Annotated in this window: 60 protein-coding genes (2 of these 60 only partly in view); 28 read left to right on the top strand and 32 right to left on the bottom strand. The window is 71.4% G+C overall.

The window, feature by feature from the left end; genetic code table 11:
• Positions 1 to 245: the end of a DNA repair ATPase gene (locus tag FHX73_RS03635; protein ID WP_145903244.1), read on the top strand. The gene continues 4492 nt to the left of window position 1, outside the view; the window shows 245 of its 4737 coding nt (coding positions 4493–4737); its start codon lies off the left edge, out of view; it ends in the stop codon at positions 243 to 245.
• Here the strand turns inward: FHX73_RS03635 and FHX73_RS03630 are convergent.
• On the bottom strand, positions 179 to 1243 hold the full coding sequence (locus tag FHX73_RS03630) for a PucR family transcriptional regulator (RefSeq protein WP_246213331.1): 1065 nt from the start codon (positions 1241 to 1243) through the stop codon (positions 179 to 181). The genes FHX73_RS03635 and FHX73_RS03630 overlap by 67 nt on opposite strands.
• 122 nt (positions 1244 to 1365) lie before the next feature.
• Here FHX73_RS03630 and FHX73_RS03625 point away from each other — a divergent pair, with 122 nt between their 5' ends.
• The 3 genes from FHX73_RS03625 (at position 1366) to FHX73_RS03615 (ending at position 3429) form a co-directional block, all read left to right on the top strand.
• Positions 1366 to 1932, top strand: a complete 567-nt coding sequence (locus tag FHX73_RS03625) for a TetR/AcrR family transcriptional regulator (RefSeq protein WP_145903242.1) — start codon at positions 1366 to 1368, stop codon at positions 1930 to 1932.
• A gap of 398 nt (positions 1933 to 2330) precedes the next feature.
• Complete coding sequence (locus FHX73_RS03620; protein WP_170304827.1) at positions 2331 to 2597, top strand: hypothetical protein; 267 nt, start codon at positions 2331 to 2333, stop codon at positions 2595 to 2597.
• Between the two features lie 205 nt (positions 2598 to 2802).
• Positions 2803 to 3429, top strand: a complete 627-nt coding sequence (locus tag FHX73_RS03615; RefSeq protein ID WP_145903240.1) for an HIT family protein — start codon at positions 2803 to 2805, stop codon at positions 3427 to 3429.
• A gap of 7 nt (positions 3430 to 3436) precedes the next feature.
• On the opposite strand, the gene FHX73_RS03610 is transcribed toward FHX73_RS03615, so the two are convergent.
• The 5 genes from FHX73_RS03610 to FHX73_RS03590 form a co-directional block, all read right to left on the bottom strand.
• Complete coding sequence (locus FHX73_RS03610; RefSeq protein WP_145903239.1) at positions 3437 to 4414, bottom strand: AraC family transcriptional regulator; 978 nt, start codon at positions 4412 to 4414, stop codon at positions 3437 to 3439.
• A 92-nt stretch (positions 4415 to 4506) separates the two neighbouring features.
• Positions 4507 to 5544, bottom strand: coding sequence for an AraC family transcriptional regulator (locus FHX73_RS03605; RefSeq protein ID WP_145903238.1), 1038 nt, complete (start codon positions 5542 to 5544; stop codon positions 4507 to 4509).
• A gap of 392 nt (positions 5545 to 5936) precedes the next feature.
• Positions 5937 to 6290: a hypothetical protein gene (locus FHX73_RS47595; protein ID WP_425461428.1), complete on the bottom strand. Its 354-nt coding sequence runs from the start codon at positions 6288 to 6290 to the stop codon at positions 5937 to 5939.
• Complete coding sequence (locus tag FHX73_RS47075) at positions 6212 to 6574, bottom strand: hypothetical protein (RefSeq protein ID WP_145903237.1); 363 nt, start codon at positions 6572 to 6574, stop codon at positions 6212 to 6214. Before FHX73_RS47075 ends, FHX73_RS47595 begins: the two co-directional genes overlap by 79 nt.
• Complete coding sequence (locus FHX73_RS03590; protein WP_145903236.1) at positions 6571 to 7506, bottom strand: LysR family transcriptional regulator; 936 nt, start codon at positions 7504 to 7506, stop codon at positions 6571 to 6573. The genes FHX73_RS47075 and FHX73_RS03590 overlap by 4 nt, the downstream gene beginning before the upstream one ends.
• 76 nt (positions 7507 to 7582) lie before the next feature.
• Between FHX73_RS03590 and FHX73_RS44470 the strand changes: the two genes are divergently transcribed.
• A complete protein-coding gene (locus tag FHX73_RS44470; protein WP_170304826.1) occupies positions 7583 to 7729 on the top strand; it encodes a hypothetical protein in 147 nt (48 codons plus the stop codon).
• A gap of 41 nt (positions 7730 to 7770) precedes the next feature.
• On the opposite strand, the gene FHX73_RS03585 is transcribed toward FHX73_RS44470, so the two are convergent.
• The 6 genes from FHX73_RS03585 to FHX73_RS03560 are packed head-to-tail and all read right to left on the bottom strand — an operon-like array spanning position 7771 to position 14929.
• Positions 7771 to 10029: an acyl-CoA dehydrogenase family protein gene (locus FHX73_RS03585; RefSeq protein ID WP_145903235.1), complete on the bottom strand. Its 2259-nt coding sequence runs from the start codon at positions 10027 to 10029 to the stop codon at positions 7771 to 7773.
• Positions 10026 to 10331, bottom strand: a complete 306-nt coding sequence (locus FHX73_RS03580; RefSeq protein WP_145903234.1) for an acyl carrier protein — start codon at positions 10329 to 10331, stop codon at positions 10026 to 10028. Before FHX73_RS03580 ends, FHX73_RS03585 begins: the two co-directional genes overlap by 4 nt.
• A 14-nt stretch (positions 10332 to 10345) precedes the next feature.
• On the bottom strand, positions 10346 to 12061 hold the full coding sequence (locus FHX73_RS03575; RefSeq protein WP_145903233.1) for an acyl-CoA dehydrogenase family protein: 1716 nt from the start codon (positions 12059 to 12061) through the stop codon (positions 10346 to 10348).
• On the bottom strand, positions 12058 to 12891 hold the full coding sequence (locus tag FHX73_RS03570; RefSeq protein WP_145903232.1) for an acyl-CoA thioesterase family protein: 834 nt from the start codon (positions 12889 to 12891) through the stop codon (positions 12058 to 12060). Before FHX73_RS03570 ends, FHX73_RS03575 begins: the two co-directional genes overlap by 4 nt.
• Before the next feature lie 6 nt (positions 12892 to 12897).
• A complete protein-coding gene (locus FHX73_RS03565) occupies positions 12898 to 13164 on the bottom strand; it encodes a MoaD/ThiS family protein (RefSeq protein ID WP_145903231.1) in 267 nt (88 codons plus the stop codon).
• A gap of 52 nt (positions 13165 to 13216) precedes the next feature.
• The gene (locus tag FHX73_RS03560; protein ID WP_246213330.1) at positions 13217 to 14929 is read right to left on the bottom strand and encodes a fatty acyl-AMP ligase; all 1713 of its coding nucleotides are present in this window, start codon (positions 14927 to 14929) and stop codon (positions 13217 to 13219) included.
• Positions 14930 to 15153: 224 nt separating this feature from the next.
• Here FHX73_RS03560 and moeZ point away from each other — a divergent pair, with 224 nt between their 5' ends.
• The 5 genes from moeZ to FHX73_RS03535 all read left to right on the top strand — a co-directional run bounded on the left by moeZ (position 15154) and on the right by FHX73_RS03535 (position 20567).
• Complete coding sequence (moeZ, locus tag FHX73_RS03555) at positions 15154 to 16335, top strand: adenylyltransferase/sulfurtransferase MoeZ (RefSeq protein ID WP_211786127.1); 1182 nt, start codon at positions 15154 to 15156, stop codon at positions 16333 to 16335.
• A gap of 90 nt (positions 16336 to 16425) precedes the next feature.
• Positions 16426 to 17883: a phytoene desaturase family protein gene (locus tag FHX73_RS03550; RefSeq protein WP_145903230.1), complete on the top strand. Its 1458-nt coding sequence runs from the start codon at positions 16426 to 16428 to the stop codon at positions 17881 to 17883.
• A gap of 132 nt (positions 17884 to 18015) precedes the next feature.
• Positions 18016 to 18291, top strand: coding sequence for a hypothetical protein (locus FHX73_RS03545; RefSeq protein ID WP_145903229.1), 276 nt, complete (start codon positions 18016 to 18018; stop codon positions 18289 to 18291).
• Positions 18291 to 19355, top strand: a complete 1065-nt coding sequence (locus tag FHX73_RS03540; RefSeq protein WP_145903228.1) for a polyprenyl synthetase family protein — start codon at positions 18291 to 18293, stop codon at positions 19353 to 19355. The genes FHX73_RS03545 and FHX73_RS03540 overlap by 1 nt, the downstream gene beginning before the upstream one ends.
• A 48-nt stretch (positions 19356 to 19403) precedes the next feature.
• Positions 19404 to 20567 carry an oxygenase MpaB family protein gene (locus tag FHX73_RS03535; protein ID WP_145903227.1) on the top strand — a complete coding sequence of 388 codons (1164 nt, stop codon included), beginning with the start codon at positions 19404 to 19406 and terminating at the stop codon, positions 20565 to 20567.
• A gap of 65 nt (positions 20568 to 20632) precedes the next feature.
• On the opposite strand, the gene FHX73_RS03530 is transcribed toward FHX73_RS03535, so the two are convergent.
• From FHX73_RS03530 to FHX73_RS44465, 6 genes are all read right to left on the bottom strand, one after another.
• Entirely contained in the window at positions 20633 to 22699 is a 2067-nt protein-coding gene (locus tag FHX73_RS03530; protein ID WP_145903226.1) for a glycoside hydrolase domain-containing protein, read from the bottom strand.
• A 144-nt stretch (positions 22700 to 22843) separates the two neighbouring features.
• Positions 22844 to 24349 carry a CHAP domain-containing protein gene (locus FHX73_RS47070; protein WP_170304825.1) on the bottom strand — a complete coding sequence of 502 codons (1506 nt, stop codon included), beginning with the start codon at positions 24347 to 24349 and terminating at the stop codon, positions 22844 to 22846.
• Positions 24350 to 24468: 119 nt separating this feature from the next.
• On the bottom strand, positions 24469 to 25719 hold the full coding sequence (locus FHX73_RS47065) for a transglycosylase family protein (protein ID WP_211786126.1): 1251 nt from the start codon (positions 25717 to 25719) through the stop codon (positions 24469 to 24471).
• 88 nt (positions 25720 to 25807) lie between these two features.
• The gene (locus FHX73_RS03515; protein ID WP_145903224.1) at positions 25808 to 26626 is read right to left on the bottom strand and encodes a hypothetical protein; all 819 of its coding nucleotides are present in this window, start codon (positions 26624 to 26626) and stop codon (positions 25808 to 25810) included.
• A gap of 60 nt (positions 26627 to 26686) precedes the next feature.
• Positions 26687 to 27028: a hypothetical protein gene (locus FHX73_RS03510; protein ID WP_145903223.1), complete on the bottom strand. Its 342-nt coding sequence runs from the start codon at positions 27026 to 27028 to the stop codon at positions 26687 to 26689.
• Positions 27029 to 27035: 7 nt separating this feature from the next.
• Positions 27036 to 27200, bottom strand: a complete 165-nt coding sequence (locus FHX73_RS44465) for a hypothetical protein (RefSeq protein ID WP_170304824.1) — start codon at positions 27198 to 27200, stop codon at positions 27036 to 27038.
• Between the two features lie 390 nt (positions 27201 to 27590).
• Between FHX73_RS44465 and FHX73_RS03505 the strand changes: the two genes are divergently transcribed.
• Positions 27591 to 28562 (top strand): helix-turn-helix transcriptional regulator, encoded by a 972-nt coding sequence (locus FHX73_RS03505; protein ID WP_145903222.1) that lies wholly within the window; start codon positions 27591 to 27593, stop codon positions 28560 to 28562.
• 24 nt (positions 28563 to 28586) lie between these two features.
• Here the strand turns inward: FHX73_RS03505 and FHX73_RS03500 are convergent, their stop codons facing one another.
• Together FHX73_RS03500 and FHX73_RS03495 are read right to left on the bottom strand one after the other, a co-directional pair.
• Positions 28587 to 29678 carry a vWA domain-containing protein gene (locus FHX73_RS03500; RefSeq protein ID WP_145903221.1) on the bottom strand — a complete coding sequence of 364 codons (1092 nt, stop codon included), beginning with the start codon at positions 29676 to 29678 and terminating at the stop codon, positions 28587 to 28589.
• A gap of 100 nt (positions 29679 to 29778) precedes the next feature.
• Positions 29779 to 30822, bottom strand: coding sequence for a zinc-dependent alcohol dehydrogenase family protein (locus FHX73_RS03495; RefSeq protein WP_145903220.1), 1044 nt, complete (start codon positions 30820 to 30822; stop codon positions 29779 to 29781).
• Between the two features lie 111 nt (positions 30823 to 30933).
• Here FHX73_RS03495 and FHX73_RS03490 point away from each other — a divergent pair, with 111 nt between their 5' ends.
• Positions 30934 to 31830 (top strand): LysR family transcriptional regulator, encoded by an 897-nt coding sequence (locus FHX73_RS03490; protein ID WP_145903219.1) that lies wholly within the window; start codon positions 30934 to 30936, stop codon positions 31828 to 31830.
• A 42-nt stretch (positions 31831 to 31872) separates the two neighbouring features.
• On the opposite strand, the gene FHX73_RS03485 is transcribed toward FHX73_RS03490, so the two are convergent.
• Positions 31873 to 32661, bottom strand: coding sequence for an amidohydrolase family protein (locus FHX73_RS03485; protein WP_145903218.1), 789 nt, complete (start codon positions 32659 to 32661; stop codon positions 31873 to 31875).
• Between the two features lie 138 nt (positions 32662 to 32799).
• On the opposite strand from FHX73_RS03485, the gene FHX73_RS03480 reads away from it, so the two are divergent.
• Together FHX73_RS03480 and FHX73_RS03475 are read left to right on the top strand one after the other, a co-directional pair.
• Complete coding sequence (locus FHX73_RS03480; RefSeq protein ID WP_145903217.1) at positions 32800 to 33183, top strand: MerR family transcriptional regulator; 384 nt, start codon at positions 32800 to 32802, stop codon at positions 33181 to 33183.
• Complete coding sequence (locus FHX73_RS03475; protein WP_246213329.1) at positions 33180 to 33773, top strand: hypothetical protein; 594 nt, start codon at positions 33180 to 33182, stop codon at positions 33771 to 33773. Before FHX73_RS03480 ends, FHX73_RS03475 begins: the two co-directional genes overlap by 4 nt.
• A gap of 25 nt (positions 33774 to 33798) precedes the next feature.
• Here the strand turns inward: FHX73_RS03475 and FHX73_RS03470 are convergent, their stop codons facing one another.
• The 4 genes from FHX73_RS03470 to FHX73_RS03455 all read right to left on the bottom strand — a co-directional run bounded on the left by FHX73_RS03470 (position 33799) and on the right by FHX73_RS03455 (position 38933).
• Positions 33799 to 35073 (bottom strand): MFS transporter, encoded by a 1275-nt coding sequence (locus FHX73_RS03470; protein WP_145903216.1) that lies wholly within the window; start codon positions 35071 to 35073, stop codon positions 33799 to 33801.
• Between the two features lie 75 nt (positions 35074 to 35148).
• On the bottom strand, positions 35149 to 36150 hold the full coding sequence (locus tag FHX73_RS03465) for a GlxA family transcriptional regulator (RefSeq protein ID WP_145903215.1): 1002 nt from the start codon (positions 36148 to 36150) through the stop codon (positions 35149 to 35151).
• A gap of 315 nt (positions 36151 to 36465) precedes the next feature.
• Complete coding sequence (locus FHX73_RS03460) at positions 36466 to 37950, bottom strand: serine/threonine-protein kinase (RefSeq protein ID WP_145903214.1); 1485 nt, start codon at positions 37948 to 37950, stop codon at positions 36466 to 36468.
• A gap of 149 nt (positions 37951 to 38099) precedes the next feature.
• A complete protein-coding gene (locus FHX73_RS03455) occupies positions 38100 to 38933 on the bottom strand; it encodes a helix-turn-helix transcriptional regulator (protein ID WP_145903213.1) in 834 nt (277 codons plus the stop codon).
• A 117-nt stretch (positions 38934 to 39050) separates the two neighbouring features.
• Here FHX73_RS03455 and FHX73_RS03450 point away from each other — a divergent pair, with 117 nt between their 5' ends.
• The 3 genes from FHX73_RS03450 (at position 39051) to FHX73_RS03440 (ending at position 41775) form a co-directional block, all read left to right on the top strand.
• Complete coding sequence (locus FHX73_RS03450) at positions 39051 to 40115, top strand: aldo/keto reductase (protein WP_145903212.1); 1065 nt, start codon at positions 39051 to 39053, stop codon at positions 40113 to 40115.
• Positions 40116 to 40329: 214 nt separating this feature from the next.
• Positions 40330 to 40842, top strand: a complete 513-nt coding sequence (locus FHX73_RS03445) for a SigE family RNA polymerase sigma factor (protein WP_145903211.1) — start codon at positions 40330 to 40332, stop codon at positions 40840 to 40842.
• Between the two features lie 42 nt (positions 40843 to 40884).
• On the top strand, positions 40885 to 41775 hold the full coding sequence (locus tag FHX73_RS03440; protein WP_145903210.1) for a hypothetical protein: 891 nt from the start codon (positions 40885 to 40887) through the stop codon (positions 41773 to 41775).
• Between the two features lie 206 nt (positions 41776 to 41981).
• On the opposite strand, the gene FHX73_RS03435 is transcribed toward FHX73_RS03440, so the two are convergent.
• The 3 genes from FHX73_RS03435 to FHX73_RS03425 form a co-directional block, all read right to left on the bottom strand.
• The gene (locus FHX73_RS03435) at positions 41982 to 42824 is read right to left on the bottom strand and encodes a hypothetical protein (RefSeq protein ID WP_145903209.1); all 843 of its coding nucleotides are present in this window, start codon (positions 42822 to 42824) and stop codon (positions 41982 to 41984) included.
• Between the two features lie 238 nt (positions 42825 to 43062).
• Positions 43063 to 43248: a hypothetical protein gene (locus tag FHX73_RS03430; protein WP_145903208.1), complete on the bottom strand. Its 186-nt coding sequence runs from the start codon at positions 43246 to 43248 to the stop codon at positions 43063 to 43065.
• A gap of 102 nt (positions 43249 to 43350) precedes the next feature.
• Positions 43351 to 43872, bottom strand: a complete 522-nt coding sequence (locus tag FHX73_RS03425) for a DUF6879 family protein (RefSeq protein ID WP_145903207.1) — start codon at positions 43870 to 43872, stop codon at positions 43351 to 43353.
• 272 nt (positions 43873 to 44144) lie between these two features.
• Between FHX73_RS03425 and FHX73_RS03420 the strand changes: the two genes are divergently transcribed.
• The 4 genes from FHX73_RS03420 (at position 44145) to FHX73_RS03405 (ending at position 46883) form a co-directional block, all read left to right on the top strand.
• The gene (locus FHX73_RS03420) at positions 44145 to 44456 is read left to right on the top strand and encodes a hypothetical protein (protein WP_170304823.1); all 312 of its coding nucleotides are present in this window, start codon (positions 44145 to 44147) and stop codon (positions 44454 to 44456) included.
• Positions 44380 to 44910 carry a DUF6879 family protein gene (locus FHX73_RS03415; RefSeq protein ID WP_145903205.1) on the top strand — a complete coding sequence of 177 codons (531 nt, stop codon included), beginning with the start codon at positions 44380 to 44382 and terminating at the stop codon, positions 44908 to 44910. The genes FHX73_RS03420 and FHX73_RS03415 overlap by 77 nt, the downstream gene beginning before the upstream one ends.
• A gap of 30 nt (positions 44911 to 44940) precedes the next feature.
• A complete protein-coding gene (locus tag FHX73_RS03410) occupies positions 44941 to 45789 on the top strand; it encodes a helix-turn-helix domain-containing protein (RefSeq protein ID WP_145903204.1) in 849 nt (282 codons plus the stop codon).
• A gap of 527 nt (positions 45790 to 46316) precedes the next feature.
• Positions 46317 to 46883, top strand: a complete 567-nt coding sequence (locus FHX73_RS03405) for a hypothetical protein (RefSeq protein WP_145903203.1) — start codon at positions 46317 to 46319, stop codon at positions 46881 to 46883.
• A 73-nt stretch (positions 46884 to 46956) separates the two neighbouring features.
• On the opposite strand, the gene FHX73_RS03400 is transcribed toward FHX73_RS03405, so the two are convergent.
• Genes FHX73_RS03400 through FHX73_RS03390 form a run of 3 tightly spaced genes read right to left on the bottom strand, consistent with a single transcriptional unit; the run spans position 46957 to position 48248 of the window.
• Entirely contained in the window at positions 46957 to 47160 is a 204-nt protein-coding gene (locus FHX73_RS03400) for a DUF397 domain-containing protein (RefSeq protein ID WP_145903202.1), read from the bottom strand.
• A gap of 25 nt (positions 47161 to 47185) precedes the next feature.
• On the bottom strand, positions 47186 to 47389 hold the full coding sequence (locus tag FHX73_RS03395; RefSeq protein WP_145903201.1) for a DUF397 domain-containing protein: 204 nt from the start codon (positions 47387 to 47389) through the stop codon (positions 47186 to 47188).
• Complete coding sequence (locus FHX73_RS03390) at positions 47382 to 48248, bottom strand: helix-turn-helix domain-containing protein (protein WP_145903200.1); 867 nt, start codon at positions 48246 to 48248, stop codon at positions 47382 to 47384. The genes FHX73_RS03395 and FHX73_RS03390 overlap by 8 nt, the downstream gene beginning before the upstream one ends.
• 289 nt (positions 48249 to 48537) lie before the next feature.
• On the opposite strand from FHX73_RS03390, the gene FHX73_RS03385 reads away from it, so the two are divergent.
• From FHX73_RS03385 to FHX73_RS03375, 3 genes are read left to right on the top strand one after another with little or no spacing between them, the layout of a single operon-like run.
• The gene (locus tag FHX73_RS03385) at positions 48538 to 48924 is read left to right on the top strand and encodes an ATP-binding protein (protein ID WP_145903199.1); all 387 of its coding nucleotides are present in this window, start codon (positions 48538 to 48540) and stop codon (positions 48922 to 48924) included.
• Complete coding sequence (locus FHX73_RS03380; protein WP_145903198.1) at positions 48921 to 49157, top strand: hypothetical protein; 237 nt, start codon at positions 48921 to 48923, stop codon at positions 49155 to 49157. Before FHX73_RS03385 ends, FHX73_RS03380 begins: the two co-directional genes overlap by 4 nt.
• Positions 49145 to 49378, top strand: coding sequence for a hypothetical protein (locus FHX73_RS03375; RefSeq protein ID WP_145903197.1), 234 nt, complete (start codon positions 49145 to 49147; stop codon positions 49376 to 49378). Before FHX73_RS03380 ends, FHX73_RS03375 begins: the two co-directional genes overlap by 13 nt.
• Before the next feature lie 102 nt (positions 49379 to 49480).
• On the opposite strand, the gene FHX73_RS03370 is transcribed toward FHX73_RS03375, so the two are convergent.
• Positions 49481 to 50416 (bottom strand): MerR family transcriptional regulator, encoded by a 936-nt coding sequence (locus FHX73_RS03370; protein WP_145903196.1) that lies wholly within the window; start codon positions 50414 to 50416, stop codon positions 49481 to 49483.
• A gap of 229 nt (positions 50417 to 50645) precedes the next feature.
• On the opposite strand from FHX73_RS03370, the gene FHX73_RS03365 reads away from it, so the two are divergent.
• The 4 genes from FHX73_RS03365 to FHX73_RS03350 all read left to right on the top strand — a co-directional run.
• The gene (locus FHX73_RS03365; protein WP_145903195.1) at positions 50646 to 51149 is read left to right on the top strand and encodes a hypothetical protein; all 504 of its coding nucleotides are present in this window, start codon (positions 50646 to 50648) and stop codon (positions 51147 to 51149) included.
• Between the two features lie 153 nt (positions 51150 to 51302).
• Positions 51303 to 53189, top strand: coding sequence for an alpha-keto acid decarboxylase family protein (locus tag FHX73_RS03360; RefSeq protein ID WP_211786125.1), 1887 nt, complete (start codon positions 51303 to 51305; stop codon positions 53187 to 53189).
• Positions 53190 to 53604: 415 nt separating this feature from the next.
• The gene (locus FHX73_RS03355; protein WP_145903194.1) at positions 53605 to 54042 is read left to right on the top strand and encodes a hypothetical protein; all 438 of its coding nucleotides are present in this window, start codon (positions 53605 to 53607) and stop codon (positions 54040 to 54042) included.
• A gap of 89 nt (positions 54043 to 54131) precedes the next feature.
• Positions 54132 to 54354, top strand: partial view of a hypothetical protein gene (locus FHX73_RS03350; RefSeq protein ID WP_145903193.1) — the 5' portion only. 710 nt of this gene lie beyond the right edge of the window; the window shows 223 of its 933 coding nt (coding positions 1–223); its start codon is at positions 54132 to 54134; its stop codon lies beyond the right edge, outside the window.

The following is a 54354-nucleotide window of genomic DNA, read 5'->3' as shown; positions in this document are numbered from 1 at the left end:
CCGCCCGCGTCGACCCGGTGCAGACCGACGCCGAGGTCGAGGCGCTGCTCGACGACCACTACCTGGCCGAGGCCCGCACCCTCGGCAGCGCCGCCGAGGCCAACCTGCTGGCCCTCGCCCACCTGCGCGGCCGGGCCACCCCCGAGCAGGCCGCCCGCTGGGGCGTCCTGCGCTCGGCTCACTCCGCCGGATCGTCCGGCCAGCCGAGCAGCCTCGCGCCGAGCACCGCCGTCTCCAACGTGTAGCGCTGCAACGCGTCGTCCGGGTCCAGGCCGGTCAGCCGGACGATGTGCGCGATCCGGTACGCCAACGCCCGCACGCTCAGGCCCAGCCGGCGCGCCGCCTCCGCCGTCACGTACCGCGAGTCGGCGTAGGCGATCAGCGTCTCCACCAGCGGCCGGGCGCCGCCGCGCGCCTTGCGCAGCGGCCCCAGCACGCCGTGCACCAGTTCCTCCAGCGCCTCCCGGTCGCGCAGCAGCACCGGCAGCACCAGCAGGTCGGCCGCGTGCAGCAGCTGCTCGGGCAGGCCCAGTTGGTCCGCCTGCTCCAGCGCCGCGCGCGCCTCCTCGTACGAGTGCACCACGCCGCCCGGCCCGCTGTGCGGCCGGCCCACCACCACCCGCCGACCCGGCGTCAGCTCCGCGAACGCCTTGACCGCCGCGTCCTCGCCCGGCCCCGACGGCATGATGCACACCAGCCGCCCGTGCTTGACCGCCAGCAGCACCTCCTGCTCCCCGAACCGGCCCAGCAACTGCCGCTCCAAGGCGCGCACCAGCGGGTCGTCCAGGTCGTAGCCGTCGCCTTCCGCCACCGCCACCACGTGCGCACAGGCCAGGTTGAGGCCGAACCGCTCGGCGTGCTCGGCCAGCCGCCCCAAGTCGCTGCGGCTGCTCAGCAGGTCCGCGACGAACTCCCGCCGCCCCGCTTCCTCCCGCTGCAACCGCTCCCGGTACGCCCGCCCGTGACCGGCCGCCAGCGCGCCGATCCCCGCCCGCAGCGCCGCCATCGACGCCGCGTCGACCGGCTGCCCCTCCCACACCCGCCCGGCCTCGGCCAGCCGCTCGTCCACCAGCTCCGCGAGCCCCCGCCCGTCCTCGGCCGCCCGGTCCCCGTACTCCCGCAGCGCGTCCAACTCCTCGCGCCGCAGCCGGCGCCCGCTCTGGCCGACCTCCACCAGCACCTGCGCCCACGCGCCGCCGTCGAACGGCACCCCCGCCTGCGACCCACCCCTGACGGTGCCCAACTCCCGCTTCCTCCCACCAGACCCACACGAACGACAGCGACCCGCCAGGGTACCGGGTGGGCCCGCACGGCCCGCCCCCCGACTGCTCATCACGGGAGGCGAAAGGCTGGGACGATGGTCCGATGACGACGCCACCGCCGCCCCCGCGTGACCAGGTCGCCGTACTGATCCTGGACCGGGCGGCCGCCCTGCTGGCCGAGCCGGGCACCGCCGCGGGCATGACCGACATCGCGCGCGCCGCCGGCGTCGGCCGGGCCACGCTCTACCGCTACTACCCCAGCCGCCAGGCGCTGCTGGACGCGCTGGCCGACGCCGCCGTCGACGACCTCGGCGACCGCCTCGAAGCGGCCGGCCTCGCCCACCTCCCGGTCCGCGACGCGATCGCCCGGGTCTGCCACGCCTTCGTCACCACCGGCGCCAAGTACATCGCCCTGCGGCACACCGGCCACAAACCGGCCGACCCCACCGCCACCGACCGCCGCATCGGCACCCCCTTGCGCGCCCTGGTCCGCCGCGGCATCACGGACGGCACCCTGCGCGGCGACCAGGAACCGGACATCACCCTCACCTTCTTCGCCGCCCTCCTCGAAGCCGGCCTCACCCTGACCCCCCACCTCGGCCCGGCCCGCGCCGCCGCAACGGTCACCACCCAGTTCCTCGACGGCGCGAGCCCCCGTCGGCGCTCGTAGGAATTCCGATCTTCTTCGGAGTGCCACTCGGAAAGGGCTCCGTCGGTGCCGATTGCAGGGGATCCACACCAGCGGAAACGTTGAACGCATACGTCACCACAAAGCCTGAGCCATCGTCGTCCGGCGAGGTCGACCGCCATGCCGACTACGTCTCCTGATGCCGAAGTTTCTCTGGTGGCCAGTCACTTCCCGTGCTAAACGGTGCTGCATGAATCCGGCGAACATCTGACGCAAATCGGATAGCTGCGGCAACTGCGTTGTTTCCATTGACCGTTCGAATCGCGAGCGGTACCTTCACAATGCTCTGTCATGATTGTTCAGCTGGCCATGTGACTCCTGACCTGCGGGGCTGTGCCCCATGTCGGGTGTTCGCCGGCCACTACGTCAGGAGGTCCGAAATGGTTGGGAAGTTTACCCGTGTCGGATTGGTCGCACTGCTCATGACCGGTACCGCAATGGTGGGCGCGATGCCCGCGGAGGCAGCTCAGGTGCACGCCAAGCCGCAGATCGGGCCGTCGTCCGAGTACGTCATCGATTTCTACAGCGACGCGCAGCACACCCTCCTCGTCGGCATACGCCAGAACGGCCCGTGCGGCGCGTTCTCCTATGGGGTGACCACTCCGTACGCCGTCGGCGGATACGTGCCCTGCACTCTGAATCGTTGAGCAGTACAAGTCAATTGAGTGAGCCGGAACGACCGGCTGCCGCGTGAATTCCGATTCCGGGCGCCGGTCGCGTCCGCGGATGGGCCTGCTGGGCGGTGCGATCGCCGCCCAGCAGGCCACGCGCGGCCCGTAGTTCGCCCGCTCGCCCGCGGTGCCCGGTGGATCACCGGTACCGATCGCGGTCGAACATCAGTAGTGTTCCGCCATGGCACTGCGACCCGATGAGTTCTACGCCCACGCACGCTCCGCCGCCGACGCCGAGGCGCGCCTCCCGCTGGCCCGGATGACGGGGTGGGACATCAGCCCGTTCGAGCAGGAGGGCCTGCGCGTCGCGCCGCTGCGGCCGCCGGTCGTGCCCGAGCCCGCGCGGCACGGTGAGGACCCGGCGGACTGCGGCTCGTGCCGCAGTCGGGACGAGGGGATCTGGCTGAACGAGCGCTGGCGGCTCACCCAGATCAAGGGGGTGGGCGTGCCGCTGGTGCTGATGCTGCACCCGCGCGAGCACTACGACCTGGCCGACCTGCCGGACGAACTGGCCGCCGAACTCGGCGTGTTGACCACCCACATCGCCCGCCACATCCAGGCACTGCCGCACATCTCCCGGGCCCACGTCTACCGCATCGGAGACGGTGGCGCCCACCTGCACATCTGGTTCTTCGCCCGTCCCGAGGGGCAGGCCCAGCTGTACGGGTCGTGGATGGTCATCTGGGACGACCTGCTCCCGGAGTACCCCGGCGACGTGGCCGAGGCGGACGCTGCCGTCGTGGCGGACGCGCTGGTCGCCTCCTACGGCGGCCACCGGCCGGCCGTCGCCGAGTTGCCGCACGTCTGATCCGCGGTCACATCGCGGTCCCCTTGGCGGCGTGGTGTCGGTGGTCCGTGGGTGAGATCCCGTAGGCGGTGCGGAAGGCGCGTGTGAAGTCGGAGGCGTGGCGGAAGCCCCAGCGGGCGGCGACGGTGTGGACGGGCGTCGTCCGTTGGGCTGGGTCGGCCAGGTCGCGGTGTGCGGCTTCCAGGCGCAGGCGGCGCAGGTAGCCGGCGACGGTGGTGCCTTCTTGGCGGAACAGTTGGTAGAGGTAGCTGCGGGAGATGTGCAGTGCTGCGGCGACCTGATCCGGTGTCAGCTCGGGGTCGGTCAGGTTGTGGCGGAGGAAGGCCTGGGCGCGCAGGAACAGGGTCCGGCGGCGGGACTCCGGCGGCAGTGCGGCGTCGGCGTCGAGGGTGTGGGCGAACAGCGCGGTCGTGAGGTGGGCGATGACCGTGCTCAGACGTGGGGCGTCCGTCGGGTGGTAGGGGCTGGTGTCGGCGGCCAGTTGGGTGAGGAACTGGGCCAGCAGCGCGCCGACTCCTTCCTGGCCGGACAGGTGCAGGCCGATCACCTGGTCGGCCCGGTTCGAGGGCAGCAGGAGCTGGGAGCGGGGGACTTCGAGCCCGATGATGGTGACCGACTCCGATCCGCTGATGACTTCGAACGGGGCGGAGGTGGAATTGCTGTGGAAGTTGCCGGGGTGGTACGTGGCCTCCCGGCGGTCCCACCGGGCTCCGCCGGCGCCGCTCACGAGGAGCGACAGGTGGTAGGTCTCGGGATCGGACTGCCGGATGAGCTTCGGGGTGCGGCGGAAGACGACCTGCTGGAACGTCGTCGGGTAGACGGTGACTTCACCGAGGGCGATGACGCTCTGGCGCGCCTTGAAGTCGGCCGCGAACTCGCTGGTCATCTGCATGGGTGCGTGGCTCTGGCCCATGAGGTCGCACCAGGCGTCGAACCGGTCCGCAGCCGGCAGGTCCTCGCTGCGGAACAGCGTCTGCGTCAGCACGATCAAACCCACCCTTGAAGCATCGGTCACTGATGGGATGCATCCGCTCACAGCACAGAGCCGGCGGTCAACCCAAGGCTCGCACCGAGCGGTCAGCTTTCACCCGGTGCCGACAGCGTGACCGCATTCCGACGGGATTCCTCACCGCTCCAGCTACTCGACCTCGCCTTGGCGGCGTGGTGTCGATGGTCCGTGGGTGAGATCCCGTAGGCGGTGCGGAAGGCGCGTGTGAAGTCGGAGGCGTGGCGGAAGCCCCAGCGGGCGGCGACGGTGTGGACGGGCGTCGTCCGTTGGGCTGGGTCGGCCAGGTCGCGGTGTGCGGCTTCGAGTCGCAGGCGGCGCAGGTAGCCGGCGACGGTGGTGCTTTCTTGGCGGAACAGTTGGTAGAGGTAGCTGCGGGAGATGTGCAGTGCTGCGGCGACCTGATCCGGTGTCAGCTCGGGGTCGGTCAGGTTGTGGCGGAGGAAGGCCTGGGCGCGCAGGAACAGGGTCCGGCGGCGGGACTCCGGCGGCAGTGCGGCGTCGGCTTCGAGGGTGTGGGCGAACAGCGCGGTCGTGAGGTCGGCGATGACGGTGCTCAGGCGAGGGGCGTCCGCCGGTCGGTAGGGGCTGGTGTCGGACACCAGCTGGGCGAGGAACTGCGCCAGCAGCGCACCGACACCCTCCTGTCCGGACAGGTGCAACCCCATCACCTGGTCGGCCCGGTTCGAGGGCAGCAGGAGCAGCGAGCGGGGGACTTCGACGCCGATGATGGCGACCGACTCCGGCCCCCCGAAGGCCTCGTACGGGGCGGAGGTGGAGCTGGTGTGGAAGTCACCGGGCCGGTAGACCGCCTCCCGCCGGTCCCACCGGGCGCCACCGTTGCCGTTGACCATCAGCGACAGGTGGTAGGTCTCGGGATCGGACTGCCGGATGAGCTTCGGGGTGCGCCGGAAGACCACCTGCTGGAACGACGTCGGGTAGACCGTGACGGCCCCGAGCGCGATCACGCTCTGGCGCGCCTTGAAGTCCGCCGCGAACTCGCTGGTCATCTGCATGGGCGCGTGGCTCTGGCCCATGAGGTCGCACCAGGCGTCGAACCGGTCCGCAGCCGGCAGGTCCTCGCTGCGGAACAGCGTCTGCGTCAGCACGATCAAACCCACCCTTGAAGCATCGGTTGCCGATGAGCTGCGCCCGCCCCCGGCACGGAGCCAGCAGTCAATCCAAGGTTTCTGAATGCGCGATAAATGGCCTGCTGGGGCGGGAACTTCCGTACCCGGACGAGTGGACACGGCGTCAAGAACCTTGTGCACCCGCCGCTAAAGACGCCCGAGCGGGGCCGACCGGACGATGGAGTCAGCAGCCATAGTCACTCTCGAAGGAACGGGGTCCTTGGACGATGAACGACAACTCGGCACGCACAAGACGGTGGTGGCGCGAAGCGGCTGTGGCCGGCGCGATCGCGGCGGCGGCGCTGGTCGGCACGCCCGGCAGCGCCCTCGCCGCACCCGCCCCGCAGCCCGCCCCGCAGTCCTTCGCCGGCTCACACGCGGCGAGTGCCGGTGCCCCGACCGGGGGCACAGCTGAGAACGCGAGCGTTGCCCCGGGGAGGAACTGGACTGGTTCCGCCAGTACTTCGAGCGGTCTCTGCAGTCCGCCCGAGTGCCCCTGACCCGACCGTACGAGGCGCTCCGGGCGTTTCGGCAACAGCGCGGCACAGGGCCTGCCGGCGGGCCCGGGTCTTCGGCTCCGGCCCGTTGACGACGATCGAGCTCAGCAGCGTCGGCTCGCCGTCGAACTCGACGGAGATCTTGCGGTTCAGCAACTCCGCGTAAAGAAGCCGGAGTTCCACCCGGGCGAGCATGCTGCCGACGCAGAAGTGCTCGCCGAAGCCCAGCGCCAGGTGCCGGTTGGGCTGGCGCGAGATGTCGAAGGTGTCGGGGTCCTTGAAGACCGTTCGGGGCTCAGCCGCTTGCCGTCGATCTCGGCGGTCGCCAGCACGCTCACCAGGTCGTCGCCCGGGTCTGCCGCCTTGATCGACTGCAGCTTCTCGAAGTAGCTCATGATGTCGAGGTGGGCGAACCGGCGGGTGAGCGCGTCACCGGCGCCGAAGGCGTCGCTCGTCAGCTTGAACAGGTGCTCCCAGTCCTCGCTGGGCACACCCATCATCTTGCAGATCACGTAGAGCGGAATCCGGGCGGCGACATTCCGGGGATCTCTTCTTGCGTGTCAGCCTTCGGCCGAGCGCGCACGAGGTGATCGACCAGCGCCGAGGCCGCCGGGTTCCGCAGGCTCGGCCCGCGGCCGGTGAGGACGATGGTGCGGCCGGGCTCGGGTTGGCGGATCCGGACGCACGGCAGGCCCGCGGCCTCGCCGATGCGGCGGGGGACGAAGGCCACGCCGATGCCGGCCCGCACCAGGTCCACGAGCATGCCGATCTGGGTCACGTCGCAGGTGATGCGGCGGTCCAGGCCGCAGTGGGCGGCGAGCCGGCGCACGGCGCTCTCCAGGCCCGTGCCCGCGCGGAAGTCGATGAAGGACTCCTGGCCGAGGTCCCGGATGAACGTGCGGCCGGCCTGCGCGAGCGGGTGCCCGGGGGCCGTGATCAGCACCAACTCCTCCTGCCAGGAGGCGAACTCGACCAGGCCGTCGGGGAGTACGGCGGCGTCGGGGGCGAGGTAGGCCAGGTCCAGCTCGCCCGCGCGCAGGCCCGCGTACAGGTCGTCGACCGGCGCGTCGCGCACCGACACCTGGATGCCGGGCCAACGCCGGTGGAACAGCGCCAACTCGGCGGGCAGGTCCACGCAGGTGAGGGTCTGGATGGTGCCGATGGCCACCCGCCCGGTGGTCAGGCCGGTCACCGCCGCGACGGCCTCCCGCGCCGCCTCGGCCCCCGCGAGCAGCGCCCGGGCCTGCGGCAGCAGCGCTCGCCCGGCCTCGGTGAGCACCACGCGGCGGCCGGTGCGGTCGAACAGGTCCGCCCCCAACTCGCGCTCCAGGTTGCGGATGGACGTGCTGAGCGCCGACTGCACGATGAGTTCCGACCGGGCGGCGGCCGTGAAGGTGCCCTCGGTGACGACCGCCAGGAAGTGGCGGAGCTGACGCATCTCCATCCATCGACTCTATCGATGGCAGGAAGTGAAACGATCTGTTGGACCGACCGCACCGGATCGCCGGATCCTGCTGGGCATGGATCACGTACCCGCCCTGTGGACCGCCGCCTACGCCCCCCGCCGGCCCGCCGCCGTGCGCGCCCTCGCCCGCCAACTCGTCCGCCTGCGCTGCTTCGTGCGCGCCCTCGCGGTGGCGGACCACCTCCCGTTCGGGGGGCTCTAGCAAGCCGGGTGCCGACCGGCCGGTCGGCACCCGGCACTGCCTCAGGGCCGCCGCGCCGCCACCAGGCGGATGCCGAGCGACGGCTCCTCCCACAAGGTGCGCAGGTGGGCGAGGCCGGCCGCGCGCAGGGCGGTGTCCAGCGCGTCGGCCGCCAGGGCGGCCGCGCCGCCGGAGACCTCGCTGTCCAGCGAGGCCACCGCCGCGCCGAGCGGGCGCTTCGGCGGCTGGACGACCGGCAGCACGAGCCAGCCGCCGGCGGTCAGCGAACCGGCCGCGGTGGTGACGGCAGCCTGCAGGGCGGCGTCGTCGAGGCCGGCCGTGGGCAGCCAGGTGAGGGCCAGGTCGTCCGCGAGGGTGGTGAGCACGGGCAGGTGCGGGAGTTGGCGGGAGAGCGCGGCGGCGCTGGCGCCCCCGTCCCGGGCGAGGCAGCCGATCCGGGCGTCCGGGCGGGCGAGTTGCTCGGACAGGCCCTCCAGGCGGCCGAGCACCGTGTTGACCAGTGCGTCCACCAGTGCCGGGGCCTCGCCGCCAGTGCCGGCCGGGGCGTGCTCGGGGGGCGTGCCCGCGCGCAGCGCGGCCGCCCCGCTGACGGCGCGGTCCAGCCGGGCCGCGAACGAGGTGCTGCGCGGGCCGCCGATCAGCACCCGCTCCAGGCCGGCCTCCGTCGCGTACCGGCCGTCCGGCCGCAGCCGGACCAGCCCCGCGCCGGTGAGCACCTCCAGCACGCCCTCGGTGAACGCCTTCGGCAGCTCGTCGGCCGCCTCGCTCAGGGTGGCCGGTTCGAGCAGCCGGGTCAGCAGCCCGGTGGCCAGCGCGGCGACGCAGACCGGCAGCGCCCAGCCGGCCCGGGCCAGCTTGCCTGCCGGGGGTGGCGGCAGCTGCTCGGGCACCCGGCCGGCCCGCACCTCGGCGAGCAGCTGGTGCGCGCGGTCGAGCAGGGCGGGCAGGCCGTCCAGGTCGGCCTCGGTGGGCTTGGCGGCGGCGGTGACCGCCGCGGCGGCGGGCGAGGGGGCGGGGAGCGCGGCCGCGTGCAGCGCCCACCAGGCGTCGCAGAGCTTGGCCACGGCCCGCTCGGCCGCCTCCTCGCGGACCCGGTCGCCCTCCAGCCCGACGATGGTGCGCTGGCCGAGCTGGATCAGCAGCAGCTCCTGCGAGCCCTGGCCGCCGAGCAGGCCGAGCACGTCCCGCATGAACCGCTCCCAGGGGAAGTCGGCCATGTAGCTCTCGCCGCCCTGAAGGGTCATCAGCAGCTCGCCGGCCCGCACCGCGCACTCGGAGGCGTGGTACTTGGCGACGGTGGCGTACTCGTCGAAGTACGGGTCCCGGCCGGGGGCCCGGGTGTGGTCCAGCGCCCGGTAGACGGTGGCCCGGGCCGTCTGCAGCAGGGTGCGCAGCTCGCCGATCGAGCGCTCGACGTTGGGGTAGTCCAGCACCCGGCGCCCGGTGCGCCGCCGGGGGGCGAGCGCCTCGACGTTGGCCGCGATCATGCCCTCCAGTTCGCCGAGCACGCCGCAGGCGGTGACGGTGCGGCGGATCCGGGCGTAGGTGTTGAGCTCGCTGAGCGCGTCGGCCCGCCAGACCAGGCGCCAGTGCGGCAGCCGGACCTCGTGCAGCAGCACCTGGCCCAGGCCCATCACGTGCAGGCCCATGGTCTCCAGGTGGACGGCGGAGACCCCGGGGTCGTCCTTCTCGACCGCGAAGGCGAGCATGTCGTTGGAGGTCTCGTCGCGCAGGAAGAGGATGAACAGGTCGGCGAACCGGGCCCCGGCGACGAACCGCTTGGCGCCGTTGAGCACCCACTCGTCGCCCTCCTGGCGGGCGGTGGAGCGGTAGTCGTACGGGTCGCGGCTCTCGTACGCGCCCTGCACGCCGAACCGGCGCCCGGCCACCAGGTCGGCGACGTAGCGGTCGATCAGCTCGGGCTTGCCGCTGGACAGGATCAGCTCGGTGATCTCCACCGTGATGTCGATCAGCACCGCGAAGTTGGGGTCGAGCGAGAGCCGGGCGAGCTCCTCGACGACCACGCCCCAGGCGAGCTTGTCGCGGCCCTCGCCGCCGACCTCGGTGGGCAGCGAGAAGCCGATCAGCCCGAGTTCGCCGGCCTGCCGGAAGAGCTCCGGGTCCAGCGGCTGCTTCTGCCGGTTGCGGAAGACGGTGCCCGGGTTGGCGTGGTCCAGTACGAAGGCGGCGAACCGGCGTCGGGCCTCGCGGCGGACCTGCTCGACCTCGGCCTCCAAAAGGACGCGGTCGGCGTCGATGTGACGGTCCATCACATCGGTGGCGTGCCTGCGCCCGGTCATGCGGGCACCTGCCCGGACTCCAGCTCGGCGATCAGGCCGGTCAGCGTCAGGTCGCCGAGGAAGCGCTCCAGCGGCACGTTGACCCCGGTGCGCTCCTCGACCTCGACGGAGAACTCGGCCGCGGTCAGCGAGTCGATGCCGAGCTCGCCGAGCGGGCGCTCGAACGGCACGGCCTCGGGGGCGACCCCGAGCAGGGCGGCCAACTGGGCGGTCAGCCAGGCCCGGACCGGTTCGCCGGCACCCGGCTCGGCAGCGACCGGCGTGGCGGCGGCGTCGTGGTGTGTGGTGATGATGGCCTCCAAGGCTGGGGTTCCGGTTAGCTTCCGGCCCGGTACTGCGCCGCCAGCCGCACCGGCAGCAGCGAGAAGGCCCGGTCGTCGTCGTCCAGTTCGGTGAGCAGGCGGACCAGGCGGTGCTCCGCCGCGTGGTCCGGTGCGGTGGGGCGGCCGAGCCGCTCCAGCAGCCGGCGCAGGGCCACCGAGAGCCAGGCCGGGTCGCTGCCGAGCGGGCCGAGCGCGGCCCGGCGCCTGGTCCAGGTGTGCAGGCAGCAGGCGGCCGCGTGCAGCAGGCAGTGCCGACGGGCCCACTCGTAGGCCTCGGGGGTGCGGCGGGGCGGCAGCAGGGCCCGGTCGGTCTCCCGCACGACGAGCAACTGTGCTGCCAGCCTGCCGAGTTCGCGGTCCTCGGCGGCCAGCAGGGCGACCGCCTCGGCGAGCCGGCCGACCACCTCGTCGGTGCCGCCGTAGCTGAGCGAGGGCCGCGGATCGGCCGGCCGCCACGGGCCGACCGGGTCGCCGAAGGCGAAGAGCAGCTGCGCCGGCAGCTCCGGTGCGGTGCCCGGGCGGCGCGCACCGCTGGCCAGTTGGGCGTGCACCGTCTCCAGCTGGACCAGCTGGGTGCCCTCGAAGACCGGGGTGATCGCGGCGTCCCGGGCGATCTTCTGGAACGCCCCGCCGGCCACCCCCTCGCGCAGGTAGGCGCGGGCGCTGAGCACCTCGCCGGCCGCCGTCACGGTGTCCTGGCAGAGCGCCGGCACCAGGTACTTGGCCACCGCCGACCAGAGCGGCATCCGCTGCCGGGCCACGTCCAGGCCGCGGGCCGCGGTGAGTTGGGTGCACTCGGCGGCCAGCAGGTCGGCGAAGCCGCGGGCGAGCAGCGAGCGCACCGGCGGCAGGTCGAGCGCGGTGCCGCCGTAGAGCCGGCGCTCGCGGGCGTGCCGCAGGGCGATCCGCAGCGCGGTGTCGGCCGCGCCCAGGCTCATGCCGCCGACCAGGGTCCGGGTGAACTGCAGCATCCCGGAGACCATTTCGACGCCCCGCCCGGGTCGGCCGAGCCGGGCCGAGGACGGGATCCGGTAGCCGTCCAGCTCGAAGCCGCTGAGGTCGTGGCCGCGCAGGCCCAGGGTGCGGACCTTGGGCAGCCGCCGCACCCCGTCCGTGCCGACCCGGTCGAAGTCCAGCAGGAAGAGCCCGAAGGAGGGCTCGGCGGCGGCCAGCACGGTCGCGAAGCCGGAGCGGGCGCCGTTGCCGACCAGCCACTTGCGGCCGGAGAGGGTCCAGCCGTCGGCGGTCGCGGTGGCCCGGGTGGCGGTGGCCAGCAGGTCGCTGCCGGCCGCGTCCTCGCTGATCCCGGCGGTGCCCCAGCGGCGGTCCAGCACCAGCTCGGCCACCCGCTGCCGCTGCTCCGGGGTGCCCCAGATCCAGACCGGGGTGGCGGCCAGGAAGGTGGAGCCGAGGCCGACGGCGACCGCCAGGTCACGGCGGGACATCGCCCGCAGCACGCCCAGCAGCGACTCGAAGGAGGCCAGCCGGCCGCCCTCGGCGACCGGCACCAGGTACTCGTGCAGGCCGGCCGCCCAAGCCGCCCGGTAACCGGCCGCCGGTTCGGTCTCGGTCTCGTCGGCCTGCAGCGCGGCCACCAGCGACATCCCGCCGGCCGGGTCGAACGGGCAGCCGAGCAGCCGCTCGACCCGCTCGGCGTCCGCCGAGGCCGTCAGCACCGGTGCGGCATAAGCTCTCTGACGGAGCGTCATATCTGCTCGACCACCACCGCGTAGCTGCCGCCGCCGTCCGGCTCGGCCGGGTCGAGCCGGTGCACGAAGGCCAGGCCGTCCTCGTGCCGGTGGGCGGTGGTGCGCACCACCAGGTCGTCCCAGAGCTGGCCGGCCCGCAGCCAGGTGACGTCCAGCCGGTGCAGCCCGCCGGACAGCGCGCGGCGCAGCACGGGGGAGGTGCGGCCGTGCTTGCGCACGTACTCCTCCCGGGCGCTGCCGGCGAAGCCCAGCGACTCGGCCCAGTACCACTGGTCGGCCACCTCGCAGTGGTGCCGGTGGATCCGCACCGGCAGGCTCTCCGGCGGGCCGAGCGGCTCGTCCGCGCGCTCCAGCGCGGCGGTCAGGCCGGGCACCCGGGAGAGGTGGGAGGAGCGCTCGACCTCGTCCTCCGGGAAGCCGGCGAGCAGGTCCTCGGGCAGCCGGGCCGGGGCGCCGGAGAGCGCCCGGTCGCCGCTGAGCCGCAGCGGCACCGAGGCCGCGGTGGTGCGCACCGCGACGCCGGCGGGGCCGGTGACGGTCATCGCGACCTCCAGCTGGGAGGCGCGCGGACCGCGCACCCGGCCGGTGACCTCGACGTCGACCTGGTCCGCGTCCTCGAAGCGCAGCGGTTCGAGGTACTCCAACTGCCAGGACCAGAGCACCAGTCCGACCTTGTGCTCGGTCACCAGGGTGCGGTGGCTGGCCACGTGGTCGCGCAACCAGCGGGTGCCGGCCTGGAAGCCGAGCCGGCCGACCGCCACGGGCTGCAGCTGGACCGGGGTGAACAGGCTGGCGTCCAGCACGAGTTCGAAGGCGCTGCGGCGCGGCATCGCGGGTCAGCCGCCGGAGACCGCGGTGACGATGTCCACCCGGTCGTCCTCGCCGGCCTCCCGGTCGAGCTCCTCCAGGGTGAGCTGCTCGCCGTTGAGCGCGATCAGGTGGGTGGCGCGGACGGCGCCCTCGCGGTCCCGCAGCACCTCGTCGAGCGCCGGGTAGCGCTGCGTCAGGTCGGCCAGGCCCTCGCGGACGGTGCCGCCGTCCACCTCGATCTCGTTCTGGTAGTCGGTGAAGCGGAGCAGGATGCCCCGGACCTTGACGATCATGGTTCTGGCGCCTCTCGGGTTGGGGTTCTCGGGTCGGCCGACGGGTCCCGGGTCAGCCGACGGCCGGCCAGCGGGCCAGCACCGCCAGCTCGCCGGCCAGGTAGTGCCGCCGGGCCAGCCAGCGCTGCACCTTGCCGCTGGAGGTCTTCGGCACGCTGCGCGGCTCGACCAGCACGACGGCGTGCACCGGCACGCCGATCTCCAGCGAGACGGCGGCGCGCAGCGCGTCCAGCACCGCGGGGTGCTCCTCGGCCGCGGTCGGTTCGGCCTCGTAGACCAGGACCAGCCGCTCGGCCGCGCCCGGTTCGTCCTCGATGGCGAACGCGGCCCCGCAGTTGCGGCGCACCCCCGGCACGGCCGACTCGCAGGCGCGCTCGATGTCCACCGGGTGGTGGTTGCGGCCGTTGATGACGATCAGGTCCTTCAATCGGCCGGTCGGGTGCAGCTCGCCGTCCAGCAGGAAGCCGAGGTCGCCGGTGCGCAGGTAGGGCCCGCGGCCGTCCTCGGTGCGCGCGGTGAAGGTCTCGGCGCTCTGCTCGGGGCGGCGCCAGTAGCCGGCCGCGACGCTCGGCGAGGCCAGCCAGATCTCGCCCACCTCGCCGTCGCCCAGTTCGCGCGCGGACTGCGGGTCCACGATCAGCAGTTCGGTGTCGGCGCCGGCCCGGCCGCAGCCGACCAGCTCGCGCACCGGCTCGCCGTCCTCGGCGGGGCGGGCGGTGCCGGCCAGCTCCAGCGGGTCGCGGGCCACCGACACCGAGCGCCAACCGGTCAGCGGCTTGCCGCCGGTGGCCAGCAGGGTGGCCTCGGCCAGGCCGTAGCAGGGGTAGAAGCTCTCGGCCCGGAAGCCCGCCGGGGCGAACCGCTCGGCGAACCTGGCCATGGTGTCGGCGCGCACCGGTTCGGCGCCGGTGAAGGTCAGTTCGACCGTGGACAGGTCGAGCCCCACCAGGTCGGCGTCCTTGGCCCGGCGCACGCACAGGTCGTAGGCGAAGTTGGGGGCGCCGGTGATGGTGGCGCCGTACCGGGAGACCATCCGCAGCCAGGCCAGCGGGCGGCGCAGGAAGGCCACCGGCGACATCAGGGTGACCGGGATCCCGGTGGCCAGCGGGGTGAGGATGCCGCCGATCAGGCCCATGTCGTGGTACGGCGGCAGCCACAGGCCGCCGGAGCTGCCCGGGTGGATGCCGAAGCCCTCGGCGATCCGGGCGCAGTTGTCCAGGAGTTGGGTGTGGCCCAGCATCACGCCGCGCGGCAGCGAGGTGGAGCCGGAGGTGTACTGGAGCAGCGCGGGCAGCTCCGCGTCGGGCGCGGCGAACTCCGTTGTGCCGTCGGCGAGTTCCGCGGCGGCCAGGTCGTCGGTGGTGACCAGGACCGGCGGGCGGGCCGGCGGCAGCGTGCCGGCCAGCCAGTCGCGCATCAGCGCCGCGATGTCGGAGGTGGTGAGCACCAGCTCCGAGTCGATGTCCTCGATGATCGCGGCCAGCCGCGGCAGGGTGCGGTTCAGCCGGGTGGGGTCCGGCGGGAAGGCCGGCACGGCGGGCATCCCGGCGTAGAAGCAGCCGAACAGTCCGGCCAGGTAGTCCAGCCCGGGCGCGAAGAGCAGCAGGGCCGGCCGGCGCCGCCCGCCGGTGGCCGCGAGCAGCCGGGCAGCCACCGCCCGGGCCCGCAGGTCGAGTTCGGCGTAGCTGATCTCGACGGCCGTTTCGTCCTCGGCCAGAAAGCGATAGGCGACGTTTTCCGGAACCTGACCCGCTCGTTCGGACAATAACTGCCCGAAAGTCTCTGCTTCGTGCCAATCCGCCGCAATCAACAGTCGCGCCTTCCCCCGCAGTTGATCAGTGCGTGCAATGTTGCAGCAACACTGCGCAATGGTCAACGACCGTCCGGGAGGGGGCCGGCCGGGCCGCGCGGGGCATTGGCGGCGGGCATTGACACTGACGGGTAACCAGGGCCATTGTGTGGCGGGTTGTCGACCGTCGAGGAGCGATTGTGTCGCCTGGAGCACTGCCCCCGCTGGTCGCGCCGGAAGCCGGGTTGAGCAGGGACGATGTCTCGCGCTACAGCCGGCACCTGATCATTCCTCAGGTCGGCGTCGACGGGCAGAAACGCCTGCGCAATGCGAAAGTGCTGGTGATCGGGGCCGGTGGGCTGGGTTCGCCGGTGCTGCTCTATCTCGCCGCCGCGGGTGTCGGCACGCTGGGAATTGTCGAGTTCGACACGGTCGAGGCATCGAATCTTCAACGCCAGGTCATCCACGGCGAGTCGGACGTCGGCCGCCCCAAGGCGCACAGCGCCCGGGACGCGATCCGGGAGATCAACAGCGCCGTCGAGGTGCGACTGCACGAACTGCGCCTGGACTCCGGCAATGCGGTCGAGATTTTCTCCGAATACGACCTGATCCTGGACGGCACCGACAACTTCGCCACCCGCTACCTGGTGAACGACGCCGCCGCGCTGGCCCGCAAGCCCTACGTCTACGGCTCGATCTTCCGCTTCGAGGGCCAGGCCTCGGTGTTCTGGGAGGACGCCCCGGACGGGCGCGGCATCAACTACCGCGACATCTTCCCGGAGGCCCCGCCGCCCGGCATGGTCCCGTCCTGCGCCGAGGGCGGCGTGCTCGGCGTGCTCTGCGCGACCATCGGCTCGGTGATGGTCACCGAGGCGGTCAAGCTGATCTGCGGGATCGGCGATCCGCTGCTCGGCCGGCTGCTGGTCTACGACGCCCTGGCGATGACCCACCAGACCATGCGGCTGCGCCCCCGCCCCGGTCGCGAGCCGATCACCGAACTGATCGACTACGAGGCCTTCTGCGGCACCGTCTCCGCCGAGGCCCAGCAGGCCGCCGCCGAGTCCAGCATCACCGCCCGCGAACTGCACGCGATGCTGGCGGCGGGCGAGGACCTCGCCCTGATCGACGTGCGCGAGCCGGGGGAGTGGGAGATCGTGCACATCGACGGCGCGGTGCTGATCCCCAAGGACCGCATCCTCTCCGGCGAGGCGCTGGCCGAACTCCCGCAGCACAAGCCGATCGTGCTGCACTGCAAGTCGGGCGTGCGGTCCGCCGAGGCCCTGGCCGCCGTCAAGCGGGCCGGCTTCGCCAACGCCAGCCACCTGCAGGGCGGCGTGCTGGCCTGGGCGACCCAGGTGGACCCGGAGCTGCCGGTCTACTGACGACTGCTCCAGCCGCGCTCCGCCCCGCCTGCCCGGACCCCGCCCACCCGCGGATGCGATCATGGTGGCAGGGCCCCGGAGGGAGACGGCATGGCGCTCGGACAGGTGGACGTCGCAGTGGTCGGCTCCGGCCCCAACGGGCTGGCCGCCGCGGTCACCATGGCCCGGGCCGGCCTGCGGGTGGAGCTGCACGAGGCGGCGGCGCAGATCGGCGGCGGACTGCGCTCGGAGGCGCTGCTCGACCCGCTGGTGCGCCACGACCTGTGCGCGACCGTGCACCCGATGGCGCCGATGTCCCGGTTCTTCCAGGAGTTCGACCTGGCCGGGCGCGGGGTCGAGCTGCTGACCCCCGAGGTGAGCTACGCGCACCCGCTGCCCGAGGGCCCGGCCGCGCTGGCCCACCGCAGCCTGCGGGCCACCTGCGCGGAGCTGGGGGCCGACGGACCGCGCTGGCGGGCCCTGATGGAACCGCTGCTGACGCACAGCCAGGGCCTGGTCGACCTGCTGCTCTCCGACCAGCGCGGCCTGCCCGCCGACCCGGCGGCCGCGCTGCTGCTGGCGGCCCGGCTGCCGGTGCTGGCCACGCCGCTGGCCCGTCGCCAGTTCGCGGGGGAGCGGGCCCGGGCGCTGCTCGCCGGGGTGGCCGCACACGTGGTCGGCCGGCTGCCCTCGCCGACCGGCGCCGCCGTCGCGCTGCTGCTGGGCCACCTGGCGCACGGCACCGGCTGGCCGCTGGTGCGCGGCGGCAGCGACCGGATCGCCGAGTCGCTGGCGGCGGACCTGACGGCGCACGGCGGCCGGATCTCCACCGGCCGGCGGATCAGCGACCTGCGCGAGCTGGGCGGCGCCCGCGCGGTGCTGCTCGACACCGGGCCGGCCGAGCTGCTGCGGATGGCCGGACCGCTGCTGCCGGACCGCTACCGCCGCGCCCTGCGCGCCTACCGGTACGGGCCGGGCGCCGCCAAGGTGGACTTCCTGGTCTCGGGCCCGATCCCGTGGGCGGACCCCCGGGTCGGCCTGGCCGGCACCGTGCACCTGGGCGGCACCCAGCGCGAGCTGTTCCGCCAGGAGACCCGGGTGGCCCGGGGCCGGCCGGGCGGCGCGCCGTTCGTGCTGGTGGTGGACCCGGCGGTGACCGACCCGGAGCGGGCGGTCGGCGGGCTGCGCCCGGTCTGGGCCTACGCGCACGTGCCGCACGGTGACCCGACCGACCCGGTGCGCCTGGTCACCGAGCGGATCGAGCGGTACGCCCCCGGCTTCGCCGACACCGTGGTCGCCCACCACTCGCGCAGCGCCGCAGAGTTGGAGCAGTACAACCCGAACTACGTCGGCGGCGACATCGCCGCCGGGGCGATGACGCCCCGTCAGGCGCTGCTGCGACCGGTGGCCCGGTGGAACCCGTACCGCACCCCGCTGCCGGGCGTGTACCTCTGCTCGGCCGCCACCCCGCCCGGCCCCGGGGTGCACGGCATGTGCGGCTACCTGGCCGCCCGCTCCGCCCTGCGGCACGAGTTCGGCCTGCGCGAGGCGCCGTCGCTCGCCCCGTGAACGGCCGGGCCCTAGCTGCTCCGGATCTGACCAGGCGTCGCTTTGGCGATTCATCACTCCATCGGGTTGTTCCATGAGTGGGCTGCCGAAAGGGTGGCAAGGCTCCTCGGCGTGACGACCGGAGGGGGAGCTGTGACGACGGACGACGAGGGCGGGCGCGATCCGCTCTACGCCGTGGCCGGGCTGGCCGACCTCGCGCTGGACCGGGCCGGGGCCGCGCTGCGCGGACTGCGCGGGCTGCTGGGGCGGTCCGACCTGGCCGAGCTGGCCCGCGACGGCCAGGACGAGCTGACGGCCCGTGGGCGACTGCTGGTCCAGCGCCACGCCGCGACCCCGGAGGCGCACCTGGAGCTGCTGGCCCGGCGGGCGGCCGCCCGGACCGACCATGCCCGTCGCGATGACGTGTGATGGCTGAACACGCCGACGACCAGGCCGCGTTCAAGGTCCGGGTCGATGCGGAACTCGCGGCCTTCGCGCACCGGGAGACCGCCGAACTGCTCGCGATCGACAAACAACTCGCCCCGGTGGCCGACCAGTTGCTCGGTGCGCTGGGGGAGGGCAAACGGCTGCGCGCGGCCTTCTGCTACTGGGGCTGGCGGGCGGCCGGCCAGCCGGACTGCGACGAGGTGATCCGGGCGGCGGCGGCCATGGAGCTGATCCACGCCGCCGCCGTGGTGCACGACGACATCATCGACGACAGCCCGCTGCGGCGCGGCGCGCCAACCGCCCACGTCGCGCTGCGCGGTGGGACCGGCCACCGGCGCGGCCGGCAGCAAGGCTGGGACCAGGGACGGGCCCTGGCGATGCTGGTCGGCGACCTGCTGCTCTCCTGGGCCGGCCAGCTCTTCACCTGCTGCGGCCTGCCCGCCGCCTACCTAGCCCGGGCCCGGGTGCTCTGGGCCACCCTGGCACGGGAGTTGGTGGCCGGAGAGTGCCTGGAGATCCTGCGTGCGGGCGAACGGCCGGACGCCGAGCGCTCCTTGCAGATCATCCGGTACAAGACGGCGAAGTACACCGTCGAGCACCCCCTGCACATCGGCGGCCGGCTGGCCGGCGCGCCGCCCGCCCTGATCGCGGGCTTCACCGCCTACGGCATCCCGCTGGGCGAGGCGTTCCAGCTCCGCGACGACCTGCTCGGGATCTTCGGCGACCCGGACCGGACCGGCAAGTCGAACCTGGACGACATCGCCGGCGGCAAGCCCACCGCCCTGCTCGCGCTCACCCTGCCCGCCGCCGCGCCGGCCGAACGCCGGGAACTGCTGGCCCTGTTGGACGGCGGCAGGCCGGACCGCGAAGGCCTGGAGCGGGTGCGGGAGATCATGCGCCGGGCCGGGGCACCGGAGCGGGTCGAGGAGCTCATCGCCGGGCGGGTCCGGGCCGCCACCGAGGCGCTGGCCGACGCCGAGCTGCCGGAGCCGGCCGCCCGGGCGCTCACCCAGCTGCTCACCTCGGCCACCGTCCGCCAGTCCTGACACCCAGTCCTGACGCCCCCTCCGTTCCCCTCGCTGAGGAGCAGCACCGTGCCCTACACCCCCGAGTCCATGGACGCCCTGCGGCTGGTCGGCGACGAACTCGCCGACGCCACCGTGGAGACGCTCTTCGAGCGCGGCGAGGTCGGCAAGTTCAACACCCTGATGCGCTCCTTCACCCAGGTCGGCCAGGACCTCCCCGAGGGGCTGCCCGAGGTGGCCCACGAGTACCTGCGCGCGACCAGCGCACCGCCGGACTGGGTGGACTGGGACGAGATGGAGAAGGCCCGGCTCTTCTTCCTGCACAACAACGTGCACATCTCGACGGCGCTCTCCTTCGCCTCGATGCCCGCCTGCTACGTCGTGCCGCACGTGGCCCGACTGCTCAGCGCCACCCACTCGTTGGACTACCCGTCGCGCCGGATGGCCGAGACCGGCCAGTTCACCGTCTACCTGATGCGCCCCGACGCCTTCGAGGCGGGCAGCCGCTTCATCCCGGCCGCGCAGAAGGTCCGCCTGCTGCACGCCTCGATCCGCCACCACCTGGCCCGGGAGGACCGCTGGGACACCGCCCGGCTCGGTGTGCCGATCTGTCAGGAGGACATGATCGGCGGTCAGATGATGTTCTCCATCCAGGTGCTGGACGCCCTGCACCGCCTCGGCATCCCCATGACGGTCGACGGCGCGCAGTCCTACTACTACGCCTGGCGCGTGGTGGGCGCCATGCTGGGGATCGACCTCGCCCACGCGCCCGCCGACCTGGACGCCGCCCGCGAGTTCTCCGACCTCTACATGACCCGCCACATGGGCCCCTCCGAGGAGGGCGCGCGGCTGACCCGCCAACTGATCGACCTCTACGAGCAGGTCGTCCCGGGCACCCTGCTCGACCCCCTGGTGCCGGCGCTGATCCGCTACCTGATCGGCGACACCGCCGCCGACTGGCTCGACGTCCCGCGCTCCGCCTGGGACACCGCCGTGCGCGCGGCCCCCGTGCTGCTCGGCGCCCTGGAACGGCTGGAGGACTCCTCCCCGCTGGCGGCCCGCCTGTTGGACCGCCTCGGCGAGCTCACCACCGCCTTCGAGCTGAGCTCCCTCACCCGGGGCCGGGTCATGCAGTACGCCATCCCCGAGCACCTGAAGGACGAGTACGGCGTCAAGGCGACCAAGCCGGCGACCGACCGCTGGACCCCGCCCCCGCTCTCGCTGCGGATCTGACATGCCGTCACGGCCCCTCGACGAAGCATCGAGGGGCCGTGCGCGGAGTGCGTCGCTCTGGAACGTCAGCTCGTGAAGGAGGCGGTGACGCCGATCGAGTCGGCACCGCCCGCGGGTGCCTGCCAGGTGTTCCAGGTGCCCGCGTTGTAGTCGCCGTCCTTCTCGATCAGGCGGTTGTTCGCGTTGACGGCGAAGACGTGGTTGACGTTGTTGGCCATGGCGCTGGCGATGCGCTTGAGGGGTCCGGCGCCGTCGGTGCCGCCGTTGGACCAGCCCTGCCAGGAACCGGTGTCGAAGTTGCCGTCGTTGTTGTACCAGTTGCCGTCCGTGCCGATGGCGCCCAGGTGGACGGTGTCGCCGCCGGCGGAGGCGGTGACGTCGGTGCCCTTGAAGTTGGCGGAGTTCGACCAGGTGTTCCAGGTACCGGCGGCGTAGTTGCCGTCGATCTCCCACAGCTGGTTGCTGGTGTCGATGGCGAAGATGTGGTTGACGTTGTTGGCGGTGGTGGCACTCGCGATGCGCACCATGTTGGCGCCGCCGAGCGAGCTCCAGCCGTTCCACTGGCCGGTGTCGAAGTTGCCGTCGGAGTTGTAGACGTGGCCGTCGGCTTCGACGGCGTCGAGGTGGACGGTGTCGCCGCTGGCCGAGGCGGTGATCGCGGTGGCCTGCGGCGCGCCGATGAGCTGGCGCCAGCCGGACCAGGTGCCGCTGGCGTAGTTGCCGTCGTTCTCGTAGATGTTGTTGTCACCGCCGAGGATGAAGACACGGTTGACCGACCCGGTGGCGGCGCTGGTGACGGCCTTGACGCCACTGGCACCCAGGTTGCTCCAACCGGTCCACACACCGGCCGTGTAGTTGCCCTCGGCGTTGTTCAGACCGCCGTCGGGAGTGGCGTTGACCAGGTGCACCGTGTTCGCCCACGGGGAGGTGGTGACCGCCACGTCCAGGTAGTCCTGGTCCACGCCGAGGGTGACACCGCCGTAGGTCTGCGTGGCGTTCCCGCTGTACTGGTGCACGCGCTGGTGGTTGGACCAGGCGCCGGCCGGCAGGACCGAGTCGTTGGTGTCGGCGGTGTTGTTCCAGTTGGCGTCGAAGACCACGTCCGGCTCGTTGTAGCCCGTGTTCAGGTTGGCGGCGAGGTCCTTGATGCCCGAGCTCGACGAGCTGTAGACGGCGGACTTGTAGCCCTTGGCGTGCAGCTCGTTGGTCCATGCGGCCAGGAAGCCGAGGACGTTGGAGCTGTAGCCGGGGGCGTACTGCTCCATGTCGTAGTAGAGCGGGGTGCCCTGGCCGAAGCCCAGGCTCTGTGCCTGGGCGATGGCGTCGTCGGCGGCTGCCGCGCCGTCAGTGCCCGGAGAGGAGATCGCGGATGCCTGCAATCCGACGTAGAGCGGCATGAAGTGCCAACCGGCGGAGGCCTGCTGCTGGACCCACGAGGCGGTCAGGTTGGGCTGGCTGCAGCCACGGTTGGCGCCGCCGATGTAGATGCCGACGGCCCGGTAGGGCGAGTTGGTCAGCCAGCTGGACATGGTGCTGGAGCTCGGGGCGGCGCAGGTGTCGAACCCGTAGCCGGTGTAGGCCGCGGTGTTCCCGTCCATCGCGGCGGCGGGCCGGACGGTTGCCGACTGCTCGGCTGCGGCCTTTCCGACGGCCGTCTGGTGGGCGGCCGGAGCGGTCGCGCCCGGCAGGCCGGCGCCGGCGAGGATCCGCTGGACCACTGCCTTGTCCGTGCCGTAGGTGCCGGTCACGCGGGCTCGCTTCCCGGTGGCCAGGAACTGGTGGGCGACGGCCTGGTCCACCGTGCTGGGATCGGCGGCGGACCCGACCGGCTCCACCAGCAGGGCCTCGGTGCGGTCACCGACGTGGGCCGGACAGGCCTGGTCCGCACCCGGGGTGCCCAGGTAGACGGCGTGCTGGTCGTAGCGGACGCAGGTGTCGGGGTGGGCCGCCAGCGACACCACCGGCCAGTTCGCGGGCACTCGGAACGTGTATCCGAGGTAGTTGACCGCCTTGTCGGTCGTGGTGGCCGGCGCGGCTTGGGCGATGCCGACCGAGGCGGTGCTGAGCGTGGTCGCGAGTGCCAGCGCGGCGAGCGTCCGGCGGGTGGTCGAACTGGGGGCGTGGGCGGGCATGGAGGCTCCTCGGGCCGGCACGGGTTCATTCGCTGACTGGGCTGTACGGCCGTCGGGTCGGCCGGTCGGACCGTCGGCCGACCCACTCGGCGTCCCGGCCTGTCAGGAGGCCGAGTGGGTCGGCTGGTGGTGTTGCGCTGTGGGTCAGTTGGTGAAGGTGGCGGTGGCTCCGGTGGAGTCGTTGCCGCCGGCGGGTTCCTGCCAGGTGTTCCAGGCGCCGGTGTTGTAGTTGGCGTCGAGTTCGATGAGGCGGTTGTTGGCGTTGACGGCGAAGATGTGGTTGACGTTGTTGGCGGCGGCGCTGGTGACGTGCTTGAGGGGGCCGGCGGTGGTGCCGCCGGCGTTGCTCCAGCCGTTCCACTTGCCGGTGTCGAAGTTGCCGTCGGTGTTGTAGAGGTTTCCGTCGGTGCCGATGGCGTCGAGGTGGACGGTGTCGGCGCTGGCGGAGGCGGTGACGTCGGTGCCCTGGAAGCCGCCTGCGGCGTCGGCCCAGGTGCCCCAGCTGCCGGTGGCGTAGTTGCCTTCGATTTCCCAGAGGCGGTTGGTGTTGTCGATGGCGAAGATGTGGTTGGTGTTGTTGGTGGTTGAGGTGGCGGCGACCTTGACGAGGTTGTTGCCGCCGCCGCCGACCAGGCTCCAGCCGTTCCACTGGCCGGCGGCGAAGTCGCCGTCGGAGTTGTAGAGGTGGCCGTTGAGGTCGATGGCTTCGAGGTGGATGGTGTTGCCGTAGGAGGAGGCGGCGATGGCCTTGACCTGGGGGGCGCCGATGAGTTGGCGCCAGCCGCTCCAGGTGCCGTTGGCGTAGTTGCCGTCGTTCTCGTAGATGTTGTTGTCGCTGCCGATGATGAAGATGCGGTTGGTGGAGCCGGTGTTGGCGCTGGTGACGGCCTTGACTCCGCTGGCGCCGAGGTCGCCCCAGGTGGACCAGGTGTTGGCGGTGTAGTTGCCCTCGGTGTTGTGCAGACCGCCGTCGGGCGTGATGTCCACCAAGTGCACCGTGTTCGCCCACGGGTTGGGCGCGCTGTAACCGCTGGGGGTGACGTAGGCGGTCAGCTGCATGTTCATGTTGGACTGGAAGGACCCGGCGGCGACCTGCGAGGACGGGATGGTGACGTTGACGACCTGGGAGGTCTCGGCGAAGGTCACCTCGCCCTGGCCCTTGGTGCCGCTGAAGTCGCCGTTGGTGAGCTGGATGGAGCCGTCGGCGTTGACGGCGGTGACGATGCCGACGTGGCTGGTGCCGAAGACCGCGGCGTCGCCGAGCTGCGGGCGGTATCCGCTGTCCTGGTGGACCGTGCTGCCGTTGCTGCCCGCCGCATCGATGAACGAGTGCGCGGCTGCGGTGATGCCGGTGACGTTCAGGCCGTTGTTCTGCCAGACCCACTTGGCGAAGTCCGCGCACCAGTATTCGGGTACTCCGGCGTAGCCCTGGCAGCTCCCGTTGAAGGCCGAGCCACCGAGGCTGTTGGCCGAGGAGTTGTAGGTCGAGCAGGAGCCCGCTCCCTTGCCCACGTTGGCCAGCGCGAGGTTCGCCACGTCGGTGCCGGTGTTGGCGGAGGCGGCCGAACCACTGAGCACGACCAGGGCGGGGGCGAGTACGGCGGCGCTGGCGAGGGTGCCGATGGCGCGGCGGAGCGAGCTGTTGGACATGACGGGTCCTCCTGTTGGGACGCGGAGTGGGACGGGGGTGTCGACCGATCGCCGAGCGAAGTCCATGGGGCTGATCCGGGCGGCCCGGGCCCGGGCGGTGGGGCCTGGCCGTCGACGGGTCAGTTGGTGAAGGTGGCGGTGGCTCCGGTGGAGTCGTTGCCGCCGGCGGGTTCCTGCCAGGTGTTCCAGGCGCCGGTGTTGTAGTTGGCGTCGAGTTCGATGAGGCGGTTGTTGGCGTTGACGGCGAAGATGTGGTTGACGTTGTTGGCGGCGGCGCTGGTGACGTGCTTGAGGGGGCCGGCGGTGGTGCCGCCGGCGTTGCTCCAGCCGTTCCACTTGCCGGTGTCGAAGTTGCCGTCGGTGTTGTAGAGGTTTCCGTCGGTGCCGATGGCGTCGAGGTGGACGGTGTCGGCGCTGGCGGAGGCGGTGACGTCGGTGCCCTGGAAGCCGCCTGCGGCGTCGGCCCAGGTGCCCCAGCTGCCGGTGGCGTAGTTGCCTTCGATTTCCCAGAGGCGGTTGGTGTTGTCGATGGCGAAGATGTGGTTGGTGTTGTTGGTGGTTGAGGTGGCGGCGACCTTGACGAGGTTGTTGCCGCCGCCGCCGACCAGGCTCCAGCCGTTCCACTGGCCGGCGGCGAAGTCGCCGTCGGAGTTGTAGAGGTGGCCGTTGAGGTCGATGGCTTCGAGGTGGATGGTGTTGCCGTAGGAGGAGGCGGCGATGGCCTTGACCTGGGGGGCGCCGATGAGTTGGCGCCAGCCGCTCCAGGTGCCGTTGGCGTAGTTGCCGTCGTTCTCGTAGATGTTGTTGTCGCTGCCGATGATGAAGATGCGGTTGGTGGAGCCGGTGTTGGCGCTGGTGACGGCCTTGACTCCGCTGGCGCCGAGGTCGCCCCAGGTGGACCAGGTGTTGGCGGTGTAGTTGCCCTCGGTGTTGTGCAGACCGCCGTCGGGCGTGATGTCCACCAAGTGCACCGTGTTGGGCACTGGCGCGGGGGTGGGGGCCGGATAGGGATCGACACCGTCGTTGGTCAGTCCGGCCTTCGGGCCGCAGGACGGCCAGGCGCCGGGGCCCTGACTGCGCAGCACCTGTTCGGCCACCAGGATCTGCTGCTGCTCGGTGGCCTGGTTGGCGTACTGGGCGTACTGGGCGCCGCCGTAGGCCAGCCAGGTGCTCTCGGTGAACTGCAGGCCGCCGTAGAAGCCGTTGTTGGAGTTGATGCTCCAGTTGCCCGTGCTCTCGCACTGGGCGACCTTCTCCCAGGTCGCGACCGAGGCCGCGGAGGCCGGACCGGAGGACAGGACCGCAGCCGAACAGGCCAGCAAGGCAACGGTGGTGGCGGCAGCGGACTTCTTCCACGCGGACGCGGACATGGTTCTCCTCAACGGTTTCGGGCTGGTGTGCACAGGAGCGGGGCAGCCACCGGCCGCACTTGCGGCGCGCGGTGGGTCGCGGGTCCGATCAGCCGATGCGGCTGGGGGTGGAGCTGAGCGCCAGCTCGCGCTGATCAGCGGTGTCGATGGCGTAGAGCATCGCGAAGGCGTCCTCCGCGGAGTTGCGGGTGGAGAGGGTGAGCCGGAAGTGGAAGGTGAGGCTGCCGTGTGCGGGCAGCGCGGCGCCGCCGGTGGCGAAGGAGGCCGGCGAACCTCCGTCGCCGGTGGGCATCGTGACGTTCTGCCAGGCGCCGGTCGCCGGGTCGAGCAGCTGGAGCGAACCGTCCGAGCAGTTGCAGGGGCCGCCGACGAGTTGGAACAGCGGTGCGACGGACGGGTAGGCGGTCGCCGTCGGGTTGCTGAGGACGGCGGTGAACTCGACCGGCTGCCCGCCGGCGCTCAGGGTGGCCGGGAAGCCGTCGAGTTCCGCGCTGAGCACCTGGGTCTGCGGTTGGCCCGGCACCGGGAGCGGCGGGGCACTGGAGGGTGCGCCGGCGGGAGGGACGATCGGTGTGCCGGTGCGGACCGGGGCAGCGGCGCCGGTGGGCAGGTCGGGGGCGGCCGGGTGCGCGGTCGGGGTGGCCGAAGGCGAGGGGAGGCCGGGCGGTGCGGCCAGGGCGGACGGGGGCGTCGTGGGCGACGCGCTCGCCGTCGGATTCGCGGTCGGTGCCGACACACCGGCGGACGGCGCTGTCATCGTGGCCGCAGGCCCGCGGTGGTCCGTGGCGGTGGCGTGGGCGTCGGCGTCCGGCAGCGTCAGGGTCAGCACGGCGGCGCCGAGGGCGGCACCTGCCGTGATCGCCGCCGCCAGGCGGGCGCCACGGAGCGGGAACTTGCGTGCGGGCATGGCGAACTGACTCCTAGCGGGAGCTGCGGGTGATGGTCCGGAGTTCGGGCGGCCGATCGGTCAGGCGGTCGGCTGGCCGGCGTCGTCCGCCGGCGGGACGGGCGGGTCCGGTGGCAGGTAACGGGCGTTCAGCAGCGGTGAGTTCTGGTGGCAGCGGCGCAACAGGGCCGCGACTCGAAGCGGTGCGGTGGAGTCGGTCCGGCTGGCAGCCACGCCTTCACGCAGGTAGACCAGGAGGTCGATCCGGTCGCCCTCGACCTGGCCGGAGGCGTGTTCGAGGCCGTCGCCCGGCTGGCTGTGTGCCCACAGGGCGCCCAGGACACTGGCCAGTTCGGCCTCCTGGGCGATGACCTCGGGTGCGGCGCCGGCGCGCCGGATCAGGCTGCTGTAGACGATGTCCAACCCGGACTCAGCCGCCCCAGCCGACGGTGGCGGGGGCCGGGGTGCCGGCGGGCGCGGCGGCGGAGGCCGGCGGCGTGGCGGGGGTCGCGGCGACCGCGACGTCTGCGATGGTGATGGTGCTCAGGGCGAGAGCGGCGACCGCGGCGGCCTTGGCGATCCGGATGCTGATCATGGTGGTGTCCTCCCAGGTGATCTGACGGTTGTCCCGTTCCGGCCTCGCGTCCCGCGGTTGACGCTTCGTCCGGTTGCCGTTCGGGCTGTTCCCTGCTGGCGAGACAAAGCTTCGCCGCTGGTCGCGCCCGTCGGAAGGGGTTCCTGGGGGCCGCAACAGGCCCGGCCTATTCAGGACCCATGAGCAGGTCCATGACAAAAATGACGGCGTCGTCGGTTCCGCGCGCTCGGGGTGACACGGCCTGGCGTCAGATCCCGGAATGCGCACCGATGCGCCCGGACCGGGATCAACGGGATGAAGAGATCTTGAGTAGTGCGTGCAGGATCTGAGAGGATCCCTTCATCAGGCGTCCCGTGGGGGGAGAGCGCCTCGACCAGGGGGCCAGCCATCATGCTTCAGGCGCTCGGACTGACCGACACGGCCGCTGCCGTGTACCGGACCATGCTCGACCACCCAGGTGACGGCGTTGACCAGCTGGCCGCGGCCTGTGGCCTGCCGCCCACCCGGGTTCACGAGGCCCTCGATGAACTCGCCCGGCTGTTGCTGGTGCGTGCCTCCAGTGAACACCCCGGCCAGATGCGCGCCGTGGACCCGGAGATCGGTCTGGCGGACATGGTCGCCCGGCAGGAGGCCGAACTCGCCGCACGCCAGGCCGAACTGGCCGCCTCCCGCGCCGCCGTCACCCAGATGGTTGCCCGGCGGGCGGAGAGCCGTGCGACCAACGGCGAACGCCTCCTCGGCATGGACGCCATCCATGCCCGCCTCGACCAGCTGGCCCGCGCCACCCGTAGCGAGATCCTGAGCGTCCAACCCGGTGTGCAGCGCGCGGAAGACCTCGAAGCCAGCCGACCGGCCGACACCGAGGTCTTCGAGCGTGGCATCACCATGCGGACCCTCTACCAGGACGTCGCGCGCAACCATCCGCACCTGGAGGTCTACGGCCGCTGGCTGCTCAGTCAGGGCGGCGAGGTTCGTACCGCCCCCACGATTCCGCAGCGCGTGGTCATCTTCGACGGGACCAACGCCCTGGTGCCGATCGATCCCGCGGACAACCGCAAGGGGGCTCTGCACGTCACCGAGCCCGGCATCCTCCAGGCCCTCATCGACTTCTTCGAGCAGGCCTGGGGCACTGCGATCCCGCTCGGTGCGACGTCCTCGGAGGATCCCGAGTCCGGACTGACCCAGACCGAGCGCGAGCTCCTGCGCCTGCTCGCCACCGGCCTGACCGACGACGTCGCGGGCCAGCGCCTCGGCATCGCCGGGCGCACGGTCCGGCGCCACATGGCCTCCATCATGGAGCGGCTCGGTGCGGCCAGCCGGTTCGAAGCCGGCATCAGGGCTGCCCAGAAGGGCTGGCTCTGAACCCCTGCGCGCTGCCGACGTGCCTCAGATGAGCACCAGCAGCTTGGTGCCCGGCACCAACTTGCGGTTCACCGAGGTCGACTGGACGAACACGGTGTAGGACGGGTTCGCGCCCGGCTGCACCGTGACCTCCGACTGCGGCAGGCCGAGCAGTTGGCGCGCGGCGGGGCCGGAGAACACCCGGCCGGTCATCCGGCCGGTCGCCGGGTCCTTCTCCGCGACGGCGAGCTGCTTGCGGCTCTGGATCTTCTCGCGCTTGGACAGCTCGTAGAAGGCGCAGCCGGTCTGCCACGCGAGCCCGGAGCTGGTGACGAAGTCGCGGATCGCCGTCGCCTGGTCGACCGGGATCAGCGTGTACTTGCCGGTGTCCAGGGCTTCGAGATTGGCCGTCACCTGGGCGGCGTCCAGGTCCTGGCCCATGGCGAACAGGTTCCTGGTGCCGCGCACGCCCTGCTCGCGGCCGCGCAGGAAGCCGGTGGCGGCCGCCTTGACGGTGCCGATGGCCTCCTCGACGCCCTTGCTGGAGTCGGCGTCCCAGATCGCGATGTTGCCGGCCGGGAAGCCGTAGCCCTGGGCGGTGCGCTTGGCCAGCGAGTTCGGGACCAGGATCGCCGAGGTCCAGTGGTCGGGGAGGCCGTCCATGGCGTCCTTGATCCGGTCGGTCCACTCGCGCAGCACGGCGCTGCCCTTGCCGGCGGACATCCGGGCGTGCATCTGGCCGCTGCTCGAACAGCCGGAGGCGTTCTCCTCGCCGTCCGTGACCAGGACCTGGAGGAAGGAGTGCTCGCCGTACCCCTCCCAGATGTTCTTCAGGTCGTCGAGCGACTTCACCGCTGCCTCGATCAGCGCGGTGGCACCGTTGTTGACCTGGTAGAGCCCCTTCAACGAGGGCAGGTGCTTGACGTCCATGTCCCAGACCAGGTTCTGCACCTCGTGGTCGAAGGCGTAGAGGCTGATCCGGGTCTCGTGCCCGAGCCGGTCCGACTCCTCCTGCAGGCCCTTCACGAACTCGTCGACCACGCGCACGAGTTGGGACGCGTGCGGCTGCATCGAGCCGGACTTGTCGACCACCAGCGAAACGTGGTTGACCTTGTGCTTGATCCTGTTGGTGGACATGGCTCCGCCCCTTCTCCCCAAGCGATTTCAACGCGGGTCCCGGCGCCGTTCCCCGGCGTCCCCTCCAGCGTTGTCTCCAGACTAGGGGGCACCACTGACGTCAGAACTCGATCCGCACCTTGAGGGCCGAGCGCTCGTGCATGGCCCGGTAGCCGTCCGGCACCCCGTCCAGGCCGACGGTGCGGTCGAAGACCAGGCCCGGCTCGATCCGCCCGCTGAGCACGTCCGCGAGCAGCTCCGGGATGTACGCGCGGGCGGGGGCGACGCCGCCGCCGAGCGAGACGTTGCGATCGAACATCTGGCCGATGTCCACGCCCGCGCTGCCGCCGTGCGGCACTCCGACGTAGCCCACCGCGCCGCCGTCCCGGGCGATCGAGATCGCGGTGCGCATCGACTCCTCGGTGCCCACCGCCTCCAGCACCGCGTGCGCTCCCTGACCACCCGTCAGCTCGCGCACCGCCTCGATCGCCGCCTCGCCGCGCTCCGCCACCACGTCGGTGGCGCCGAACTTCCGGGCGATCGAGGTGCGCAGCTCGTGCCGGCCCAGCGCGATGATCCGCTCCGCGCCCAGCCGCTTCGCCGCCAGCACCCCGCACAGGCCCACCGCGCCGTCGCCGACCACCGCGACCGTGGCCCCCGGGCGCACCCGCGCCGCCAGCGCGGCGTGGTGGCCGGTCGCCATCACGTCGGACAGCGCCAGCAGGCTGGGCAGCAGCGCCTGGTCGGTCGCCGCCTCCTTCGGCAGCTTCACCAGCGTGCCGTCCGCGAACGGCACCCGGACCGCCTCGCCCTGCCCGCCGTCCGACCCCACGCTGCCCCAGAAACCGCCCTGCGGGCAGGAGGTGTGCAGGCCCTCGCGGCAGTGGTCGCAGGTGCCGTCCGACCAGACGAACGGGGCGACGACGAAGTCGCCGCGGGCGAAGCCGGTCACCTCGGAGCCGGTCTCCTCGACGATGCCGAGGAATTCGTGGCCGATCCGCTGGCCGGCCTCCCGGGCCGCGACGCCCCGGTAGGCCCACAGGTCGCTGCCGCAGATGCAGGCGTTGACCACCCGCACCACCGCGTCGGTCGGCCGCTGGACGACCGGGTCGGGGACCTCCTCGATCCGGATGTCGTCGGGGCCGTGGATGACGGTGGCGCGCACGGAAGACTCCTGGCACTGCTCGGGGACCTGGACGGGATGGCACTCAGGTTCGTCGCGCGGCTGCCCTCGTGTCCAGCTACATCTGCTACACCACATCCTTAAGATGAGCTGATGCTCGACGTTCGACGACTCGTTCTGCTCCGCGACCTGGAACTCCACGGCACGGTCACCGCCGTGGCCGACATCCACGGCGTCACCCCCTCCGCCGTCTCGCAGCAACTGCGCCTGCTGGAGGAGGAGACGCAGGTCACGCTGCTGGAGCGGACCGGCAGATCCGTCCACCTCACGGCCGCGGGCCGCCGGCTGAACCGGGACACCGAGCAGGTGCTCGCCGCCCTCGAACACGCCCGGCTCCGCCTGCACACCGGCACGGAGCACCCGGCGGGCCCGCTGCGGCTCGCCTGCTTCCCCAGTGCCCTCGTGCCACTGGCCGCACCGCTCGGCCGGGCCCTGGAGGAGGCCTGCCCGGACGTGCGGCTCCACATCACCGAGGCAGAGCCGGATGCGGCCGTCCGACTGCTGCTCCAGCGCCGCGCCGACCTCGCCCTCGTCTACCGGTACGACAACCTGGCCGCGCCTCCACCCGCGGGCGTGCAGACTCGGACGCTGCGGACCGACCCCCTGGTCGCCGTCCTGCCCCGCGACCACCCGGCGGTCCGGACGCTCGCCGCGCCGATCGAGCTGAGCGCGCTCGCCGACACCTGGTGGATCACGGCCCCGCCCCAGACCGCCTGCGGCGACGCCGTGCTCCAGGCCTGCCGCTCCGCCGGGTTCACCCCCCAGGTGCGGACCACCTGCACCGACTTCTCCGCCATGATCGCCCTCGCCGAGAGCACGGGCCACACCGCCCTGATCCCCGCCCTGGCCGCCGCCCACCTCCCGCCCACCCTCACCGCGCGCCCGGTCACGGACACCGCCCTCGCCCGCACCATCGAGGTCGCCCTGCGCCCTGACACCCCGTCAGAGCCCGCCCTCACCGCCTGCCTCGACCTGCTGCGCACGCTCTGACCCGCCGCAAGTAATCTGACGGATCGTCATTACCGGTGTGTGTTAGGCGAGTCCGACCAGTTCGGCGATCGTCCCGCCGAGGACGCGGTCGCGCACCTCGCCCGGGCCGGTGACCCGTTCCACCAGGGTCCGGGCGAGGACCGGGTCGCCGTACGGGGCGTCGGAGCCGAAGAGGGTGCGGTCCGGGATCTCGCTGATGGCCAGTCGGACCGCGAAGACGATGCTCGCCGTGGACAGCTCCAGGTACATGTTCGGGGTGTCCCGGACCAGTTCGATGGCCTGCATCCAGTGCTGCCCGCCCACTTGGCTGACCACCAGCGGCACCTCGCGGTACCGGCGGGCCAGCGCGGCCAGCGTCGTCAGGTCCTCCGCCGTGGTCGGCGCGGACCCGTGCACGACCACGGGCAGCCGTCCCTGGTCGGCCGCCGCCCGCAGCACCGGCTCGATCAGCGCCGCTCCGCCCGGCGGCGGCGTCAGCTCACCGATCCCGCGCAGCCCGCGCCCGACCACCTCCCGCTCCACGAGCTCGGCGGTCTCCTGCGTCCCCAGCCCGAGCGGCACCGACAGGAAGCCGATGAACCGCTCCGGCCACGCGGCCAGCGCGGCGTCCAGCTCCCGCCACGCCTCCCGGTAGGCATCCAGCGTGGCGCCCCGGCCGGCGAGCGCCCGCTCCAGGACCGCCATCTCCCGGCGCAGCGCCGCCAGGTCGCCGGCCCGCTCCGGGTGCGGCCGGGTGCCGAACAGCACGGCGCGGTCGACCCCCGCCTCGTCCAGCAGCCCCAGGTGCGCCGCGAGCGGGTCGTGGACGTGGCTGTGCGCGTCGATGATCACCGGTTCGTTCCCTTCTTCTTGATCGAGCCTCGATCGAGGCTCGATCGAGCCTCGATCGACCGGTCCGGAATTCGGCCGGTCGGCACACTGTTGCTCCCTGACACCGTTGGAAGGTCAAGTCGAAGTGGGGGTTGCGTTGTGCTGATCGGTGAGCTGGCACGCCGGACCGGAGTCAGCGAGCGCCTGCGTCGCTACTACGAGCGCACCGAGCTGATCCGCGCCGAGCGCCGCGCCAACGGCTACCGCGAGTACGACGAACGGACGGTGGAGACCGTGCACCGCGTGCGCGCCCTGCTCGCCGCCGGCCTGCCCACCCGGACCATCCGTCAAGTCCTGCCCTGCACCCGCGACGCGGCGGCCCTGCGCCCCTGCCCCGGCGTCCTGGCCAGCCTGCGCGAGCAGTTGGACGTCCTCGACCAGCGCGCCGCCGACCTGGAGACCGCCCGCCACCTGCTGCGCCGGACGATCGCGGCCACGGAGGGTGCGGTGGGCGCCGAGGCCCCGGTTACGGTTGCCGGGTGAACGGATCGACGAGAACAGCCAGTGCGGCGCCCTCCGACGCGGTGCTGCCCCTGCCGCCCCTGCTGCCCCTGCTGGCCACCGATGCGGAGGCCGTCGCCTACTTTGCCGGGATCGCGGACCTCGACGCGACGAGCCCGGCCGACCACCACTTGGAGGACGGAGTCCACCTCGCCTCCGGCGCCCGGCTGGAGCAGTTCGCGCGGGCGGGCTCGGGGGACGCCTTCTGCTTCGTCGGCGAGGGCGGGGAGGACCGCCCGGTGGTGTACGTGAGCCTCGACGGCGCGGCCGGACCGCTCGCCCTCGGGCTGCCGGAGCTGGTGCGGCTGTGCCTCGCGCTCCCGTGGTGGCGGGACGCTCCCGGCCGGACCGCCGAAGGACTCCGGTCCGTGGCCGAGGAGTACCGGGAGGACGTGCCCGACCTCGACCTGCGGCGCGACCGCGCGGCCCGCGCCCTCGGCCTCGATCCCGCCGAGCTGCCGTCCGAAGCGGCGGCCCTGGCCCGGCTCGTGGAGCTGTCCCGAGGGCCGGTCGCGGCGGCCTGCGTCGTCGTCGGGGAGGAGGGCGATCCGTTCGAGCCGCTGTTCGGCTGAGCGGCTCGAACGAGCTGACGTACCGTCAACTAGCCACAGCGGCACGGCCAGTGGCATGCCGCTCGTCGGCGATGCCGATGGTGCCGTCGGGGAAGCGCTGGACCGAGCGCACGCCGGGCAGCAGGTTCAGCAGCACGCACGGCGTGCCGATCAGGGCGGCTGCGGCCAGCAACGTCGCGCGCAGTCCGAGGAGTTGGGCGACCGGACCGGCCGCGGCGTAGCCGGCCGGCATGGCGATCAACGAGATCATCCAGTCCAGCGAGCTGACCCGGGCCAGCAGTTCGGCCGGGAAGAGCTGCTGCTGAGTGGTCGCCAGCACCTCCCCGCAGAGCGCGGTCATCGCGAAGGCCACGGCCACCCCGAGGGCGATCACCAAGACCGGCGCCGGGGGAGCGAGCAGCGCCAACGGGCCGATGCCGAGCAGGGCGGCCGCGTTCGTCGTCACCAGGGGACGGCGCGGTCGGTAGCGCAGCGCGGCCAGCCCGCCGACGATGGAGCCCACCGCGCCGGTGCTCAGGACGACGCTCCAGGCGGTGGCCCCGCCGTGGCCGTTCTGCATCACGACCGGGCCCAGGACGAAGAGGAAGGCGAGCGCGAAGTTCCACACGCCCCAGCTGAACAGGTTGGCCAAGTACCAGCGCCGCCGGGCCACCACCGTCCAGCCGTCGCGCAGGTCGGCGAAGAAGCGCTGCCGCTCGGACCGTGCCACCGGCCTGAGCAGGCGCATCCGGGAGACCAGCCCGCAGCTCACCAGGAAGCTGACGGCATCGATCAGGATCGCGGTGCCCGGGCCGGAGACCGCCAGCAGCAGCGCGGCGAGGGCCGGGCCGAGCACCTTGGTGCTGCTGTCGGTCAGGCCGAGCAGGGCGTTGGCCGGTTGCAGGTTCCCGGCGTCGACGAGTTCGGGCACGACGGCCCTGGACGCCGGGGTGAAGAAGGCGAAGGCCATGCCGGCGACCGTGTAGGCGACGCCGAACTGCCACACCGCCGCGTGGTGCAGGAAGATCAGCACGGCGAGCAGGCCGTAGCAGAGGGCCTGGACGGCGTCGGTCGCCATCAGCACGAGCTTGCGCGACAGCCGGTCCGCCCAGACCCCACCCACCGGCAGCATCGCCACCTGGCCGACGGCTTGGCAGGTCAGCACGGCACCGACGTCCAGGGCGCTGCCACCCGTGCGCAGGATGGCGAAGACCACGGTCACCGGCATCAGGGCGTTGCCCATGGCGGAGATGCTGCGCGCGGTCCACAGCAGCCGGAAGGGGCGCTCCCGCAGCGGGTTCAACGATTTCGGCAAGGGCATGGTGGCCCTCCTCACTGTTTCCGGGCAGGGGGCATCGCCGTCCCGCGGGTGCGGCACGGTAGGGGTGGGGGAGCGTCAGGCGGTCACGCGGAACCGTCGGCGGTAGGCAGCGGGCGTCGTGCCGATCCGCTTGCGCAGCGCTCGGTGCAGCGTCTCCACCGAGCCGAGCCCGCACAGGGCGGCCACCTGCTCCAGGGGCTGGTCGGTGCCCTCCAGGAGGCGGCGGGCCGCTTCCACCCGTGCGGCCTCGACGTAGGCGCCGGGGGTGGTCCCGGTCTGCTGGCGGAAGACCCGGGCGAAGTGACGCTCACTCAGGCACATCCGGGCGGCCAGGGCAGCGGTGGACAGGTCGCCGTCCAGGTGGTCGACGATGAACATCCGCAGGTCGTCGATGTCCCGGCGGTTCGCGGGCGGCCGGCTCAGCGGGACCGAGAACTGGCTCTGGCCGCCCTGGCGCTTGAGGTACATGACCAGTTGCCGAGCCACCGTCAGGGCGACCTCCTCGCCCAGGTCCTCGGCGACCAGTGCCAGTGCCAGGTCCATGCAGGAGCTGATCCCGGCGCCGGTCCACACGTTGCCGCAGCGCACGAAGATCGGGTCGGGGTCGACGGTGACCTCGGGGTGGGCCGCCGCCAACTGCGCGGCGGCCGACCAGTGGGTGGTCGCCGTCCGGCCGTCGAGCACCCCGGCGGCGGCCAGCAGGTGCGCCCCCGTGCACACCGACACGACCCGCCGGGCCAGCGGCGTGACCCGGGCGACCCACGCCACCACCTCGCCGTCCACCCGGGCGACCTGGCCGCCGGGACCGGTCTCGACCGCGCCGGGGACCACCAGGGTGTCCACCGCCCCGTCCGCCCCGTCCACCCCGTTCACTTCGTCGAAGGACAGGTCCGCGACCAGCCGCAGCCCCGCCGACGTGGTCACCTCACCGCGCGCCCGCGCCGCGAGCTCGACCCGGTAGCCGGCCGTACCCCCGGTCACCCGGTTGGTCAGCGCGAAGACCTCGGCCGGGCCGGTGACGTCGAGCAGGTCGACGTCCGGGAAGACCGCGATGACGACGCGGCGGATGCTGGACACGCGTCCATCCTGGCCCGCGCGATCCGGCGGGGGCAATGACGGTCTCCTGCCACATCCGGACATGACGGCCCCTCACACCCGCCGAGCCCGGCCCGGTCCTTCGCCGCGTCGTAGGCGCTGCGCCGCTCCTCCGGGCTGACGCCCGCCCTGAACAGGTCGTTGTCGTCCGGCCCGTTGTCCCAGGTCAGGCTGCCCGACTGGCTGCGAGGCCGCGGCCTGCGGTGCCGGTCCGCCCGCCCAAGAGGGGTCGTTCGGGTAGGCACACTCCCGATCGAGCACGGCCGCACGGCGGACCGGGAGTTCCCCGCTCCGGACTCAGGCGCTCCCACGGGCCTGCCTGCGGTGGCGGACGCGCTGCACCAGTGCCCACACGCCCGCCGCGGCGAGCAGGGCGGTGGTCGCGAGGAGCAGGTAGAAGCCGTACTGCAGGCTCACGTCGTCGAGGCAGCGGCGCAGCTGGGCTTGTTCCAGGGGAGTGGTGGGCTGGATGTCCTCGGTGCAGGAGTCGGCGTACTGGCTGGTCGCCATGAAGCCCATGACGGCCCACCAGGTGGTGGCGAGCAGGCCGACGGGGATCGCGGCCCAGCAGAGGCGGGTGCCCAGCCGGGAGCGCTGCGGCCAGGCGGTGACGAGGGCCAGCACGGTGACGAGGACGACGGCGATGGCGGGCGGCCAGATGAAGGGGGCGTCGGCCCAGGACGGCCTGCCGAGGACCAGGTCCCAGGCCGTGACGGCCGGGAAGTGGGCGCTGGCCCGACCGGTGCGGCCCCAGAGCGGCAGCGCGAGCGAGCCGCACCAGAGCAGGCCGGCCGCCACGAGGGCGAAGCGCGGGCCGCGGTGGGTCGGGGTCGACGATGCGTCAACCACCGGGGCGGTGACGGCTGGGACGAAGGGGGCCGGGGGGAACAGCGGCATCGGGGGTGCGGCGGTCGGGGGCTCCAGCAGGAAGTCCCCCATCGGCTGCGGGCGCGGCGGCGCTGCCGAGACGGTGGTGGGCGTCGGCGCCGTGCCGCGCAGCAGGGCCTGCAGTTCCGCCGCCGACGCAGGGCGGGCCGCCGGGTCCTTGGCGAGCAGGCGGAGCACCATCGCGTCGAGCTCGGCGGGGAGGTCGCCGCGCCGCAGGCCCGGGGCGTCGGGGGCGCGGTGCAGGTGGGCGGTCATCATGGCCAGCGGGTCGCCGTCCTGGAACGGCGGTGTGCCGGTGAGGAGTTCGTACAGCACGCAGCCGAGCGCGTACAGGTCCGACCGGGCGTCGCCGGGGGCGCCGGCGAAGCGCTCGGGGGCCATGTAGGCGAGGGTGCCCATGACCTGGCTGGACTGGTGGGTGGCGGCCATGTACCGGGCGATGCCGAAGTCCAGCACCTTGACGTCGCCACCGGTGGTGAGCATCAGGTTGGCGGGCTTGAGGTCCCGGTGGACCACGCCCGCCTGGTGCGCGGCGGCGAGCGCGGCGGCGGCCTGGGCGACCAGGTCCAGCGCGGTCGGCACCGGGGGCGGGCCGTAGGTGCGCAGCTGGGTGGCCAGGTTGCTGCCCTGGACCAGCTCCATCACCAGGAACAACGTGCCGTCGGCCGGATCCTGCCCGATGTCGTGCACGGTGACCACGCCCCGGTGGTTCAGCGCGCCCGCCGTCCGGGCCTCTCGGAAGAACAGCTCCACGGCGTCCGGGCTGTTCTGCTGCGGCAGCAGCTTGACCGCGACCGGCCGACCGATGACGGTGTCCCGTCCCTCCCACACCTCACCCATGCCACCCCGGCCGATGAACTCCACCAGCTCGTAGCGCCCCGCAAGAACCCGCACCCGTTCGCCCCTCCCCGTGACGTCCACGGGACCGACCGGCCCCGCCCCCTATGCGTGACCATTCAATCGCACCGGCCTGTCCGGTCCGGTACGCAGTCACTCAGTCGTCGGCGGCGACCAGGAGGGTGAGGACGCCCGAGGGTTCGACGTCAGCGTGAGTACAACCGGTTCAATGCCGACCGGCTCTCATCGTCCGCGGCGCGGCAGATCATCAACCGCTGGTCCGGGTCTTGGAGTGGCATGAGTACTTCGAAGTCCACGGCGATCACACCTGCGTCCGGGTGCCGCAGCACCTTGTGTCCGCGGCCGTTGACCTTCACGTCCCGCTCGGCCCACAATCGCGCGAACTCCTCGTTACGATCGGTGATTTCGGTGATGAGGTCGGTCAACGCCCGATCCTCCGGGTGCGCGGCCCACGCTGCGCGCAGGTGGGCGACTCCCTCCCGCACGACGCGTTCGCGGTCGACGTAGAACTCGCGTATGTCCGGGTGCACCAGGCACAGCCACATGGCATTGCGTTGCGACGGCGGCAGGGTGTCGAAATCCAGCAGCAGCCTCGCCATTTCGCCGTTCCAGGCCAGGATGTCGTAGCGGTGGTTCATCAGCATGGCCGGCAGCGGCGACAGGTCGGCGACCAGCCGGGCCAGCGGGGGTGCTGCAGCGGTGGCGGGCTCGTCGGCGTTGCGGGGGCGCTGCCGGGCCAGGTCGAAGAGGTAGGCGCGTTCGTCGGGGGCCAGGCGCAGCGCCCGGGCCAACGCCTCCACCACGTTCGCCGAGGGCCGCAGTCCCCGGGCCTGCTCCAGCCGCACGATGTAGTCGATGCTGACCCCGGCCAGTTCGGCGACCTCTTCACGACGCAGTCCCGGGGTCCGCCGGGCCTGCTGACGCGACGGCAGGTCGAAGTCCTCCGGGTCCAGGCGCTCGCGCCGGGTCCGCAGGAACGCGGCCAGCTCCTTCGTCGTGTCCACGGTGCGGGTCGTCACGTTCGATCAAACAGTCAGGGTAGGACTGGTGTTCCCAGGAACTTCTCTCCCTTATCCCCGGCTCGCGGCGGTCACAGACTCGTGCTCGACAACGGATGACGAGCACAGGAGGACACGATGTCGCTCACCCTCGACACCTACCGGCTGCTGGGCCGCTCCGGGCTGCGGGTCTCACCGCTGGCGCTGGGCGCGGCGACCTTCGGCACCGAGTGGGGCTGGGGCGCCGAGCAGGACGAGGCGCGCAAGCTGCTCGACCGCTACGTCGAGCGCGGCGGCAACTTCGTCGACACCGCACCCACCTACACCAACGGCAGCTCCGAGCGCCTGCTGGGTGAATTCACCCGTGACAACCGCGAAAGCCTGGTGCTGGCAACGAAATACACCACGCTGCGCCGGCCCGGCGACCCGAACTCCGGGGGCCCGCACCGCAAGAGCCTGTTCGCGTCGGTGGAATCCAGTCTGCGACAGTTGAACACGGATTACCTCGATCTGCTCTACCTGCACGTGTGGGACTTCACGACACCGGTCGAGGAGATCCTGCGCGGCATGGACGACCTGGTCCGGCAGGGCAAGGTCTTGTACGTGGCGATCTCCAACGCCCCGGCCTGGCAGGTGTCGCGCATGCAGGCGATCGCCGACCTGCGCGGCTGGTCGCCGCTGGTCGCCCTGCAGATCGAGTACAACCTGATCGAGCGTGCCGGGGAACGCGACCTGATCCCGATGGCACGCGAGATGGGGTTGGGCGTGGTGCCGTACTCGCCGCTCGCCGGCGGGGTGCTCACCGGCAAGTACAGCCGCGACGACCTGAGCACGACGAACACCGCGGTCGACGACGGCACCCGCAAGAACTTCAACATCGCCAACGGCGGGCTCACCGAACACAACTTGGACGTCGCCGATGTCGTGAAGGAGGTCGCCGCGGAGCTGGGCCGCACAACCGCCCAGGTCGGGCTGGCCTGGACCCTGCAGAACCCGGACGTGACGACATCGCTCATCGGCGCCCGCACCCTCGCGCAACTGGAGGACAACCTGGGCGCCCTGGAGGTCGACTTCACGCCGGACCAACTGGCCCGCCTCGACGAGGCCGGCGCGATCGAACTCGGCTTCCCGCACGACCTCCTCGCCAGCGACCGGATGCGCACGGTGACCCACGGCGACCTGTCGGTCGAAACCCGCCGCTGATACCCGATCGAGCCCCGAGACAGCGCCGACCGGCCGAGCGGCCGACTGGCCGAGCGGGATAGCCTTCCGGCCGACCGGCCCGGGCCCCAACCGCTCCGGACGCCGCGAAGTCGCGAAGTCGCGAAGTCGCGAAATTGCCAAGTTGTCCGCAACGCACCAGCGGCTCGAAGCGTGTAACACCGCGTCCGATCATCCGACGTCCAGGGGAGCCGCCATGCCCGAGGGACTCGCTTTCGACGAGTTCGCCTCCAGCCGCGCCCAACGCTTGTTCCAGACCGCCTACCTGATGTGCGGGGACTACCACCAGGCGCAAGACCTGGTGCAGACCGCACTGTCCCGGCTCTACCCGGTCTGGGGGCGGCTGACCAGGCGTGAAGACCTGGTCAGCCTGGACGCTTACGCCCGCAAGGTGCTGCTGAACTGCTACATCTCCCACCGGCGGTTGCGCCGCTCCGGCGAGGTGGCCGTCGCCGACCTGCCCGACCGGCCCGGGCCCGGCGAGGACCGGGGCGCGGCGCTGCGCATCACGCTGCTGGACGCGCTGAGCCGGCTGCCGCCCCGCAACCGGGCCGCGGTGGTCCTGCGCTACCTGGAGGACTACAGCCTCGAAGAGGTCGCGGATGCCATGGACACCACGGTGAGCGCGGTCAAGAGCCTCAGCTTCCGTTCGCTGACCACGCTCCGGCAGATCCTCGGGCCCGAGCGGGCCGCATTGCTGCAGGACTGATCGGCCCTGTTCGGTTCGTTCCGTTACGAAAGGCTTTCCCAGATGGACCTGGACGAGGAACTCGCCCGCGCCTTCCGCGCCGGCGTCGCGGACCTGACCGCCCCGGTGGCCGAGATCGCCGCTGAGAGCGGCCGACTGGGCCGGCGCAGGCAGCGGCTGCGCCGACTGCGGGCCGGCGGCGCGGTGCTTGCCGTCGCCGCACTGGGCCTCGGGGCGCTCCTCACCGTCGGCCCGCACGACGGCCGGCAACAGGCGGTCGTGAGCTCCACGCCCGTCACGACGGCGGCCACTGCGTCCGCGCAGGCGTCCACGGAGCCGGCCGACACACCGCTGACCCCGGAGGCCATGGTCAAACTGCTGGCCGACCAGCTGCCGCCGGGCGGACGGTTCGTCAAGTACCAGGACACGTCCTCGACCACCGGCCCCTTCCCCGAGGTGGGGACGTTCCTGTCCTACGACGACGGACACGGTGTCTCGGAGATCCAGCTCGTCTTCCGCAAGAAGTCCGAGCCCTTCCCGTCCGCCGGCCGCACCCCGGGCATCCAGGACGGGATGCCCGGCTGTGACCTCCAGCCCCAGCGCCCCAGCGGCCCCCCGCCCGGACCGATCAGCTGCCACGCGGGGTACCTCGCGGACGGCAGCTGGGCGGTGGTCACCGCCACCGACGCCGTCGTGCCAGGGGGGCTGTACGGCTACCAGGTGAGCCTCTGGCAGCCCACCGGGTACCTGCTGGTCTTCAGCGAGTACAGCGGAACGATCAACGCGTACGGCCACAAGGAGGCGACCACCCGGCAGCAACCGCCCGTCCCGCTGGACCGCTGGCAGGCCATCGCCGACAGCCCCGAGTGGCAGCCGAAGGTCCCCCGGTCGGTCGCCGACGCGGGGGCCCGCCTGGTCGCCCCGGTTTCGCACGCCCCTTTCCCCGAGGGCTGATGACCGAGCAGATCGCGGTCGCTCGGGGTGGGGAGCGAAGGGCCGCGTGAGGGTGTGGGACGGATTCCCGGGAGCGGGAGGACGAGGCGATCGAGGTGACGGCCGACTGGCTGATTGCGCGCTCCAGGAGCGGACAGTGACGCGCAGCTTCTACGGGCCAGTCGTGTTGTCGGACTCCGTGCGGCTCGGAGAGTCGCGAGAGCTGTCTACTCGACCGAGTCGAGCAGTAGGGCTGCCCGTTCTCGCAGCGGCGTTGCGAGGTCGAGGTGGTCCCCGCGCTCGGCGCTCTGGAGCAGCATGGTGATGACGGCCAGTTCGGAGAAGCGGCCGTCAGGGGTTTCCAGGATGTGGCCGAGGTGGTGCCTCACCTGTGCGGCGGCTTCCGGGACGAGGAGTGAGTAGCTGTGGAGCATGGCGGCGTCGAAGCCGGCCGGTGCCGTGCCCCAGCCCTCCCAGTCGAGGAGCATCAGGTGAGGGGCCGTCAGATTGGCCCAGTGCAAGTCGCCGTGGGCCGTGCTCCAGGCCGGGACCGTCGTGTCGACGGGCGCACCGAGGTACTTCGGCATCGCCCGGTCCAGGTATTCCTGCCGCACGGCCACCCGGCCGGTCCGCACCCCGGCGAGTGCAGCGAGCGCTGTGCTCAGCCCGTGCCACCACCCGTCACCGAGCTCGGGCACCTCACGGAGCACCGGTCCGTCCACCGTGACGGTGCGGACCCGGACCGGGTCGTAGAGCTCGGCCAGGTAGCCGTGCGCGCCGTCCGTCCAGGTCAGCCTGCGCCGCAGTCGCGGTCGCGGCACGTCCTGCGGCATCGCCAGCTCCGCAGCCATGGGGCCCTCCCAGAGCTTGCCTTCCGCCTTCTCAGCCGGCGCGCAGACCAACCGCAACCAGCTGTCCCCGACCGGACCGCTGACCATCCGACCCAATGTCCGCCCGCGCCAGCCCCACGATTCACCGCCACCGACCACCTGTGCGTCGAGCTGCGCGGCCGCCTCGGCGTGGGCCCGGCGCATCCGGTGGGCCACCTCACGCTCAGGTACCGAGTACATCAACGACCCTCCGCAGTACGGTGTCGGACACCGGCGGTTGACCGATCACGGCCATGGCATCCGAACGCAAAATTGAATGACCGTCAGGTTGTCTCGTGGACCATCGGCTTCGGCCACCCAGGCAATGGCGGACATGCCTCTCCTTCCGGCGGTGCCGCGCAGTGTGGGCAAGCGGTAGCAGCGACGGTAGGGAAGGCGGGTCAACTGCTCCAAGGAACTTGCGGGTTGTTGCGGGGATTCACCCGAGAGCGGCTATCGCCGCAGTGACCAGCGCGCGAGCAGTGCTGTCGTAGACGGCGAGTTCCCGCAGCTCGGCAAAGGTGGCAGGGTACTTGCGCAGTTCGGTGGGAGTGGTGACCTGGACCCGCGCGGTGACCAGCTCGACCTTTACCAGCCGGTCATCAAGGACGTGGAAGGTCTCCACCGGTCACAGAGTGCGCCGCGCCGCGAAGGGGATGATCCCCAGACCCACCCTGGACGAGGGGGAGAGGGACATCGCGGGCTGTCTGCCTGGTGCTGGTAGGGGTCAGACCGTGTACTGGTCGTGCGGGGTGGCCCTGCGCCAGACGGCCTCGAAGGCGGCGACGCAGAGTTCGGCCACCGCGGGTTCCTCGGTGACGTCGTGCCCGGCCCAGTCCCCGTCACCGGTGAAGTGGTGGAACTGGACGAGCCGGCCGTCGATCAGCCAGAAGTCGTTCCCCGGCAGCGCGATGTCGGACGCATGGCGGCGCGGGAGCCAGTGCACCTGTTCCCCTGCGCCGACGATGACGCCGGTGCTCGCGTGCAGGAAGCGTCCGTAGTCGGTGACCGGTTCGGAGACGATCCTGGCCCGGCGCATGACCACTCCTCGGGCGACGGTCTCCCGGACCAGCGGTACCCAGGCCGCCCATCCCTCGGATTCGGGGTCGTCGTCGAAGGCGCCGCTGCGCTTGAACTCCTCGAACTCCTCGGCCTCGTCGGAGACCCCGTAGCTATCCCTCAGCTCCAGGTGCACCGCCGTCTCCTGCGCGCTCTGCAGGAGGCTCCAGAAGTCCGGCACGTTCTGCATCGTCGAGCGCCTTCCTGATGATCGCTGCCATGCGTAGCGGGGGGATGCGGGTGGTGTTCCGGGCTTGAGCCCTGCAACAGCAGCTCTCGCTGCTCCTCGTCGAACGGCGAGCCGCAGGCTGGTCTCGGATCAGATCGCTTGGACCACAGAGTCCTTGCGCTCATCGTGACTCCAACTTCGGCGATTCCCTGACAGAAAGTATCCACCTGGCCCACGATGGGTTACGCATGGGCCGGTAAGATCCCGCAAGTCGCGTGACAGGAGGAGCAGTCATGGGCCTGGAGTTCATCGGCATCGACCCTGAGACGAACGAGGAAGGTTCGCCCACGGTGTGGGCGAACGTGGCTCAGCGTCGGATCCTCATCCAGAGCGACACCGTCATCGGGGAGGAGCTCGTGGAGATCAACGAGACCGAGTGGGTCACCGGTCACAAGATCGGTGTCCCTGCTCACGAGTCCGTGATCAGCATTCCCGAGCGCATGATCCCCTTCATCAGGAAGGCTTGCGATGCCATCGAACGTGCCGGACTTCAGGACCCTGCTACGGGAGACGAAGAAGTCGGCCGTGCACCTGGAGATGCGTGACCAGTACAGCGTCGCCGACGAGGCAGACCAGTTCGCCGCGTGGCAGGCCGGGCACCGGTACACGCTGGAGAGCCGGGCCGAGTGGTGGCACCCGTTCCATGACTTCGTGGTGGAGACGATCGGCCGCGGGGTGACGATCCGGCGCGCGCGGATCGTGTCGGAGCCCGTGACCGAGTACATCCGGTACGAGCACTCCCACACCTTCACCAACATCGCGGCCGGCGAGCAGATTCGCTGGCTTCCTCGAAGTCGGGCATTCGATCTCGCCTTGCCCGGAGCCGACTTCTGGCTGTTCGACAGCCGGATCGTGCGGTTCAACCTGTTCACCGGTGACGGCGAGTGGGCTGACCCCCGGAACGTGCTGACGGAGGAACCGGCCATCGTGGACCTGTGCACGAGGGCGTTCGAGGCAGTCTGGGAACGGGCAACCCCGCACGAGGACTTCAAGGTCTGACCCGGCTACGAACCACCTGGTGGACAGCTCATGCCATCGTCGCCCCTGTCCAGCGTCGGTGCGGCGCGCAAGGCCATCGCCGACCAGTTGGTCGAGATCCGCAAGGACGCGGGGCTCAACGGAGCGGAGCTGTCCTCCCGGTGTGGATGGCATCCGGCCAAGACGTCCCGCATCCAGTCCGGGAAGTCCGCTGCATCGGAAGACGACATAAGGGCCTGGTGCACTGTCTGCGGTGCCGAAGACCGGATTCCCGACCTGATCGCGGCAACTCGTGCCGCTGACTCGATCCACCAGAGGTGGAGGCGCCGCAACAGCTCCGGCATGCGGCTGGCCCAAGAGAAGGTCATCGGTGACTACGAGCGCACGGAACTCTTCCGGATCTACGTTTCGAACGTGCTCCCCGGCTTCTTCCAAACCGCCGAGTACGCGACGGCGCTCATGCGGTCCATCACCGACTTCCAAGGCACTCCGAACGACGTTGCGGCGGCCGTACCGGCCCGCCTGGCGCGGGCACGGCTCATGCACAGCGGAGCTCACCGGTTCGCCGTCCTGATCGAGGAATGGGTGCTGCGGACCAGGATCGGCAGCGTGGAGGGTATGGCCGCCCAACTCGACCATCTGCTCGCCTTGATGTCCCTGCCATCCGTGTCCATTGGGATCATCCCGGCCGGCTGCCCGCGAGCCATTTGGCCACTGGAAGCGTTCTACCTGTTCGATGACCAGCGGGTGGCGGTGGAAACCCTGACAGCGAAGGTCAACGTCCTCCAGCCCAGCGAGATCACGGACTACGTGCGGGCCTTCGCCGGCCTGTCCAAGATGGCCGTGCACGGGGCGAAGGCAAGGGCCCTGATCGGCAGCGCCATCGCGTCTCTGGAGTGATTGGCCCGCAATGAGGCGCAACTTCATTGAGCGCCCGGCGTCAGGACTTCTACGGTCTATCTGAGGGGCTGCCAGCAGCCGGAGCGTGTTGCTGAGAGCACCTCAGTACCGTGCCGGACCGTGGACAGGGCACCCGGTACGGGCCGACCTCCTCCGCCCTTCTGCTGGCAGGCCGTCAGGGTGCGGTGAGCCCAACCCCACCGCACACCCCCGGACACCATCCGGCAGCCGGGCTGTTCCTCGGCAAGGAGTGAGACCAGATGACGACGCCCAGGCCCGCCGACAGGCCCCCGGGCCCGATGCCGCCCGACGGCGACACCACCGCCCCCACCAACGAGTAGGAGACCCGGTCATGACCACTGCCACGATGAAGCACAAGGGTGACGCGAAGCCGCCGCCGAAGCACGCGGGTCAGCCCGCCAAGGAGAACCCGCCCCAGCAGCCGTCCAAGTAGCGAGCGACGGCGAGACCTGTTGGCCCCTACGCGTGGCTCGCGCGGGGGCCAACCCTGTTGGAACGGAACGCCAGTGTCTGAACGATTTGTCATCTCGTGGACCTCGGCCCACTACGCCGACGCGGATTGGACCCAGTTCGCCGATCGCTGGAAGGCGTCCTTCTATACGAAGGTCGACCCGGTGTTCGGCACCGCAGTGATCACCCGTGTGATTCCCGGCGTCACGCCGAATCCGCGCAGGGCGTTCGAGGCGGATCCCGGAGTCCTCGATCGGATCCCCCGTGTCATCTTCGACGAGGAGGGCGGTCTCGTCCCGGCGGTGGCCGAGTTGAGGCCGAGCATGGTGTTGCTGCTGGAGAGCGTGGAAGTCGAGGAAGGGTGGCGTGGTAAGGGGGTGGGCACGGCGTTGGCCATGGAGGCGCTTCGCCGTCTCGCGATCCCCGGCACGCTGGCCGTTTGCTACCCGGCGCCGATCCACCCGCAGCACGGTCCGGGCGAGGTGTGCAGCTACGAGTCCGATGATCCGGAGGTACGGAGGGCGGACGAGGAGGCGGTGGTGAAGCTTCGCCGGGCGTGGGAGCGGCACGGGTTCGAGCTGATCGCGGACGGCGTGTACGGCACGCGGGTGGGGCCCGCGTAGTCGCCCGTTCCGAACGGCGCGGCCCCTCGCTCGGGGGGAGGGGGAGCGAGGGGCCGTCGGGGGTGGGGCGGGGCTAGGCGGTGAAGTCGGCGTGGTGGTCGAACTCGCCGGCTTTGACGCCTTGGAGGAACTTGGCGAACTTGACGGGGGTGGTGCGGACGATGGTGTCGCCGGCGTCGGATTCGCGGAGTTCGACTAGCCCGTCGACCGCGCGTACCTCGACGCAGTCGTTGTTCGCGGCGCTGTAGCTGGACTTCTGCCAGTCGGAGCTACTCATCCTCCGCACTCCTCAACTCGGTGGGTCAGCTGGTGAAGTCAGCGTAGCTATCGAACTCGCCAGCTTTGATGCCGTGGAGGAGCTTGGCGAACTTGGTGGTGGTGGTGCGGATCATGATGCCGCCGTCGTCGGACTCGCGGAGTTCGACTAGGCCGTCAGCTGTGCGCACCTCGACGCACTCTGCATCGCTGTTGCTGTAGCTGGACTTCTGCCACTGTGACTTAGTCATCTCTGCCTTGCATCTCTTTCATGACGGAGCTGATGAAATCTCGTGATGCGCTCTCGGAGAGCGCGGAGGACGAGAGGCGTGCGAGGGCCGCGCGGTAGAGCCCAAGCTGAGCGGGTGAGTCGACGAGGCGGGAACTGTCGACTTGGTCTACCTGAACGGTATCCAACTCCGGCACCGGCCCGGCCATGTAAGCCAGATCCTGACTCGGGATGGGAAAGACCGCCGCATCGAACGGCACGATTCTGATGGAGATCCCCGGATGTTCGGAGTCCTCAAGCAGTGAGGAGAGCTGGTCGAGGAGCACAGGGCGCCCGCCGACATGACTCCGCAGGGCGGCCTCATACATGAACACCGAGCAGGGTGTCGCGCCTGAACGGATCACCTGTTGCCTGCGGAGTCGGAAAGCGGTCCGGTGATCGACTTCCAGTTGAGGGAGAGGAAGAAGCGTCTGCGTGAACAGCGCAGTGGCATATGGCCGAGTCTGGAGGAGTCCAGGAATGAAGGCCAGAGCGAAGCAGGAGAGTGCGGTTGCGTGCTCCTCAAGCTCCGCGATGTCGAGGACCTGGCTGGAGAGGATGCCCTGGTATTCCTCCCACCAACTGCTCTTCCTGCGATCGGTGATGATCTCTGCCAAGGCACTGACCAGGGGTTCGTTGGTGCACATGCATGAGTCGGCGATGCTGTACAAGCGGTCCACGCTGATGCCGCTCTTGGCCGTTTCGATCTGCGTGATCTGCGCTGGAGCGATGCCGAGCAAGCGGGCGAGTTCGCTGCTGCCGAGGCCGGCCTGCTCCCGCATCCGTCGCAACTCGACGCCCAGGCGGCGTTGACGGAGGGTCGGGCTGGGTCGCGGGGCCATGGTGTCCTCTCTGCTGCTACTGGGACCAGTCTGCCGCAGGGGCCAGGCTGGTCGCAGCCACGAAAGAGGGAACTTCTCGCCATTCGCCTAAACCTATAGGTGAACCTGTGCTATCGTCGTTCTCAGGTCGATCCGACGGATCGTCAGTAACGCCTGTCACCAGGGCAGTAGGCGCCTGCTGCCCTCTTCGCTCCGCAGAGCAGCCACACGCGCCTGGCCTGGCTCACGGCGACGCATCCGCCGATCGCACGACCTCACCACACACGTTCCATCCCCATGGAGTTCCGCCATGCGTACCTTCAGCCTGCCCGAACCCCCGCCCGACTGGTCCACCGCCCGCGAGGAGCTGCGCGAGGCCCTCACCTGCGTCGGGTGGCCCGCCGACCTCATCTGCGACGCCGAACTCGCCCTGCACGAGCTCTTCGTCAACGCCTGGAAGCACGGCGGCAGCCCCGCGCCCACCGTGGTCGTCGTGCTCCTCGACCGCACGCTCCGGGTCTCCGTCGCCGACGACAGCCCCCACCTGCCCGACCAGCGCACCGCGTGCTCCGCCGACCCCTACGAGCTCTCCGGACGCGGACTCCACCTCGTCCGCTCCCTCACCCACCGCTTCGGCACCGCCCCGCGCAAGCACGGCGGGAAAGCCGTCTGGTTCGAACAGGACTTCGCCGCATGAACACCCCCATCGCGCCCGACGACCCCACCACCCTCACCCACACCGACGCCCAACTCACCGACCTGATCCGCGAACTCCAGGACCAGGGAGCCAAGTTCGGCCTGCTCTGGGGGTCCGCCCGCACCAACGGCACCGTCAACGGCCACGCCCTCGTCAACTTCGGCAACGCGCCGGTCTCGACGCTCATCAACCTCCTCGCCCTCCTCAAGGAGGCCGACCGATGGGCGTCCTGATCCAACTGCTGACCCCGCACACCGAGCGCACCACCGTCGCCCACCTCGACGTCGAGACCGTCCCCGACGCCGCCCTCCAACTCCGCGCCGCCGTCGACCTCGACATCAACGCCGCCCCGGGCGACCACCTCGCCCTCGCCCTCACCCACCGCCAGGCCGAGGACCTCCTCCACGACCTCGCCAACCACCTCGGCCACCGCCTGCTCGGAGTCCGCCGATGATCGCCCTCGCCTTCGTCTACACCCTTGCGCTCCTCCTCGCCGGTGTCCTCCTCGGTGTCGTCACCACCCTCCGGCTGGCCTGGCCCGGCGAGGAGGAGGCCGTCAACTCGCCCGGGCCCGCAGGGCGGTCGCGAACCAGGTGAAGACGGGGGCCAGGTTCGGCATCGCGGGCCAGCCGTTGATGACGGCCAGCAGGCGCCAGTAGCGCTCCGCGCGCGGATCGCCGGCCACCTCCAGGCGGTTCAGCAGCCAGCGGCGCAGGTCGGCGTCGTCGGGGCGGCCGAAGGTCTCGGCGTAGCGGGCGGTGAGCCCGTCGAGGATCGGGCCCGCGTCGGCGGACTCCGGGGTGATGCCGGCCGCCAGTGCGCTGCCGACGGATTCCCTTACCGCTTCGGTGAGTTCGGCGTGCAGCCCGGTGGTGTCGCCCTGGGCGCGCTCGTCGGCCTGGTACTGCGCCATCCGGCGGATGGCGGCCCGGAAGTCGGGGTCCTGGACGAGTTCGGCGAGTTCGACCCAGGCGTCCACCTGGTCCGGCTCGGGGTCGTCGGGCAGTTCCGGCATGGCGGAGCGCATCAGCTCCAGGAGCTCGGGGTTGGCGTCCAGTCCACCGAACGTCTCGTCGATGAACTCGTGGATGAGGCGCCGGCGTTCGGCGTCGGAGAGCTTGGCGAGCTTGTGCATGAGATCCACTTCTTCCGTGCTGGAGCCCCGCTTGGCCACCGCACGCAACACGGCCCGGCGCAACCGGAGGGTGCGGATCTGCGCCTCCAGCGCGTCGGCGTGTGCGGCCGCGATCTCGGGAACTGTGACCTCGTGGTTCAACACCCGCCGGATCTCGGCGAGTTCGATGCCCAGCTCACGCAGGGTGCGGACCAGGTCGAGCCGTGCGAGTGCGGTGAGGTCGTAGCGCCGGTAGCCGGCGGGGCTGCGGTCCGTGGGCGGCACGATCCCGGTGTCGGAGTAGAACCGGATGGTCTTGACCGTCAGCCCGGTCCGCCGGGCCAGGTCGCCGATCGAGAAGAGCGTGTCGCCGTCCATGTCCCCAACCATCGTGTCTCCCCTCGCTGGAGACTCAAGTCCATTGGCCAAAACGGAGATCGGAACCTCCGTACGACCCCTATCGGTCCCTCAGCGCGTCTGAATATCATCGCAGCGCGCCATGCGGACCTGTTGATTCCGGCAAGGGCCCCACACCCCGGCCGGGGCCGTGGCACGGCCGGATCCGGGTGGCGCGCGCCTCGATCACCCATCGCAGAGGGGGAATCAGATGCACCGTGCCCGGCTCCGCAAGGCCCTCACGCACACCGCCGCCGTCCTCACCGCCGCCACCGCCCTGGTCGTCCTGACCGGATCCGGCGCCTCGGCGGCGGACTACGGCAACCAGGTCCGGTTCACGCTCGCCCAGGCGGACTGGTACCCGGGCGACTACATGGTCAGCATCACGGAGGAGTCCGGGGAGAACGTCGAGCTCCTCCTGCAGACCGACGGCAACCTGGTGATCTACAACTACTACGGCACCCCGATGTGGGCGAGCGGCACCAACGGGAAGGGCGTCACCCACCTCGACTGGTCGCAGTCCGGCTACGCCAAGCTGCTGAACTCCGGCAACGGCGTGGTCTGCACCCTCGGCGCGCTCAAGCCGTCTCCCGGGGGCTTCGCCGACCTCGACGCCACGGGCTCGCTGGACTTCTACGACATCAACTCGAACCTGCGCTGGAGTTCGGGCAACACCGACATCACCCCGAGCACCCTGGACTACTGCTACACCTGACGATCCCTCAGAGTCATCACGGCAGGGAGAGCCCGCGACACGCCCTGAAGGTGTGAACGGGCTCATCCGAGTGGGCGAGAGCACCGATACAACACGAGACTCGCGGACCGCACTGTCGGTCTCCGCCTCTCGTGCTCTCGCCCAGGAGGACCTGTGACAGGTATTCAAGACAACGGCAGCAGCAGTGGCGCTCTCGATCGGCGCACACTGCTGCGCGCCGGAGCGCTGGTCGGCGGCGTGACCACGGCCTCCCTGGTCACGACCACCACCCCGGCGTCGGCAGCATCGACGTCCGCCGCGCCCGGCCGGCCGACCGTCGCGCAGTACGTGGTGCAGCGGCTGGCCGCGCTCGGCATCGAGCACGTCTTCGGTGTGCCGGGCGACTTCGCGTTCGCCTTCGACCAGGCCATCGAGGCCAACAAGCAGGTCACCTGGGTCGGTTCGGCCAACGAGCTGAACGCCGCCTACGCGGCCGACGGCTACGCCCGGGTCCGGGGCGCGGCGATGCTGTGCACCACCTATGCCGTGGGCGAGTTGAGCGCGCTCAACGGCGTCATGGGCTCGTATGCCGAGCGGCTGCCGGTCTTCCACCTGGTCGGCCAGCCGAGCAGCCGACTGCAGCGCGCCCACGCCGTCACCCACCACTCGCTGGGCGACGGCGTGTTCCGCCAGTTCCAGAAGCTCTCGGAGTCCTCGGCCTGCGTGGCGGCCGACCTCACCCCGCAGAACGTCATCGCCGAGCTGGAGCGGGTGATCGCCGAGGCCCTGACGCAGCGTCGGCCCGCCTACCTCACGATGGCGCACGACTACGGTTCGCTCCCGGTCATCGGCACGCCCGTCGCCGGCACGCCGGTGGCCAAGGTGGCGCGCACGCCCAGCGATCCGGCGTCGCTGGACGCCGCCGTCGCGGCCATCGCGCACCGGGTGGCGGCGGCGAAGTCGACGGTCGTGCTGCCCGCCTACACCATCGGCCGCTTCAACCTCCAGCGGCAGCTGACGCAGTTCCTGGACGCTACCGGGCTGGCCTACGCCACCACGCCGATGGACAAGGCCGTGATCTCCGAGACCGACCCGCACTTCCTCGGGACCTACTCCGGGGTGACGTCGAACCCGGGCGTGCAGGCGGCGGTCGAGGGGGCCGAACTGGTGCTCAACCTCGGGGGAGTGGCGTTCGTCGACGTCAACACCGGTATGTGGAGCGACGGGATCGACCCGGACCGGATGGTCACCGTCTGGCCCGACTACGTGCAGGTGGGCAGCAGCACCTTCGCCTCGGTCCAACTCGGCGACGTGCTGGACCGGTTGACCGCGAAGCTGCCCAGGACCGGGACGCCGGGGATCCCTGCCCGAACCCCCGCCCCGCTCACCGGGAACGCCGCCGACCAGGTCTCCTCGGCCACGCTCTACCCGCGACTCGCGCGGTTCTTCCGCAAGGACGACATCGTGGTCGCCGAGACCGGCCTGTGCATGAGCCACCTGCCGGTCATCCCGCTGCCCGACGGCGCGGTCTTCCACAACCAGACGCTGTGGGGCTCGATCGGCTGGGCCACCCCCGCCGCCTTCGGCACCGCCATGGCCGCGCCGACCCGCCGCACCGTGTTGGTCACCGGCGACGGCTCCCACCAGCTCACCGCCAACGAGCTCGGCGCGATGGGCCGTTACGGCGCCAAGCCGGTGATCATCGTGCTCAACAACGGGACGTACGGCATCGAGGAGGTGCTCTCCGCCGTCCAGGGCCACGACTTCGACGCCCTCGCCCCGTGGAACTACAGCGCTCTCCCGGCTGCCCTCGGCTGCACCGGCTGGTACACCGCCAGGGTCTGCACCGTCGGCGAGCTCGACGCCGCCCTGGCCACCGCCTCGCGGCACGACAACGGCTGCTACCTGGAGATCATGCTCGGCCGCGCCGACGTCCCCGCCTCTCTGCCGGCCACCGTGCTGGACCTGATCTACCAGCCCGCCCCGACGAGCCCGGCCCTGCCCGCGATCGCCTCGTGCACGGCGGCGGAGTCGGTCAACGGCAGCGGCGAGGTCGTGTAGCGCTCTGCAGTTCGGGCACGAAACCCACTCATCTGCGGTCGGTCGCCGGGTGGATGTGTGGATGCCCTGATGTGTGAAGGGGATGGCCTGGTGCATGAGAGCACCAGGCCCACATCTGCATGGATCCTCCAACTCGCAGAACGGAGCCCGGTCAGCCCGCTGGTGTTTGCCCGATATTTGCGATCACTTCGAGGCCCCGCCCGCCGACCCGGCGTCTGCGAATTCGGTGACTGTTCACGGGAAATGGGTGGCGGAGACTGCGTGGAAACAAGCGCTGATCGCTTTGGTGAAACGATCTTGACTAGCCAACTCGGCGGCGTGCAAGATCACCGCGGCCCACCGTCGCCCCATGGGCGAACTGGTTTCCCTTTCTCGGAACGGGCCTCAAAGCGCTTCCCCTGCAAGGAGTTCCAGCGTGTCCTTCTTCTCCAAGACCGGCCTCGTCGCCGCCGCCGCGGCCATCGCCGTCAGCCTCAGCTCCGGCGCGGCCTTCGCGGCCGACATCACCGACAACACGGCCAACTGCAACGACACCGACGGTGGCGGCGGCGACGCCTGTCTGTACTACAACTCGAACCTGGGCGGTGCGCGCGACGCCGACCCGAACGCCAACAACTACGGCACGACCTACACCTTCAAGGCCTACTACGGCGGCACCAACGGCGCCGGCCAGTACGTCAAGAACAACGCGGCGTCGGTCTACAACTCGACCTCCTGCTTCGACCTGCACATCTGGTTCAACTCGAACCAGGCCGGTGCGATGCAGACCATCGGCGACAACGACTGGGCGAACCTCAACGCCACGCTGAAGAACAACAACGCGTCGCAGTCCTGGACCTCCGTGCCCTGCTGAGACCGGAATCCTGGTGCGGCTCTGCTCCGGTACGACGGAGCAGGGCCGCGCAGCCGTTCAGCCACCGCCCGAAGACAGGAACCGCCCGCATGCGCACCGCCCTCGCCGCCGCCCCGATCGCCGCCGCCACCGTCCTCCTGCTGACCGCCTGCTCCGGCGCCGGCCCCAAGGGCGTGGGTACCGGGCCGGTCAAGGTCACCGCCACACCCACCATCGCCGCCGTGGCCGACCGGACGCTGCCGATCGAGGCCTACCTGCTCAACGGGCAGCAGACGGCGGTGATCGACAACGCCGTGGGCATCCTCGAAACCA

Origin of the sequence: Kitasatospora viridis (assembly GCF_007829815.1) — a bacterium.
GTDB lineage: Bacteria > Actinomycetota > Actinomycetes > Streptomycetales > Streptomycetaceae > Kitasatospora > Kitasatospora viridis.
The sequence above is the reverse complement of the archived record's forward strand: the minus strand, read 5'-3'. Positions and strand labels throughout refer to the sequence as shown.

What these genes read in the sequence shown, in the direction of transcription:
- FHX73_RS03400 (WP_145903202.1), bottom strand. Translation starts at nt 47,160, where the DNA reads ATGAGTAGCTCCGACTGGCAGAAGTCCAGCTACAGCGCCGCGAACAAC.
- FHX73_RS03620 (WP_170304827.1), top strand. Translation starts at nt 2,331, where the DNA reads ATGGTTGGGAAGTTTACCCGTGTCGGATTGGTCGCACTGCTCATGACC.
- FHX73_RS03450 (WP_145903212.1), top strand. Translation starts at nt 39,051, where the DNA reads ATGTCGCTCACCCTCGACACCTACCGGCTGCTGGGCCGCTCCGGGCTG.
- FHX73_RS03585 (WP_145903235.1), bottom strand. Translation starts at nt 10,029, where the DNA reads ATGACCGGGCGCAGGCACGCCACCGATGTGATGGACCGTCACATCGAC.
- FHX73_RS03505 (WP_145903222.1), top strand. Translation starts at nt 27,591, where the DNA reads ATGCTTCAGGCGCTCGGACTGACCGACACGGCCGCTGCCGTGTACCGG.
- FHX73_RS03395 (WP_145903201.1), bottom strand. Translation starts at nt 47,389, where the DNA reads ATGACTAAGTCACAGTGGCAGAAGTCCAGCTACAGCAACAGCGATGCA.
- FHX73_RS44470 (WP_170304826.1), top strand. Translation starts at nt 7,583, where the DNA reads ATGGATCACGTACCCGCCCTGTGGACCGCCGCCTACGCCCCCCGCCGG.
- FHX73_RS03575 (WP_145903233.1), bottom strand. Translation starts at nt 12,061, where the DNA reads ATGACGCTCCGTCAGAGAGCTTATGCCGCACCGGTGCTGACGGCCTCG.
- FHX73_RS03625 (WP_145903242.1), top strand. Translation starts at nt 1,366, where the DNA reads ATGACGACGCCACCGCCGCCCCCGCGTGACCAGGTCGCCGTACTGATC.
- FHX73_RS03540 (WP_145903228.1), top strand. Translation starts at nt 18,291, where the DNA reads ATGGCTGAACACGCCGACGACCAGGCCGCGTTCAAGGTCCGGGTCGAT.
- FHX73_RS03375 (WP_145903197.1), top strand. Translation starts at nt 49,145, where the DNA reads ATGGGCGTCCTGATCCAACTGCTGACCCCGCACACCGAGCGCACCACC.
- FHX73_RS03415 (WP_145903205.1), top strand. Translation starts at nt 44,380, where the DNA reads ATGCCATCGAACGTGCCGGACTTCAGGACCCTGCTACGGGAGACGAAG.
- FHX73_RS47065 (WP_211786126.1), bottom strand. Translation starts at nt 25,719, where the DNA reads ATGTCCGCGTCCGCGTGGAAGAAGTCCGCTGCCGCCACCACCGTTGCC.
- FHX73_RS03445 (WP_145903211.1), top strand. Translation starts at nt 40,330, where the DNA reads ATGCCCGAGGGACTCGCTTTCGACGAGTTCGCCTCCAGCCGCGCCCAA.
- FHX73_RS03550 (WP_145903230.1), top strand. Translation starts at nt 16,426, where the DNA reads ATGGCGCTCGGACAGGTGGACGTCGCAGTGGTCGGCTCCGGCCCCAAC.
- FHX73_RS03530 (WP_145903226.1), bottom strand. Translation starts at nt 22,699, where the DNA reads ATGCCCGCCCACGCCCCCAGTTCGACCACCCGCCGGACGCTCGCCGCG.
- FHX73_RS03425 (WP_145903207.1), bottom strand. Translation starts at nt 43,872, where the DNA reads ATGCAGAACGTGCCGGACTTCTGGAGCCTCCTGCAGAGCGCGCAGGAG.
- FHX73_RS03410 (WP_145903204.1), top strand. Translation starts at nt 44,941, where the DNA reads ATGCCATCGTCGCCCCTGTCCAGCGTCGGTGCGGCGCGCAAGGCCATC.
- FHX73_RS03435 (WP_145903209.1), bottom strand. Translation starts at nt 42,824, where the DNA reads ATGTACTCGGTACCTGAGCGTGAGGTGGCCCACCGGATGCGCCGGGCC.
- FHX73_RS03615 (WP_145903240.1), top strand. Translation starts at nt 2,803, where the DNA reads ATGGCACTGCGACCCGATGAGTTCTACGCCCACGCACGCTCCGCCGCC.
- FHX73_RS44465 (WP_170304824.1), bottom strand. Translation starts at nt 27,200, where the DNA reads ATGATCAGCATCCGGATCGCCAAGGCCGCCGCGGTCGCCGCTCTCGCC.
- FHX73_RS03490 (WP_145903219.1), top strand. Translation starts at nt 30,934, where the DNA reads ATGCTCGACGTTCGACGACTCGTTCTGCTCCGCGACCTGGAACTCCAC.
- FHX73_RS03380 (WP_145903198.1), top strand. Translation starts at nt 48,921, where the DNA reads ATGAACACCCCCATCGCGCCCGACGACCCCACCACCCTCACCCACACC.
- FHX73_RS03565 (WP_145903231.1), bottom strand. Translation starts at nt 13,164, where the DNA reads ATGATCGTCAAGGTCCGGGGCATCCTGCTCCGCTTCACCGACTACCAG.
- FHX73_RS03570 (WP_145903232.1), bottom strand. Translation starts at nt 12,891, where the DNA reads ATGCCGCGCCGCAGCGCCTTCGAACTCGTGCTGGACGCCAGCCTGTTC.
- FHX73_RS03390 (WP_145903200.1), bottom strand. Translation starts at nt 48,248, where the DNA reads ATGGCCCCGCGACCCAGCCCGACCCTCCGTCAACGCCGCCTGGGCGTC.
- FHX73_RS03470 (WP_145903216.1), bottom strand. Translation starts at nt 35,073, where the DNA reads ATGCCCTTGCCGAAATCGTTGAACCCGCTGCGGGAGCGCCCCTTCCGG.
- FHX73_RS03420 (WP_170304823.1), top strand. Translation starts at nt 44,145, where the DNA reads ATGGGCCTGGAGTTCATCGGCATCGACCCTGAGACGAACGAGGAAGGT.
- FHX73_RS03365 (WP_145903195.1), top strand. Translation starts at nt 50,646, where the DNA reads ATGCACCGTGCCCGGCTCCGCAAGGCCCTCACGCACACCGCCGCCGTC.
- FHX73_RS03515 (WP_145903224.1), bottom strand. Translation starts at nt 26,626, where the DNA reads ATGCCCGCACGCAAGTTCCCGCTCCGTGGCGCCCGCCTGGCGGCGGCG.
- FHX73_RS47070 (WP_170304825.1), bottom strand. Translation starts at nt 24,349, where the DNA reads ATGTCCAACAGCTCGCTCCGCCGCGCCATCGGCACCCTCGCCAGCGCC.
- FHX73_RS03590 (WP_145903236.1), bottom strand. Translation starts at nt 7,506, where the DNA reads ATGGAGATGCGTCAGCTCCGCCACTTCCTGGCGGTCGTCACCGAGGGC.
- FHX73_RS03500 (WP_145903221.1), bottom strand. Translation starts at nt 29,678, where the DNA reads ATGTCCACCAACAGGATCAAGCACAAGGTCAACCACGTTTCGCTGGTG.
- FHX73_RS03440 (WP_145903210.1), top strand. Translation starts at nt 40,885, where the DNA reads ATGGACCTGGACGAGGAACTCGCCCGCGCCTTCCGCGCCGGCGTCGCG.
- FHX73_RS03385 (WP_145903199.1), top strand. Translation starts at nt 48,538, where the DNA reads ATGCGTACCTTCAGCCTGCCCGAACCCCCGCCCGACTGGTCCACCGCC.
- FHX73_RS03370 (WP_145903196.1), bottom strand. Translation starts at nt 50,416, where the DNA reads ATGGACGGCGACACGCTCTTCTCGATCGGCGACCTGGCCCGGCGGACC.